This window comes from Actinospineispora acaciae DSM 45401, from assembly GCF_000620785.1.
Taxonomy (GTDB): domain Bacteria; phylum Actinomycetota; class Actinomycetes; order Mycobacteriales; family Pseudonocardiaceae; genus Pseudonocardia; species Pseudonocardia acaciae.
Map to the genome: position 1 here is coordinate 287,349 of NZ_JIAI01000007.1, position 54,156 is coordinate 341,504.

Below are 54,156 nucleotides of genomic sequence, written 5' to 3' on the forward strand. Positions count from 1 at the left end.
TGGGGCTTACCGCACCCCTGCACCGGCGCCGACGTGCGACGTTTCCTCGACATCGCGCTCGCGGCGGCCCACACGATCGGCAAGTCACTGGACGATCGTTCGGGTTGAGGTTCAAGATCCCGGGCGTGCAGCGTTGTTGTCCGCGCTCCTGGCACGAGGCCCCGCCGGATGTCATGGTGCCGACCTATCGCGACGGAACCGTCCTGCTCTCCGCCTTCACCCCGGACGACGTGGCGAGCCACCTCGCCGGCGAGGACGACGAGACCGCCCGCCGCTTCGGCTGGTGGCCGGAGTCGTCCACCGAGGAGACGGTGCTGCGCAGCTTCGACGACTGGGCCAAGAGCTGGGCGAACGGCGGCCCGATCCACACCTTCGCGGTGCGCCGGCAGGACACCGGCGAGCTGCTCGGCGGGTGCCAGCTGCGCAAGCAGGACGACCTGGGCGGCGAGGTGTCGTACTGGACGGGGGCCGGGCAGCGCGGCCGAGGCTACGCCCGCCGGGCGCTGACGCTGCTCACCCGGCACGCGTGCGGGGAGGGGCTGACCCGGCTGGAGGCCCACATCGAGGCCGACAACCCGGCGTCCCAGGCGGTCGCGCTGGCCGCCGGCTACACCGAGGAGTCCCGGTTCACCGACGACGGCACGCTCATGATCCGCTATATCTGGACCGTGCCCTAGGTGAGTACGACCTCGCCGTGCCGGCCGTCCAGCACGACGGTCAGGCCCGCTCGGTTGCCGGCCCGCACGCGCAGCCGTACGCCCAGCGCCTTGAGGGCCGGGCGCACCCGGTCGGGGGTGGGGTGGGTGGCCTCGAAGCCGAGCAGCGGCACCGTGGGAAGGCCGCGGCTGGGCGGCGGCGGGGTGTCGCCCCAGTCGATCAGGAAGGGCACCAGGCCGGTGCCGGCGTCCAGGTCGGGCACGGTGAGCCGCCAGCGCAGGGTCTCGCCGTCGGGGGTGGCGCGGGCCATCGGGTGAGCGTCGCCGGGGTCGAAGCCCTCGGCCCTGGCCGCCGCGATCTGGCCGTCCAGGTCGCTGGTGCCGATGGCCCAGGTCACCACCCGTGGCTCGGTGAGCCGGTCGACGCCGAACGGGCGGGCGCGCCCGGGGTCCGGCTGCTCCGGGTCCGGGCCGATGATCTCCAGGAAGGCGTCGTCGCCCACGCCGACCAGGTAGTTCGCCGTTCCCATCCCGACGTGCTGCCCGCCCGGCACCGGCGCCACCCCGGTCAGCTCTTCGAACACCCGGACACCCTCGCCCAACTCAGGCGCCGCAAACACAATGTGATCGAGCACGTGCCCCAGTATCGGCCACACACCCACTTCGTGCCCCGCACACGCACCGCGGTGGATGTGCGGGGTACGAGGTGGGTGTGCGGGCGCTAGTCGGTGAGCAGGGCTTTGCGGACCTTGCCCATGGCGTTGCGCGGCAGGCTGTCCACCAGGCGGACCTCGCGCGGGCGCTTGTGCACCGAGAGCTGGCCGGCCACGTGCTGGATGAGGTCCTCGGCCCTGGCCCCGTCCGCGACCACGAACGCCACCAGCCGCTGGCCCAGGTCCGGGTCCGGCAGGCCGACCACGGCGGCCTCGGACACCGACGGATGGTCCAGCAACGCCGCCTCCACCTCGCCGGCGCCGACCCGGTAGCCGCCGGTCTTGATCAGGTCGGAGGAGCGGCGGCCGACGATGCGGTGGTAGCCGGCCGCGTCCAGCACCGCCGCGTCGCCGGTGCGGAACCAGCCGTCCTCGGTCGTGCTGGCGGCGGTGGCCTCCGGGCGCCCGAGGTAGCCCTCGAACACGGTGTCGCCGCGTATCTGCAGGTCACCGATGGTCTCGCCGTCCGGGGTGACGGGCTGGCCGGAATCATCGACGATCCGGCTCTCGACTCCGGCGATGGGCACGCCCACCCAGCCGGGCCGGCGCTCGCCGTCCGCCCGCACCGCGATCGTGATCACCGTCTCGGTCATGCCGTAGCGCTCCACCGGCGGCTGGCCGGCCAGCGCCGCCACGTCCCGGAACACCGAGGGCGGCAGCGCCGCGCTGCCGGAGACCAGCAGCCGCGCCGAGCCCAGCGCCCGCGCGCTGGCCGGGTCGGCGGCGACCCGGGACCACACGGTGGGCACCCCGAAGTACAGCGAGCCGCCGCGCTCGGTGGCCGCGGCCGCGTAGGCCTCGGGCCTGGGCCTGCGGGTGTGCACCAGCGGGCTGCCCACCCGCAGCGCGCCGAGCACGCCCAGGATCAGCCCGTGCACGTGGAACAGCGGCAGCCCGTGCACCAGCACGTCGTCCGGGGTCCACGCCCAGGCGTCGGCGAGCCCGTCCAGGCTGGCCGCCAGCGCCCGGTACGGCAGCACCGCGCCCTTCGGGCTGCCCGTGGTGCCGGACGTGTACATGATCATCGCGGTGTCGGCGTCGGACGCCGGCGCGGCGTGGAACGTGGACCGGGCGGTCGGGTCCACCGGCACCACGTCCAGCCCGATGTCCTCCGCCGAGGGCGTGCCCAGCCACAGAGCCGCGCCCGAGTCACGCAGCACGTGCTCGCGCTCCCTCGGCCCGGAGTCCGGCGGGACCGGCACCACCGGCGCCCCGGCCAGCAGGCAGCCCACCACCGCGACCACCGTCGACAGGCTGGCATCGGCGTGCACCGCGACCGCGCCGGCGCCCCGGACCCGCTCGGCCACCGCTCCCGCCGCCGCGAACAGCTCGTCGCGGCGCAGGCTCGCGCCGTCCACCGTCACCGCCGGCCGGTCATCGGACCTCTCGATCGCCCCGAACAGGGCATTCGCCGCACTCACCAGGCCACCCTACGTCGGCGGCCCGGCTTCGGCGCGGCCTGCGCAACCGGTGGACCAGCGCCGCAGGTGAGGAACCAGGACGGCGGCCAGCTCGCGCGGCGCCTCCTCGGGGATCCAGTGGCTGACCCCGCGCAGCGTCTCGAACCGATAGGGCGCCCTGACGTACCTCTCGGTCCGCTCGACGCCCGCGCGGTCGACAAAGACGTCGCCGTCGCTCCAGACGAACAGCGTGGGGCGGCGCACCGGCTCGCCGGCCCGCCGAGGGTTGAGCAGCGGCATGGCCCGGTGCCAGTTCAACGCGGCGGTCAGCGCGCCGCGCGCGGTGAGCCCGGCGGCGTCGCGTTCGGCGCGTTCGCCGGACTGCCCGGAGCGGACCAGCGCCGCGACCAGCCCCCGGCGCAGCAACGCCTCGGGCAGCCACGGCAGCTGGAACAGGACGAAGTACCAGGACCGCAGGCCCTGGCGGCTGGTGACGAGCGACCGGAGGAAGGCGCCGGGGTGCGGCACCGACAGCGCTGTCAGGCTGCGCACCCTGTCCGGCTGGGCGGCGGCCAGCGTCCAGGCGACCGCCGCGCCCCAGTCGTGCCCGACCACGTGCGCCCGCCCGCCGTAGTGGTCGATGACCGCGGCCGCGTCGGCTGCCAGCTCGCTGATCCGGTAGGCGCCCCGCCCGGCGGGTCGTGCCCCGGGCGAGTAGCCGCGCTGGTCCATCGCGATCGTCCGACAGCCGGCGTCGGTGAGCAGCGGGACCAGGGCGTCCCAGCTGTCCGAGCGCTGCGGGAAGCCGTGCAGCAGCAGGACCGGCTCGCCGTCGGCCGGCCCGGCCTCGGTGACGTTGAAGGCCAACTCGCCCCTGGCGACCTGAGTAGTCGGCGACACGCCCGGAGTATGGCCGGCACCCCCGACAGGCCTCACGCACCCATCGAGCTACCGGGAAACCGCGCCCTGAACACCTAGAATGCCCGGGTGCCGAGACAGCGCCCCGGACACGCCCATCGGCGCGTGGGGGCGGAGGCATCCAAGTCGGCGCGCACCCGGGAACGGATCTTGGACGCGGCCGCCTCGGTGCTGAGCCAGAACGGCTACGCCGGCACCCGGCTGTCCGACATCGCCGAGCGCGCCCAGGTGCAGCCGCCCGCGCTGTACTACTACTTCGCCTCCCGCGAGGAGCTCATCGAGGAGGTCATCGCGCTGGGCATGGCGCGCGCGATGGCCCACGTCTCGGACGCGGTGGCCTCGGTGGCGCCGGAGGCGAGCGGCATGGACCGGATCTGCGCCGCGGTGGCCGCGCACCTGGAGGTGGTGCTGCGGCTGTCCGACTACGCCTCGGCGGCCATCCGCAACGGCGCCCAGCTGCCGGCCGACATGCGCGAGCGGCAGCTGGCCGAGCAGCGCAGGTACGGCGACATCTGGCGCGGGCTGATCGAACAGGCCCGCGCCGACGGCGAGGTCCACCCGGACCTGGACCCGAGCGTGGCCAGGATGCTCATCCTGGGCGGGCTGAACTGGGCCACCGAGTGGTGGGACCCGGACCGGGGCTCGCTGCGCTCGGTGATCCACACTGCCCAGCTGCTCACCCGCAACGGCCTGGCCGCCCGCTAGGCGCTGCGCAGCCGGCCGGCGTCCGGTTCGGCGTCCGGTTCGGCGTCCGCGAAGCCCGCGTCGACCGCGCTGGTCAGCTCCAGGATGGTGCGCGCGACCAGCCTCGGGTCGTCGTACATCGGCACGTGGCCCACCCCGCGCAGCAGGCCGAACTCCGCGCCCCGCACCACCTCGCGCATCGGCCGACCGTAGCGCCGGAAGGGGATGACCCGGTCCCGCTGCGCCCAGGCGATCCGCACCGGGCACAGCGCCACGTCGAACTCGGCCATCGGCTCGGCCGGCTCGCGCCCGGCCAGCATCGCGGGCAGCAGGTCGCAGCCGGCCATGTCGGCCAGCATGTCCCGCAACCGCTCGGCGGAGACCCGCCCCGGCCGGGCCACCACCCGCCCCAGCACCGCCCGGCGCAGCACCGCGTTGCGCGTGAGGTTCTCGGCCACCGTGGTCAGCACCGGGTTGCCCACCGCCAGGTACCCCAGGCGGAACATCCACAGCAGCCGCAGCACGTCGCGCCGCGCCCGCCAGGTGCCGGCCGGAGACAACCCCAGCACCGACCGGGCCCGGCCCCGGCGCGCCAGTTCGAACGCCAGCCAGCCGCCCAGGGAGTTCCCGACCAGATGGGCGGTCTCGATGCCGGCCTCGTCGAGCTGGTCGCACAGCACGTCCACCACCGAGTCCAGCCCGGCCGGGGCGCCGTCGCGCAACGGCGGCCCGCCGCGATGCCCGGCCAGCGTGGGCGCGAACACGTCGTGCCGCCGGACCAGGAACGGGAGCACCGGCTCCCAGGCCCGCCAGGACATGGTGGCCCCGTGCAGCAACACCAACGGGGAGCCGACGCCGGCGCGATGGTACGGCGTGACCCGCTCCGCCGGGTCGGCGTACGACCACATCGACCAAGACCTCATCGCGCCGCTGCCCTCCGCGCCCGCCGCCCGGCGAAGGGGCCCGACCCCGGTCGTCGAGCGATATACCAAAGACGGTAGGTGAACCGTCAGTAGTTCGGCAAGCACTCTCGGTCTATACCCCGAATCGACGTCACATAAGCCCCATCGTTACCTCATGCCTGGTAACGCCCGATCTGACGGCACGGGTCACCAGTTATTGTGATCAGCGGGTGCCGGCACTTACTGTCGGATCCGTGTGAAGAACGCGTCAATCCGACCTGGAACCGTTGGAACGACACCTGAACAGCGAGGCACCATGACCTCCGTGGCAGATCGTCCGCAACCGTCAGGGGCGCTCACCGCATCGCCTTCCCACTCAGCGGAGCCGTCCGAACCACCGGAACCCCGGCTCTCCCAGGACCACATCGACCAGATCGCCGAGACCGTCGCCAGGCTGCGCGCCGCCCACGACCGAGGCCGGGGCCGCGAGATGCAGTGGCGCCGCGACCAGCTCGCGGCGGTGGAGCGGCTGCTCACCGAGCGCGAGTCGGAGATCGCCGCCGCGCTGGCCGCCGACCTCGGCAGGTCCGCGCACGAGGCCTGGCTCGGCGACATCCTCGGCACCAAGGCCGAGGCCCGCTACGCCCGCAAGCACGTGAAGCGCTGGATGCGCAGGCGCTCCACCGGAATGCCGCTCTGGCTGCGGCCCGGGCGGGCGTTCTACCAGTACGAGCCGCTGGGCGTGGTGCTGGTCGTGGGCGCCTGGAACTACCCGGTCTTCCTCAGCCTCGGCCCGGTGATCGGGGCGCTCGCGGCCGGCAACTGCGTCGTGCTCAAGCCGTCCGAGCAGGCCCCGGAGACGTCCGCGCTGCTGGCCAGGCTGATCCCGCGGTACCTCGACCCGGAGGCGATCGCCGTCGTGGAGGGGGCCGGCGCGGTCACCCAGGTGCTGCTCGACCAGAACCTCGACCACGCGTTCTTCACCGGCGGCGGCGCGATCGGCAGGAAGGTGATGGCGGCCGCCGCCCGCCACCTCACCCCGGTCACCCTGGAGCTGGGCGGCAAGAGCCCGGTGATCGTCACCAAGGACGCCGACCTGGAGGTCGCGGCCCGCCGGATCGCCTGGACCAAGCTGCTCAACGCCGGCCAGACCTGCATCGCGCCGGACTACGTGCTGGCCGAGAAACCGGTACGCGACGAGCTGGTGGACCTGATCGCCGCGAACGTGCGCCGGTTCCGCGACGGCGAGGTGGCCGGCCTGCGGGTGGTCAACCGGCGCCAGTTCGACCGGCTGACCGGCCTGCTCCAGGACCCGAGCGGCCGGGTCGCGATGGGCGGCGGCAGCGACGGCGCCGCGCTGACCGTCGAGCCGACGCTGCTCATCGACCCGGACCCGGAAGGGCCGGTGATGACCGAGGAGATCTTCGGGCCGATCCTGCCGGTGCTCACCTTCGACTCGGTCACCGAGGCGCTCGCGTTCGTCAACGAGCGACCGAAACCGCTGGCCACCTACCTGTTCAGCACCTCACGCGACACCATCGAACGGCTGGTCAACGAGGTGAGCACGGGCGGGATAGTGATCAACCACCTGGCCATGCACTGCCTGGTGCCGCAGCTGCCGTTCGGCGGGGTCGGCAGCAGCGGCATGGGCGCCTACCACGGCGAGTGGGGGTTCCAGACGTTCAGCCACCGCAAGTCGGTGCTGTCGCTGCGCACCAAGCCGGACCCGAAGCTGATGTACCCGCCCTACTCCGAGGCGGCCAAGAAGCTACTGCGCCGGCTCCTCTGAACCCTCTGAACCGGGATCGGTGGCGCGGTCGCCCCAGCGCCGGTAGACCTCGGCGGCCGCGCGGGAGAAGCCCTCGGGCATGCCCAGCTCGGCCATGGTGTCGGCGGCCTCGTCCATCTCGCCGGCCCAGCGCCACGCCTTGGTGCTGGCCCGCGCGGTGAGCGCGGTGAGCTGGGCGGTCAGGTCGATGCCCCGGTGCGCCAGCTCGTCGCACAGCGCCTCGGTCACGCCCGCCTCCTCGGCGGCCTCCGCGATCTGCAGCCAGATCGCCGGCATCGCCTTGCTCTGCAGCGCGAAGCAGGCCTTGAGCGCGCTGGCCTTGCCCAGCTCGCCGTCGAGCGCCTTGGCTTCGAACGGCGAGCCCTCGAACAGCCCGGCCACCTCGCTCGCGGCCGCGCCGGCCAGCCACAGCACGCTCTGCCCGTGGTCCCAGGCCGGCGGGCCGATCACCGCGCCGTCCACCACGTTGCGCTCCCCGAACAGCTCGGCGATCCGGCGCACGGTGCCCGGCGCGACCGCGTTGGCGTCCAGGTACAGCGGCCAGCTCGCCGGGTCCTGCCCGTGCAGCGCGTTGGCCACCTGCTCGGCCAGCTTGAGCGCGGCGTGCGGCGGGCAGATCGACACGATCAGGTCGCAGCGCGGCGCGAGCGTGGCGATGTCCGGCACCGCCACCAGGTCGGCCAGCTCGGCCCGCTTGGACGTGGCCTGGGAGCGGCCGCCCGCGGCCCAGATCACCACCCCGGCCCGCGCCTTGAGCGCCGACCCCAACGCCGCGCCCATCGCCCCCGGATGCAGCACCCCGACCACCGGACGCTCGCCCAACCGGCGGTTGCCACCCTGCTCGTTCGCGCTCATCGCCGCCCATCATCGCGCACCGAGCCCGCCGTGGAAACAGTCCGTCACGTCGAGTTGACACCCGGTCGTGAACCCTGGCCCGCCTCACCGGCGCCTGGCGCTCCCTTGCGGGACTACGCGAACGACGCGGCGCGACGTATGCCTATTTGGCCATACGGCTGGCAGGAAAATGCATTCGACGGATATGTGAGGTCGACCTCACCCTGGTCGGGGGTCGCCAGGGAGGTCGATCGTGGCATCGAAGAAGCGGGCCGAGGTGGTCGGTGCGGGCATCGCGGGTCTGACGGCCGCGATCGCGCTGGCTCGCCGGGGCTGGGCGGTGCGGCTGCACGAGCGCGACCGCGAGATCAGGGCGATCGGCGCCGGCATCTACCTGTGGGGAAACGGGCTGTCGGTGCTGGAGACGCTCGGCCTGTACCAGGAGGCGGTGGTGGGCGCCCACGTCGGGCCGGTGCTGGAGAGCCGTGATCACCGCAACCGGACGGTGGAGGCCGTCCGGATCAACGGGCCGGGCCAGCCGAGGGTCTACACCATCACCAGGGAACGGCTGATCGACACGCTGTTGCGGGGCGCCGACGCGGCCGGGGTCGAGATCCACACCGGCTCGGAGGTGACCGAGGTCGACCCCGACGGGACGGTCCACTCCCCTGGAGGCCGGGCCGAGCGGGCCGACCTGGTGGTCGCGGCGGACGGGGTGAACTCCAAGATCCGGGACAGGTTCGCCCTGGTCCGCCGCCGGGTGCGGCTCAAGCAGGGCGCCAGCCGGCTGACCGTGGCGATGTCCGACGGCTTCGTGCCCGCCGAGGACCGGGGCAAGTACATCGAGTACTTCAGCGGACGCCGGCGGGTGCTGTACACCCCGAGCAGCGCGACCAGCCTGTACGTGGCGTTGGTCGCGGATGAGGACGACGCCCCGGCCGGCCGCATCCCGGTCGACCCGGACGCCTGGGCCGCGGATTTCCCCGAGCTGGCGACGCTGCTGCGGGCGCTGGCCGATGTGCCGGCTCGGTGGGACACCTTCGAGTTCCTCACCCTGCGGCGCTGGTCGGTGGGCCGGATCGCGTTCGTCGGCGACGCCGCACACGCCCAGCCGCCGTACCTGGGTCAGGGCGGCGGCTGCGCGATGATGAACGCCCTCGGGCTGGTCAACTCGCTCGGCGACGTGCCCCGGTCGGTCGAGCCGCTGCTGCCGGCCTGGGAGGCCGCCCAACGCCCGACCATCGAGCACACCCAACGCTGGGCCTACCGGCTGCGCCTGGTCAACCCAATGCCGAACCCGGTGCGCGCCCCGCTCCTGCGGCTGGCCGGGCGGATCCCGGCGCTGGGCCGGTCCCGGCTGCGCGCCGCGATGACGGTCCCCACCTCGTCGCCGGCCGGCCCCGTCCGAGGGAGTGATCCGCGATGACCGAACCAGGGCTGGGCTCGCTCGACGTCGGCGGCCACGTGATCAGCTATCTCGACCACGGTCCTCGGCACGCGCCGGTCGTGCTGCTGATGAGCGGCTGGTGCCACGACCACCGGCTGTTCGACCAACTGGTGCCGCTGCTGCGAGCCCACTACCGCACGCTGTGCGTGGACTGGCGGGGCCACGGCGCCGACCGCGGCCCGGTGCCCGACTTCGGCTGTCCCGAACAGGCCGCCGATACCCTCGCCGTGCTCGACGCGCTCGGGATCGAGCGATTCCTGCCGGTGTCGCACTCGCACGGCGGCTGGGCGAACCTGCTCATCGCCGACCGGGCCGGAACGGCACGGGTGCCTCGGCTGATCCTGCTGGACTGGCTGATGACCCCGCCGGCGCCGGGTTTCGCGGACAGCCTGGCCGCGATCCAGAACCCGGACACCTGGGTCGAGGGCCGGCGGCGGCTGTTCGACGTGTGGCTGAACGGGCAGGACCAGCCCAGGGTGCGCCGCCACCTGGACGAGGAGATGTCCGGATTCGGCTACCCCATGTGGGCGTTGTCGTGCCGCGTCATCGCGGATGCCTACGCGGAGTTCGGCTCACCGCTGAACCGGATGGCCGCCATGGCCGAGCCCCGGACCGTCAAGCACCTGTTCTCCCAGCCCACCGACCCGGCCTACGAACGCGCCCAGCACGAGTTCGGCCGCCACCACCCCTGGTTCGACTACCGGATGCTCGGCGGACCGACCCACTTTCCCTCGCTCGACTCGCCGGCGCGGGTCGCCGCCGAGATCGCCGAGTACGCCGAGCCGCTGCCCGGCTGATCGGTCACGTCAGGCTCCGGCCGGCGCGTGGCACGCGAACAACGACGTCCGCACCCACACCCTCCGAAGGACACCCGATGACCGGCAGCCCCAACCAGGACGCCCCCACCACGAAGTGGTTCATGCTCGCGATCGTCTCGCTCGGCTTCGTCACGATGTCGGCGAACTGGTTCAACGTGTCCACCGGCTTCGGCCCGATCGCCCGCGAGTTCGGGCTGGACATCCCCGACGTCGCCTTCCTCATCTCGATCTTCGTGTTCGCCTACGGGCTGCTGCACATCCCCGGCGGGTTCCTGGCCACCCGCTGGGGCCTGCGTCCGATACTCGCGCTCGGCCTCGGGATCGAGGGGATCGGCTCGATGCTCTCGGCGGCCGCGGGGTCCTTCGCCCAACTGGCGTCGTTCCGCGCATTGTGCGGGGTGGGCGCTTCGGTGTTCGCCGCGGTCGGCATCGCCGCGGTCAGCGTCTGGTTCCGGCACCGCCACCACGCGCTGGCGCTGGGCGTCTCCTCGGCCGGGTTCAGCGTGGGCACCGCCGTCGGGCTCTACCTCTGGGCCGACCTGACCGCCGCCACCTCGTGGCGGACCTCGCTGCTGCTCGGCGGCGCGCTCCAGCTGGCGGTCGCGGTGATCACCGCGATCGGCTACCGGGTGCCCGGGGGCCTGGACGCGCTGCGCGGCGCACGGCTGACCAGGCAGGGCCTGCGCCACACCCTGGGCAACAGGGACATCTGGCTCTTCGGCTGCGGTTTCCTCGGCGCCTACGGGGCCTACCTCGGGGCGTCGCAGCTGATCGCCGGGTACGGCGAGCACCGGGGCTTCGGAGCCACCGAGGTGGCGGTGGCGGCGTTCCTGGTCGGCATCGCGGGCGTACCCGGCAGCGTGCTGTCCGGCTGGGTCGCCGACCGCTACCTGTCGCCGCGCGTGCTGTTCCTGGTCGGCGCGGTGCTGGAGGGCGTGTTCCTGCTGGTCCTGCCGGTGTCCGGCCCGGGGACGTTCTGGATCCCGGCGCTCGGCATCGGTTTCATGTTCAACGGCACGTTCGCGATCTGGCAGACGATCCCCGGTGGGTTGGCACGGATCGCGCCGGAGCACATCGGCACCGCGGTCGGGCTGATGCTGACCATCTCCGCGGTCGGCGGCTTCGCCGTACCCTGGGCGTTCGGGCTGATCGTGCCCGCCGGCGGCTACCCGGCCGGCTGGTTGTTCATGGGCGTGACCAGCATCCTCGCCGCCCTGGCCAGCCTGCTCGCGGGCCGGCCACCGGCGGGCACCCCCACTCCGGCACGCCTGGGACGCGCTCGGCGATGATGTTGCGCCGGACCGGGTCGTGCCCCGCAACGCGACCAAGTCCGACCTGGTTGCTCATCCGGCCGGATCGGTCCGAGCCTGCATGCCGAAGAGGACGGTTCCGGCGGGCCGGCTGTTCACCCGGGGCGAGGAGTCCGGACCCCAGCCGCCGGGGAGCAGTTCGGACAGCGGCCGGACCCCGGTCGTAGTCTCCACCCGCAGATGCGGGCCGCCGAACTCGTGGAGCAGTTCCCGGCAGCGCCCGCACGGGAGCAGCGGCTCGCCCTCGGGGTCCACGCAGGAAAAGGCCACCAATCGGCCACCACCGGTGAGCGCGAGCTGACCGACCAATGTGTTCTCGGCGCACATGGTGAGGCCACGTAGCTGAATCTCCACGTTGCAGCCGGTAACCACACGCCCGTCGTCGACGAGCGCGGCCGCGCCGACGGGAAATCCGGAGTAGTGCGCGTAGGCGTGGCGCATCGCGGCGGTCGCCTCGGCACGAAGGGCCTCGAAGTCGATCATTACTGGTCCCTTTCGTCGGGATGGGTCGCAACGGCGAGCGTCTCCGAGGCAGGTGGCCGGGACGAGGTGTGGTCAGGCGTGGCCGAGGCCGGCCAACGCCGCGCGTGGAAACGAGGTGTGCCTGTCCCCCAGGACCAGCGCCTGGTAGGTCAGCACGGCGGCCTGCTCGAGGCTCATCGCCCGGCGCAGTGCCATTGCGATGTCACCACCGATGCAGGAGCAGCCGTGGTGCGCCTGGATGACGCAGTTGTGGGTGCGGGACTGCTCGGCGCTGGTGTCGGCGAGTTCGTCGGAGCCGTTCGGGTGGTACGGCACCCGCCCGATCGAGCGCACCCAGTGCGCGTGGTCGAGGGTCATGAGGCGGATCTGCTCACCCATCGCGTCCAGCAGCACTGCGGTCCGCGGGTGCAGGTGGATCACCGATCCCACGTCAGGGCGGACCCGGTAGGTGCGCTGGTGCAGCTTCCACTCGCTGGACGGGGTCGGGTTGCCGTCCACCACGTTCCCGTCCGGATCCAGGATGCTGAACGAGTCCATCTCCAGACGGTCCAGCCACGTCCCTCGAGCTGTCACCGCGATGGTGTCATCGGGCAGCCGGACCGACAGGTTGCCGCCGCTGGCAATCACCAGCCCGGTGCGCACCGCGGTTCTGCCGGCATCGATCAGCCGCGTGAGCAACTCGTCCACGGTGGATCTCACGATTCCTCCTCTTCTCGCGTGGCGTCCGCGTGGCTGCGCGCACTGTCCATGTCATCGAGGTCCTCGTCGGACTCGTCGAGTGCCCAGTCCTCGAACTCCTTGCGGTCGATCCCGACCAGCACATGGCCGAGCAGAAAGATCAGCAGGAACGGGCCGGTGATCGACAGCAGCGGCGGACCGACCTGCACGCCGACCACCAGGCTCATGTAGAGGCCGCCGATGATCGAGGCGGCGGAGCCGGCCACGATCAGCAGGACGCCGAGCATGTTGGTCCGCCGCCGTCGCGGCACGTCGTCCGGCGACATGATCTGGGTGAAGAGCAGCCCCCATTTCTCCAGCCGAGGGCCGAAGAGCTGGATCAGTGCGCCGCCCAGCACCAGCGGGACCAGCCCGTTGGTGATGGCCAGGACCGGCGGCAAGACCGTGTAGGGCAGGGACTGGGTGACGCCCGCGACGCCGGTGCACAGGATCGAGATCTCGGCAAGCATGGCGGCGAGGCTGGCGGCGACGTACTTCAGGAGCTTGCGCGGGCTGTCGGTCCTCGGGCTGTTGTCGCCGCGGGTCGCGTACCAGACCTTGTACGGGACGTAGGCGAAGAAGAAGTTGCTGATCATTCCGAAGGTGGATGCGAGGGTGATCCCACCGAAGAAGTCACCGATCAGATTGCCAATGGCGGCGCCGAAGGCGCCGGCCGGGCCGAACATGATGCCCATCGCCGGCACCATTGCCGTCGCGATGCGCATGTCGATGTGAGGCAGGATCATGATCCCTTTGAAGGGGATCAGGACGGCGGCGTAGAGCGCGGCGGACAGCGCGGTGATCGCCACCATCTTGGGATAGCGCCACATCGTCAGGATGTCGTTCATGACATCTCCCTATCCGGGTGCGGGACGAGGAATCGTGCTCAGGAGGGATTGGTGAACACCCCGAACCATTCGTGGACGCCGATCACGATCGAACCGGCGATGAGGAGAAGGGCAGCGGCGCACCAGGCAAGGTCGGCCGCGCGCATGCGCAGCATCAGGTAGCTGCCGCGCGAGCGAGGATTGTGGCCGTATCCCTTGGCTTCGATCGCCATGGAGAACGTGCTGGTCGAACGCATGGTGAGCAGGAACGCGGGCACGAGCAGCGGCAACGACCGGCGCAGCCGGCTCACCGCGTTGCCGCTGTCGAGATCAAGACCACGCGAACGCTGCGCCTCCATGACGCTGCGCGAGGAACCGATGAGCACCGGCGCCATCCGCAGCGCGCTGGTGAAGGCGAAGACAGCGCCGTAGGGAACTCCCAGCCGCCGCAGGCCAGCCCCCAGTTCCTCGTTGCGGGTGGTGCTCAGCAGCAGGATCGAGATCACGACCGCGATCACCGAACGGATGCCGGCGGACGCACCCATGCCGAGGTTCTCCTCGTAGAAGATCCACCACAGATGATTCACCCGGGCGCCGAGGAAGATCCACGACAGCACGCCGAGGACGAAGATCGCGATGACCAGCGGACGCAGCCGCCACAGGTTGCGGCCGGCCCGGGCCAGCAGGGTGATCACCACCGATTCGACCAGCAGGAGCGCGACCAGCCACACCTGCTCGATGAGCACCACGCAGGCGACGAAATGCGCCAGCGTGAACAGCATCTTCGCTCGCGGGTCGATCCGGTGGTAGAACGAGTCACCGTCCAGATACAGATACTTGATCATGGTTGTCCCTCGCGGGCGGCCGGGAAGCGGCCGCCCAGGTCGGCGGGGACGACGACGCCGTCGTTGGTGATCAGGCCCGTGACCAGTTCGGGCGGCGTGACGTCGAAGGCCGGGTAGTAGCCCCGCACGTCGGCGGCCGCTGTCCGCACACCCAGGCAGGTCAGGACCTCCTCGCCGGGGCGCTCCTCGATCTCGACATCGGCGCCGGTGCGTGAGGTCGGATCCGGGCCGCGGGTGAAGGAGTAGAACGGGACCTCGAAGTGCCGCGCGGACAGCGCCGCCTGCAACGTCCCGATCTTGTTGACGACGTGGCCTTCCATCGTCACGCGGTCTGCGCCGGTGAGGACCAGCGAGATCCGCCCCCGGCTCATGGCGTGCGCCTGCATGCCGTCGGTGAGCACGGTCGTGGGCAGGCCGACACCGACCATCGCGTCGGCGGTCAGGCGTGCGCCCTGCAGGTAGGGGCGGGTCTCGCTGCAGAACGCGGAGATGTCCTTGCCCTGTCGGCGGGCGAGCAGCGCCGCGTAGACCAGCGCGGTCTCGGGCCAGCAGTGGCACAGGAACGTACCGCCGTCGGGGATGAGCTCGGCTGCGTAGCCGCCGCGGGCCCGCGCGAGCTCGTAGTCGCGGGCGATCCGCCGCCGGGCGGCCTCGAGCATCGCCCGCTCGAGGTCGGCGCCCTCAGCGATCGCGGCCACGCCCACCTCGAGCAGCGCGGTGGCGGTGTAGAGGATGCCCCGGTTGGTGGGGCGCGCGTAGCCCAGCACGGCGGCCGCCTTCTCCAGGGTGTCCCGCGCGACCGCCGAGGACGCGCCGCGGACCGAATGCGCCGCGAGCACCATGCCGTACGCGGCGGTGTGCGCGGGCCCGCCGCTCTGGGTGACCATGTCGGTGATCGCGGTGGCGACCTCCTCGTAGGTCTCGCAGGTCACGAAGCGCGTGTGGAAGGGGTAGACGCGCCGGTCGAGGACGTGTACTCGGCCCTGCTCGTACCGGACCACGTTCTCCGGCCGGACGAGGAACGGCAGGCCGTCGAACAGCGGGCCGTGCAGGTCGGTGCTGTCGTCGGGAACAGGAGCGGCGTTCGCCACGTAGACCTCGCTTCTTCGCTCGGGAGGGAAGTTGACCGGCAGCGCAGGCTCAGCGGACGGCGGAGCCGGCCGGGGCAAGGCAGGCGCAGGCCTCCTCGACGGTCAGCAGCGGCGCCCCGAGCCGGTTCCCGATGCGGGTGATCTGCGGGGGGATGAGGGAGAGCTCGGTGAGCTCGGACTCGTGGGCGAAGACCTCGCGGACCGGGCCGTCACGCACGACCCGGCCGCCGCTCATCACCACGGCGCGGTGGGCGTAGGCGCCGACAACCCACATCGTGTGGGTGACGATGACGATCGTCGCGCCGGCCTCGTTCAGCTCGCGGAGCAGCCGCATCATGCCGAGCTGCTCGGTGTGGTCCAGTCCCGTGGTCGGCTCGTCCAGGATCAGCACGTCGGGGCGGGTGGCCAGGACCGAGGCGACCGCCACCCGCTGCCGCTCGCCCTTGGTGAGGCTGAACGGGTCGTCCTTCTCCCGGCCGGTCATGCCAACGGCGTGCAGCGCCTCGGTCACCGAGGCGCGGACCTGGTCCTCGGAGAAGCCGTGGTTGCGCGGTCCGAAGGCGACCTCGCTGAACACGTCGTCAGCGAAGATCTGGCTGTCCGGGTTCTGGAAGACGTAGCCGATCGTGCGGCTCAGTCGGTGGATCCCGGCCGCGAGGGCCTCCTCGCCGCGGACCCGGATGCTGCCCTCGGTGTAGCGCAGCAGTCCGTTGAGCTGCTTTGCCAGAGTGGTCTTGCCGCTGCCGTTCCGGCCGAGGATCGCGACGAACTCACCGGCGCGGATGCGCAGGCTGACATCGTCGACGACCTTCGCGCGCTCGTCGTAGGAGAAGCCGACGTGGTCGGCCTCGATCAGGACCTCGCCATACCGGTTGCGGCGGTCCTCGTCCCCACGGGCCTGCTCCCGCAACACCGCACCATCGAGTCGGTAGCCGTGCTCGGTCAGCTCGGCCACCGCCTCATCCACACCGAGGGCGGTCGGGGGCAGGCCGAGCGCGACGAACAACTCGCACGCCCCAACCGGCATCACACCGTGCCGGCGCATGACGTCGACCTGGCCGAACACCTCGGCGGGCGTCCCGTCGAGAACCACGCCACCGTCGGCGAGCAGCACCACGCGGTCGGCCGAGACGAGCTCCTCGATCTCATGCTCGACACAGATGATGGTGTGCTCGCCGGAGGCGCGCAGGTGCTCGATGACCTCCAGCACCGACCGCTTGCCGACCGGGTCGAGATCGGTGGTCGGCTCGTCCAAGATCAGCACAGGCGACTCGAGCGCCAGCGCCGAGGCCAGCGCGAGTCGCTGTTTCTGCCCGCCCGACAGCGAGCTCGGCTCGCGCCGCTCGAAGCCCTCGAGTCCGACGGCCCCGAGGTAGCGGGTGACACGCTCGACGATCCGGTCATGCGGCAGGCCGAGGTTCTCCGGCCCGAAGGCAACGTCCAGGGCCGCGCTGGTGGCGAACAGCTGGCTCTCGAAGTCCTGGAACACGATGGCGGCCTCGGTGAACATCTCCTTCATCGAGGTCTTGCGCGTCGAGCGGCCACCGACACGGACCTCCCCGGACAGCTTGCCGGGCACCGACCGCGGGATCAGGCCGTTGAGCGCCAGGCAGAGCGTGGACTTGCCCGCCTGGGACGGGCCGACGACGGCGACGAACTGACCGGCCGAGACGTGCAGGTCGATGCCCCGCAACGCCGGCGTCTTCGCGCGCCGGTACCGGAACGTCACGCCGTCGACTGCGATCTCGGACGTCATCGGGGGTCCGCGGCGAGCGCGCCCGGGGAGAAGTGGCGGCGGCCCGCCTTCTGCCGAGCCTCGTCCCAGGCAGTGAGCAGCCGGACCGCCTCGGCGGCAACGAGGCACGCGTTCGCCTCGCCCTTGGCCGTCGTGTCCCACTCACCGGTGATGCGGTGCGCCACGACGGCGGCGCACATGCCCGCGCGTAAACCAAAGATCCGGGAGAGGGTCATGATCGTGGCCCCCTCCATCTCGAAGTTGGTCACGCCGGCCTGGCGCATGTCCTCGAACTCGCTGTCGAGCCGCGTGGGTCGGTAGCCGCCGAGGGTGGTACGGAACTGCCCGGTGAAGAACGATGCGGAGGTGTAGCCCGTCCCGACGTGGTAGCGGACGCCGAGATCCTCGGCCGCCTCGACCAACGCGGTGGTGACCTCGAACGACGCGACGGCCGGGAACTCGGGACGCACATAGAGGTTCGACGTCCCGTCCATCCGCACGCTGGCGTCGTTGATGATCAGGTCACCGACCTCGATGTGCTCCTGGACAGCGCCGGTCGTGCCCACCCGGATGACCGTGTCCACCCCAGCCCCGGCAAGCCTGGTGAGCACCCCCTCGGCACTCGCGCCGCCGATGCCTGTGGAGAAGGCCGAAATCCGGGCACCGTTGTAGTCGCCGATCGCACCCCGGTAGCCGCGGCGCAACGTGTGCTCCTCGACCGAGCCCTTCCTCCACTGCGAGGCCATCAGGGACACGCGGCCGGGGTCGCCGGGCAGCAGCGCATAGCGCGGAAGCCCGGGCAGGTCATACTCGCCGGCGTTTCCGCCACGTTCGGCGGGGGCGATGTTCTCGGGCCGCAAGGTCCTCTTCACCGAGGTCATAGCTGTTCTCCGATCCGGATGAGCTGTTGCGTGGGGACCGACGAGCGGCGGGCCGCCAGGCCCACGGAGCCTCAGGCCGGGGCACCGCTGTCGGGGTCGCAGGGCACACGCAGCGGTTCGATCGCCTGCCACGCGGAGCGCTGCCGCGCCACCGTGCCGTTCACGTCCTCCAACTCCAGGCAGGTGTAGACGATCTCGACGATCGTCGAGAACGCGACCAGCGAACTCGCGACGTCGGACCGCACCTCGCGGGCGGCCGCGACCAGCACGACACCGGACAGGGTCGCGATCGGCGAGTGCGGGTCCGCCGTGATCGCGATGCGCTGCACCGCCGGGCGATCGGCACCGACCGCCCGCAGGGCCTCGACGAGGTGTTTGGGCGAGCCGGAACGCGAGATGGTGACGATGACGTCGTCGTCCTCGCAGATCGAGGCCTGCACGAGCTGCCGGTACGGGTCGGTGATCACCATCGCGGGCAGGCCGAGCCGGAACAGCCGGTCGTACATCCACTCCGCGACCGGGGTCGAGGTACCCGCGGCGAAGACATAGATCCGGCGGGCACCGCGAATGGCGAGGACGGCCCGACGCAGTTCCGAGGCGTCCAGGGTCTCCTCGGTGTCCTGCAGGATCTCGACGTTCGTCGCCACGATCTTGCCGACGAGTTGTGCGTAGGAGTCCCGCCGGTCGACGACCGCGAACGTCTCCTCCCCGGGGATCAGCAACTCCGCGGCCAGCGCGATCTTGAACTCGTTGAACCCGTCATAGCCAAGCGCGCGGGCGAACCGCAACACAGTGGCATCGCTGACACCGGCCCCCTTGGCCACCTGCAGCATCGACATCCTGGCCGCATCCGCCTGGTGCGAGGTCACGTAGCCCGCGACCCGGCGCTCGGAGCTGGAGAGCGTGTTCATGCGTGCCCGGATCACCGCCAGCGCGCCTTTGGATGCTGCTCTTGCCATGGGATGACCACCTCGTCGTCCACGATGTCGCGGTAGTAGCGCCGACACCAGGTACTGTCGCAACACAACATTGAACCGAATACTCAATGTAGTGCGGCGACGCTAAGGCGTCGTCCCGCCCGCTGTCAACCCCGACTTGGCTGGTCCACCGCCTCGGCTCAACCCACCGCGACCGACCCGCTCGCCACGGCCAGCCACCCGGCGCCGTCCTCGGCCGAGGCCACGTCCAACCCGAGGATCTCGCGGTGCCCGTCAGCGTTGACGACTCGGCCGTCCTCACACACCTTCACGGTCATCGCGTCGACCCACGCCGGCGCTGGGCCAGCGGTCATCGATCCATCGTCCCCAGTCCGCGTACGGGCCGGGCGGGGACATCGTGGCGGCGCCGGCCTGCTCCGGCTCGTCCGGCTCCTCGAACGTCGCCCGCCAGTCCGTGAGGTCCTTCGCGGTGATCTCCCAGGTCTCCTCCGGGGTGGCCTGCCACCGAGCCGATACCCGTTCGAGCTGGTCCTGAGGGTCGACCGGCAGGTAGACGGTGCGGGCGGTGGCGCCGACCGAGCGAGCCAGCCAGTGCAGCGCCGCCCGCTCCGCCCGGTTCCAGAAGCCGAAGTCGAGCACCGCGTTGACGTCCAGCTTCAGCGCCTCGACGGCCGTCCAGATCAGCCGCCCTTCCACGACGTCCCGCCTGCCGTCGGACCCGGGCCACGCTCGACACCGCCCGGGAGAAGCTCGGCGAGAACGCGGTCGCCGTCCGCGGCGACATGTCGTCGCTGCGTGACATCGACGCGCTGGCTGCCCAGGTCAAAACCGAGTTCGGCACCATCAACGCGCTGTTCGTGAGCGCCGCGATCCCCGGCTTCGCGCCGTTCGAGTCGATGCCCGAACAGACCTACGACGAGCTGTTCGCGATCAACGCCAAGGGCCCGTACTTCACCGTCCAGAAGCTCGTCCCGCTGCTCGCCGAGGGAAGCGGCGTGGTGCTCGCCACCTCGGCCGCGAGCGCGCTGAGCGTCCCCATGCTCAGCGCCTACGCCGCCACCAAGGCGGCCCTGCGCTCCATGACCCGCACCCTCGCCAGCGAGCTGCTCCCGCGCAAGGTGCGCGTCAACGCGGTCAGCCCGGGCCCCATCGACACCGGCGTCCTGGAGCGGACGCTGCCCGGGAGGCGGCCGAGCAGACCAAGGCGCAGTGGATCGAGATGAACCCGATGCGGCGGTTCGGAGACCCCCTCGAGGTCGCCAAGCTCGTCGCGTTCCTCGCCTTCGAGGCCACCTTCACCACAGGGGCCGAGGTTCCGGTGGACGGAGGAAGCTCTCAGCTCTGAGGAGGTGCACCCGTTCGGAGTACTGCCCGATCGGGTGACCGGTGAGGCAAGATGCGGCCAGCGATCCGCACCGGGGCGGGCAGCCGGCCCTACCCCCGCGCGCGGCGGTGACCGGAGGTGGGCCGTGGCCGCACTGTCGACGACCGACGAACGAGGAGCGCGCCGCAGGGCGGTGGTGGCCAGCACCGTGGGCACGACCATCGAGTGGTACGACTTCTTCCTCTACGGAACCGCCGCCGCGCTGGTGTTCCCGAAGCTCTACTTCCCCGGCCAGAACCAGTTCGTCGGGGTGCTGGCCGCGTTCGCCACCTACTTCGTGGGGTTCGCCGCGCGGCCGATCGGCGCCGCGATCTTCGGCCACTACGGCGACCGGGTCGGGCGCAAGACCACGCTGATCGCCACCCTGCTGCTGATGGGGATCAGCACGTTCGTCATCGGGCTCATCCCCGGCTACGAGGCGATCGGCGCGCTGGCGCCGGTGCTGCTGGTGCTGATGCGCATCGGGCAGGGCCTCGGCGTCGGCGGCGAGTGGGGCGGGTCGGTGCTGCTGGCCATGGAGTGGGGGCACGGCGAGCGGCGCGGGCTGTTCGCGAGCTGGCCGCAGTTCGGGGTGCCGATGGGGCTGCTGCTGTCCACCGGGATCGTCAGCCTGATGAGCGCGCTGACCGGCCCCGCGTTCCTGACCTGGGGTTGGCGGGTGCCGTTCCTGCTGTCCGCGGTGCTGATCGGGATCGGGCTCTACGTCCGGCTGCGGGTGCTGGAGAGCCCGGCGTTCGAGCGGGTCAAGGCCGAGCGCAAGGTGGCCCGCCAGCCGGTCTGGGAGGTGTTCAGGACCCAGCCGAAGGAGATCTTCGTCTCCGCGTTCGTGCGGCTGTCCGAGCAGGCGCCGTTCTACCTGTTCATCACGTTCGTGCTGGACTACACCACCCGCCAGCTCAAGCTCCCGCGCGGCGAGATGCTCAACTACACGATGGTCGCCGCCGCGATCGGGCTGGTCACCATCCCGGTGTTCGGGCACCTCTCGGACCGGTTCGGGCGGCGGCTGATCTACGGCATCGGCATCGTCGGCGTCGGGGTGTTCGCGTTCCCGTACTACGCGCTGCTGGACACCAAGGTGGGCGGGCTGGTGCTGCTCGCGATCGTGCTCTCGCTGGTGTTCCACGACATGCAGTACGGCCCGCAGGCCGCGCTCATCGCCGAGACGTTCGGCACTAACGTCCGCTACAGCGGCGCCGGGATCGGCTACCAGCTCGCGTCCGTGATCGCCGGCGGCCCGGCCCCGCTGATCGCGGCGTGGCTGCTCAACGCGACCGGGTCCAGCTTCTGGATCAGCTGGTACATCGTGGGCTGCGCGGTGGTCTCGATGACCGCGCTGCTGATGATGCCCAACCGCTCCCAACTGGCGGGACGGACCGGCGAGCAGGACGATCGGGCGGTCACCGGGTAGTCGAGTGCGAGGAGGACGCCGTGACGGGGCTGGCGAGTGGACGGGTGGCGCTGGTCACCGGCGGCAGCAGGGGCATCGGCCGGGGCATCGCGCTGCGGCTGGCCGCCGAGGGCGCGGACGTGGCCGTCAACTACCGGCGCGACGCCGAGGCCGCCGAGGCGGTGGTCGCCGAGATCAGGGCGGCCGGGCGCAAGGCGTCGGCGTTCCAGGCCTCGGTGGACGACCCGGAGGCGGACCGGGCGATGGTCGAGGCGGTGCTCGCGGAGTTCGGCGCGGTGGACATCCTGGTGCACAGCGCCGGGATCGCCAGCCGGGGCCGCCCGGTCGCCGAGACCGACCCCGGCGAACCGCTCAAGCTGATGTCCACCCACGCCTTCGCCGCGCACCACCTGTGCCGGCTGCTGGTCCCCCAGATGCGCGCGCTGCCCAGGGGCGACGTGGTGCTGATCTCCAGCACGGCCGGGGCGAACCCGATGCCGAACGGCGCGCCGTACTCGATGGCCAAGGCGGCGCTGGAGGCCCTCGCCGGCTCGCTCGCCGGGGAGGAGCTGGCGCACGGCATCCGGGTGAACGTGGTCGCGCCCGGCCTGGTCGTGACGGACATGGGCGACCGGCTCGCGCACGCCCTCGCCGGCGTGCCCGACGCCACCGCCCTGGACCAGACCCACCCGCTGGGCCGCATCTGCCGCCCCGAGGACGTCGCCGACGCGGTGGCCTTCCTGGTCTCCACCCCGTACGTCACCCGCCAGCGGATCACCGTGGACGGCGGCACCTCCCCGCTCGCCGGCCTCCGCTAGACCCGTGAGTGGTTAGCGTTGTCATAGCAACGCTAACCACTCACGGGTTGTCGGGCGGTGCTGCCAGGCTGTGCGCCATGACGAACGGAGTTCCGGAGCGCTACGCGCGGGTCAACGCCTGGGTGATCAGCCCTGACACCGACGCGGAGGTGCGGTTCCTGACCGAGGCGTTCGGGGCCGGGGAGACGCCGGGTTCACGCGTGCTCGACGCCGACGGGCGGATCGGGCACGTCGAGGTCGAGATCGGCGACAGCGTCATCATGCTCTTCGACAGCAAGCCTGACTGGCCGCCCACGCCTTCCCACCTGCGAATATACGTCGACGACATCGCCGCGACGGTCGAGCGGGCGGTCGCGGCCGGCGCGCGCGTGGTGACCCGCCCGACCGGGCTGGCGTTCGGCGAGATCGTCTCCCGGGTGCGCGACCCGCAGGGGCACCTGTGGTGGCTGCACGAGCGGGTCGAGGACGTCGCGCCCGACGAGCTGGGCCGCCGGTTCGCCGACCCCGCCGCACAGGAGGCGATGGCCTACGTCCAGAGCAGCCTGGCCGAGGAGATGCGCGCCGGCCGGCGCTAGACGTGCGTGGCCAGCTCGCAGAGGAAGTCGACCTGGTCGGACGGGGTGAACGCGGCGCCGTGCGGCGGGACCATGGCCAGCGTGGCGATCTCGACGCCGGCGTCCAGGTAGGCCCGCACCCGGCGCGCGCAGGTGCTCGGCGAGCCGATCAGGAACAGGTCGGAGACCACCTCGTCGGGGATCACCTCGACGGCCTTGGCCCGGTCGCCGCGCTCCCAGGCTGCCTGCATCTCGGCGAGCAGCTCGCCGCGTCCGAGCCAGGACTGGAAGTTCGCGTACACCGGCACGGTGAGATAGGCGGCGATCATCCGGCGGGCGGACAGCGCGGCGCCGTCCCCCTCCCCCGGCACCACGAACACCCTGGCCTGCACGGACAGCGGCTCCGGCAGCGCGCGCTCCACCCCGTCGGCGGCGGCGCGGACCCGAGGCATGTCGGTCGCGGCCAGGAAGTTCAGCGCGACGCCGTCCGCCTCGGCGGCGGCCAGCCGCTGCATGCGCGGCCCGAGCGCGGCCACCACCAGCGCGGGCGGGCGCCGCGGCGGCATGGCCAGCTTGAAGTCCTCGACGCCCAGCGCGGCGGCGGAGTCGCCGGCCGCCGAGGCCCGCTGGCCGGACAGCGTGGCGCGCAGCACCCGCAGCGTGTGCGCCACCCGGGAGTACGGCCGCTCGAACGGGATGCCGTTCCAGCCCTGGACGATCCGGTCCGAGCCGGCCCCGATGCCGAACCGCGCGCGCCCCGGCGCCACCTCCGCCAGCGCGGCCGCCGTGCTCGCCATGATCGACGGCCCCCGGGTGAACGCGGAGAGCACCGAGACGGACAGGGTCAGGTCCGGCCGCCAGGACGAGGCGAGGACCAGCGGGGTTAGCCCGTCGTACCCGTTGGACTCCCCGGTGGACACCTCCCCGATCCCCGCCTCGGCCAGCCGCTCCACCGCGTCCCGATGCTGGCGCAGCGGCAGACCGGGGATCGGCAGCGTGACTCCGACCAGGCTCATCCGGCATCCCTTCGTTCGAGGTGATCGCACTCTAAGTCGACCGCCGCCGGCCGGCGAGCCGAGCCCGCGGTGGTTACGATCGCCGGCAGCCGAGCGACCCGGGGGCCGCCGTGACCGAGCCCGAACAGCTGCGCCTCGCACTGGTCACAGCGCTGGCCGCCGTGCTCGACACCGCCCCGGCCGAGATCACCGACCTGCGCCGGCTACCCGGCGGCGCCAGCCGGGAAACCTGGGCGTTCACCGCGCGCACCGGCGACGGCGAGCGCCGGCTGGTGCTGCGCCGCGACCCGCCGAACGCGCCGCGACCCCGGGACATGGCCCAGGAGGCCGCCGTGCTCGACGCCGCCGCCCGCGCCGGCGTCCCGGTGCCCGCGCTGCACGCGCGCGGCGACGGCTCGGACGGGGTGGGCAGCCCGTACCTGCTGATGGACTACCTGGACGGCGAGACGATCCCGCGCCGGCTGCTGCGCGAGCCGAGGTGGGAACGGGCTCGCACCGGGCTGGCCGCCGAGCTGGGCCGGGTGCTGGCGCGCATCCACGCCATCCCGCCCGACCGGGTGCCCGGCCTGACCGCCGCCGCCGACACGGCCGACGACGCCGACCCGCTGGCCCGGCTGCGCGCCACCCACGACGCGTTCGGCGAGCCCCGGCCGGCGCTGGAGGTGGCGTTTCGGTGGCTGGACGAACACCGCCCGCCGGCCGGGCGATCGTGCGTGGTGCACGGCGACTTCCGCAACGGCAACCTGATGCTCGGCCCGGACGGGCTGCGCGCGGTGCTGGACTGGGAGCTGGTGCACCGGGGCGACCCCGTGCACGACCTCGGCTGGCTGTGCGTCAAGGCGTGGCGGTTCGGGGCGCCGGCGCCGGTGGGTGGGTTCGGCGCGCGCGAGGAGCTGCTGGACGGCTACGCCGAGGTGGCCGGCTGGCGGCCCGGCGAGGCGGCGCTGCGCTGGTGGGAGGTGTACGGCACGGCGCGATGGGCGGTGATCTGCCGCCAGCAGGCGCAGCGCCACCTCGGCGGCGCCGAGCGGTCGGTGGAGCTGGCCGTGCTCGGCCGCCGGCTGTGCGAGTCCGAACACGACGTGCTGCTCGCGCTCGACCTGACCGCCCCGTCCTCACCGACCGACCCGCTCGACGCCGAGCTCGCCGGCCGGCCGACCCTGCACGACCGCCCCACCGTCGACGAACTGCTCGCCGCCGCCCACGGATTCCTGGTCGACGAGACGATAACCGCCCCCGACCTGGACCCTCGCGTCCGCTTCCACGCCAGGGTCGCGGCCAACGCCCTGGCCATCGCCCGCCGCGAGCTGCTCGTCGGCGACCAGCAACGAGCCGCCCACACCGAACGCCTGGCCGCACTCGGATGCGCCGATGACCACGACCTGGTCGCCGCCATCCGCACCGGCACCCTCGACGCCCGCTGGGCCGAAGTCCTCGACGCCGTGCGCGCGCTCACCGTGTCCAAACTGACCGTCGCCAACCCCCGCTACCTCACCCACCCCGGCGCCTAAACCCCCAGCTCAGAACCCGTGAGTGGCTAGGGGCGCCATAGCACCCCTAGCCACTCACGGGCGGTGACCAGCGCAAACGTCAAGCTTCAGGGCGGAGTCCGGGGTCGGCGGCGGCGCGGGGCGGCGTTGGCCAGGATCACGGCGATCCACTGCAGCGGGCCGGTGACGATGATGATGATCAGGCCCGCCCACCAGGCCGTGTAGTACAGCGCGCCACCGACCGCGAACCCGACCAGGTGGATCCCCATGATCACCGAGTAGATCCGGCGACGGCGGCGCAGCTCGGCGTCCGCCGACGGCCGCGCGTCGGTGATCGACGGCGGCGGCCGGCTGGACCACCGAGTCCACCGAGCCATTCGCCCGACGCTACCCCCCGGGTCGCGCGCACTGTCCCAGGTCCGGCGCGTGTGGCAGCATCTGTTGAATTCAAAGTGTTCCGGTTCGGAGGGCTCGGAGGACCTGTGCCGAAGCGCTACGGGGTGAAGGACAAGGACGTCGCTGTCGCGCACATCGTGTCCGGACTGCTCGACGGCAGCCTGCGCCCCGGCGACCGGATCGACCGCACCGAGATCGCGATGACGCTGGGCATGAGCCGGGTCCCCGTGCAGGAGGCCGTCAACCAGCTCGAACGCGACGGCATCGTGGCCATCCCCTACCACCGAGGGGTGTTCCTGGAGCGTTTCGACGCCGACGTCGTGCGCGAGCACTACGAGATCTACGGGATGCTCTGCGCCATCGCGGCGGGCCGGGCGGCGGCCCGACCGTCCCCGGAGCTGCTGGCCCGGCTGGGCGAGATCGTCGCGGACATGTCGAGCGCCGACGCCGAGGAGTTCGAGAACCTGGCGTGGGAGTTCCGCCGGGCGATCAACCAGGAGGTGGCGGGTCCCCGGCTGCGGGCCGCGATCGGTACCTTCCAGGGGTTCATGCCCACCGCTTTCTGGTTGGCCTGCGCGGATAGCCAGGGCTACATGCACCCGACGTACCTCGACGAGGTGGACGCGATCGGGCGGGGCGACGCCCAGGCAGCCAGCGACGTGGTGGTGCGCCGGGCGGCTCGGATGGCCGAGACGGTCATCGAGGAGCTGTACCGGCGCGGCGTGTTCGACCCAGTCAGATCCGATTCGGGCACGGCCGAGGCAGCGAGCGGGCCGCGCCTAAGGAAGGGCCGATGAGCGAGACCATCACGGGCGCGGGCGGCATGGTCCGCGCCGAGATCAGCCACGGGGTGGCGGATGTCCGGCTGAATCGGCCGGAGAAACTCAACGCGCTCAACAGCGCGATGTTCGGTGACCTGCTCGAGGTCGGGCTCACCGTGCGGCGCTGGCGCGGGGTGCGGGCGGTGGTGCTCTCCGGCGAGGGCAGGGCGTTCTGCGCCGGGCTGGACTACACCGCGCTCAGCGCGATGGCCGAGAACACCGAATGGCGCGACCCGGACGTCGAGCGGCTGGACCTGCTGGACCCGGACGACCAGCTGATGGAGCTGAGCCGGGGGCAGCGGGCGGCGTGCGTCTGGGGCACCGTGGCCGCGCCGGTGATCGCCGCGATCCACGGGCCCGCGTTCGGCGGCGGGCTGCAGCTCGCGCTCACCGCCGACATGCGGATCGTCGCCCCGGAGGCCACCCTCAGCGTCGCCGAGGTGCGCTGGGGCCTGATCCCGGACATGGCCGGCACCCAGATGCTGCCCCGGCTGGTGGGCATGGACAGGGCCATGGAGCTGACCCTGACCGGCCAGGTGATCACCGGCGAGGACGCCGCCCAGATCGGGCTGGCCACCAGGGTCGAGGACGACCCCAGGGGGGCCGCGCTGGACCTGGCGCGCGACATCGCCGCGCGCAACCCGGACGCGGTGCGCACCGCCAAGGCGCTGCTGGACAGCGCCTGGCACGTGCCCATCGGCGACGGCCTGGCCGCCGAGCGCAACGCGATCTCCGAGATCGCCGGCAGCCGCAACCAGCGCGAGGCGGTGCGCGCCCGGATGGAGCGGCGGGCGCCGGTGTTCAGCGATTGGCACGACGCGGAGGACCACAAGCCGGACGAGTAGTCCCGTCAACGAAAGGACCCGCACATGCCCGAGGCAGTGATCGTCGAGGCCGTCCGCACCCCGATCGGCAAGCGCAACGGCGCGCTGGCCGGGGTGCACGCGGTGGACCTGTCCGCGCTGGTGCTGACCGCGCTGGTGGAGCGGACCGGGGTGGACCCGGCCACCGTCGACGACGTGATCTGGGGCTGCGTGAGCCAGGTCGGCGACCAGTCCAGCAACATCGGCAGGTATGCGGTGCTGGCCGCCGGCTGGCCGGAGACGGTGCCGGGCATCACCGTCAACCGGGCCTGCGGGTCCAGCCAGGCCGCGCTGGAGCAGGCCGCGCACGGGGTGATCGCGGGTCAGTACGACCTGGTGGTGGCCGGCGGCGTGGAGACGATGAGCCGGGTTCCCCTCGGTGTCACCCGCACCACCGGCCAGCCGTACGGCCCGCGTGTGCTCGCCCGCTACGACAACTTCGAGTTCAACCAGGGCACCGGTGCGGAGCTGATCTCCCGCAAGTGGGGCCTGTCCCGGCACACGCTGGACGCCTACGCGTCGGCCTCGCACGCGCGGGCGGCGGCGGCCATCGACTCCGGCGCGTTCGACGACCAGCTGGTTCCGGTGCCGCTGGATAACGGTGAAACGTTTCACACGGACGAGGGGCTGCGCCGGGGCACCTCGCCGGAGACGCTGGCCAAGCTCAAGCCGTCGTTCGCCGAGGACGGCGTGATCCACGCCGGCAACTCCTCGCAGATCTCGGACGGGGCGGCGGCGCTGCTGGTCACCACGCCGGAGAAGGCCCGCGAGCTGGGGCTCACCCCACTGGTGCGCTACCGCGCCGGGGCCGTGAGCGGCGCGGACCCGATCATGATGCTGACCGGCCCGATCCCGGCCACCGAGAAGCTGCTCGAGCGCACCGGGGTGTCCCTCGACGAGATCGGCGCCTACGAGGTCAACGAGGCGTTCGCGCCCGTGCCACTGGCCTGGGCCACCGAGCTCGGCGCCGACCCCGCCCGGCTCAACCCGCTGGGCGGCGCGATCGCCGTCGGCCATCCGCTCGGCGCCTCCGGCGCGATCCTGATGACCCGCCTGGTGCACCACATGCGCGCGCACGGCCTCCGCTACGGCCTGCAGACCATGTGCGAAGGCGGCGGCACCGCGAACGCCACCCTCCTCGAACTCGCCGCCTGACGTTTCCGCTGCTCAGACCCCGTGAGTGGCTAGGGCCGCTCTAGCGGCCCTAGCCACTCACGGGTGGTGACGTGCGGAGACGTCGGTTTTCCGGGCGCCGCGTGCGCCGGCCGCCCTGACGGCGTACGCGGTGCCGGATTACGGACGAATACGCCGATCAGTCGTTGCTGTTGCTCTGTTTGCAGTCGACGTTGTTCTTCGTCTCGTTCTTCGCGCTGCCCAGGATTCCGAATGCCCCGGAAAGGATGTTCACCGAGTTTCCGCACGCCTGGGCCGGGACCTGCACGCCTGTGTTGTTCAGGTTGACCAGCCCGCTCTGGACCGTCCTGTCGCCGTCCCGGTGGTACTCCTTGTACTTCTTGTGCTCGTGGCTGTGACCACCACAGGAGCCGCAGTCCTTGTCCTTGTAGTCGTCGTCGGAGTTGTAGTCACCGGCGAACGCCAGCGGGCTGACGGAGAGCAGGCCCGCCGCCGTCGCCGCGAGGACGATTCCGGCCTTCTTGAGCATGGGGAGACTCCTCGTTCTTTCGTTCCGGGGGGTCAGCGATCTTGCCGGGGAGCCCTCGCTGACACCCGCAAACTATCCGAAGGAATCGCTCTCACAAACGCTTTGCCCACGCTCTTGATAACAGGCGCGGTGTTACAGGTGCGTGTTCGTCAATCTCGGTGGTTGTGGCTATACCGCACATGGCCGAACTGGTCCATCCGTGTCCGCCACGACCACCCTCCGTGACCGCCACCCGAGGACACTCGACGGGTGGTCGACCACCCACCCGGACCACCCCATACCGCTCACAGCGCGCCAACCGCCGCTCGGCTACGGTGCCGCGCTCGTAGGCGCCCGCACACCCAGTCCGTCTCCGGCACACCTGCTTCAGCGCGTGTGCGGGGTACGAAGTGGGTGTGCGGGCGGCCTACCGGGGGGCCATGCGGATGGAGCCGTCGAGGCGGATGGTCTGGCCGTTGAGGTAGGGGTTGGCCAGGATGTCGGTGGCCAGGTGGGCGAACTCGGCGGGGTCGCCCAGGCGCTTGGGGTGTGGGACGGAGGCGGCCAGGCCCTCGCGGATGTCCTCGCGCAGGCGGCCGAGCATGGGCGTGTCGAAGATGCCGGGCGCGATGGTGTTCACCCGGATCTGCCAGCTCGCCAGGTCGCGGGCGGCGACCAGCGTGATGCCGTGCACGCCGGCCTTGGAGGCGGTGTACGAGGTCTGCCCGATCTGGCCGTCGAACGCGGCCACCGACGCGGTGAGCACGCAGGCGCCCCGGTCGCCGTCCACCAGCTCGTCGTTGGCGGCCATCCGGGCGGCGGCCAGCCGCAGCGCGTTGTAGGTGCCGACCAGGTTGATCCGCAGGACCTCGGCGAAGGAGTCCAGCTCGCCCGGAGTCCGGTCGCGGTTCAGGATGCGCATCCGGTCACCGCCCCGGCCGGCGCAGTGCACCAGGGCGCGCAGCGGGCCGTTCCGCTCGGCGGCATCCAGCGCGGCGTTGAGGGACTCGGTGTCCGTGACGTCGGCGGGCACGAAACTGGCCGAGGATCCCAGCTCGGCGGCGGCCTCCGCCCCCGGCGAGCCCTTCAGGTCGGCCAGCACCACCTTCGCGCCCAGCGACACCAGCCGCCGAGCCGTGGCCAGGCCCAGCCCGGACGCCCCGCCCGTGACCACCGCCGAGATCCCGTCGATACGCACGCGCGCCTCCCGTTGAGTTCCCGTGTGTTTACAGTCCCAGCGACTTGCTGATGATCGTCTTCATGACCTCGCTGGTCCCGCCGTAGATCCGGGTGACCCGGGCGTCGGCGTAGAGCCGGGCGATCGGGTACTCCAGGATGTAGCCGTAGCCGCCGAACAGCTGCAGGCAGCGGTCCACCACCCGCCCCTGCAGCTCGGTCAGGAACAGCTTGACCTTGGCCGCGTCGACGGCGCTCAGCTCGCCGGCCACGTGCTCGGCCAGCGCCCGGTCCGCCATCGCCTGGCCGGCCTCGATCTCGGCGGCCACGGCGGCCAGCTCGAACTTGGTGTTCTGGAAATGGCTGACCGGCTTGCCGAACACGTGCCGGTCCTTGACGTAGGCCACGGTGGTGTCCAGCGCGGCGCGGGCGGCGGCCAGCGCGCCGATCGCGATGGTGAGGCGCTCCTGCGGCAGGTTGTGCCCGAGGTAGCCGAACGCCCGGCCCTCCTCGCCGAGCAGGTTGGACGCCGGCACCCGGACGTCGTCGAAGGACAGCTCGACGGTGTCCTGCACCTTCAGCCCGATCTTGGCCAGGTTGCGGCCCTTGGTGAAGCCGGGCATGCCGTCCTCGACGACCAGCAGGCTCAGCCCACCTCGGCGGTCGGACTCGTCACGGGAGGTGCGCGCCACCACGATGACCAGGTCGGCCTGGGCGCCGCCGGTGATGAACGTCTTGGCGCCGTTGAGCACGTAGTCCTCGCCGTCGCGCACGGCGGTGGTGCTCATCCCGGCCAGGTCGGAGCCGGTGCCGGGCTCGGTCATCGCGATGGACGTGACCAGCTCGCCAGCGGCCAGGCCGGGCAGCCAGCGACGGCGCTGCTCGGCGTCGGCGTAGGCCAGGAAGTACGGGATGACGACGTCCATGTGCACCCGCAGCGAGCCGAGCTGGACCAGTGCGCGGGCCGCCTCCTCGCTCATGATCGCGTTGTAGCGGAAGTCCGCCAGCCCGCCGCCGCCGTACTCCTCCGGGATCGCCATCCCGATCACGCCGAGCTTGCCCAGCTCGCGGAACAGCTCCCGGGGCACCAGCCCGGTCTCCAGCCAGCCGTCGAACTCCGGCGCCACCTCGCGGGCCAGGTAGTCCCGGATCATCCGGCGGAAGTCGTCGTGCTCAGAGCTGAAGCCGGACCGCCGCATACCCGACAGTATGGTCAGTTGAATTCAAACTTGTAAACCGACCGGTCCGGATCAGCCGCCCGGGATCCCCTGGCACAGCCAGGACGGGATCTGCCCGCCGCGGCAGCGCTCCGCGAACGGCGACTTGATCTTCGGCTGGACGCCCTGCTGGCCCGAGGTGTTGCCCGCGCCGGACTCGCTCGACCTGGACGAGGACTTGCCGGACTGACCGGACTGGCCGGCCGGCGGCGGCGCGGCCTGCGAGGGCGTCGGGGCCGCGGCGCTGCTCGGCGCGATCGAGCTCGGCGCCGGGGCGAGCGCGGGCGCGTGCACGGGCATCGCGGTCCCCGGGACGGCGCTGGTGAATCCGACCAGCACGATCCCGTCCGCCACCACCACGGCGGCCGCGACCGCCGCGAGCACGAACCGGGTCATCGGGCTGCCGAACGCGGACTGCATGTCTCGATTGTGCGGATCGCACCACCGGCCGTTGTGCCACGATCGAGTGGTGGACGCCGAGTCCACCGGACTCGGCGCCCACCGGTAACTCTCGGTCGTGGAGGTCGTCACTCGCTGCTGTTGTTCTGGGAGCAGTCGGTGTCGCTCTCCTTGCTGTTCTGTGCGCTGCCGAGCAGCAGGCCGAACGCGCCCGAGAGCACCCCGATGTCGTTGCCGCAGGCCTGGATGGGGATCTGGAGGGTCGTGTCGCTGACGTTGACCAGGCCGGACTGGTGGACCACCTTGGGTTTGCCGCCGCCCTGGTCGCGGGAATCGGTCGCGAACGCCAACGGGCTGACGGAGAGCACGCCCGCCAGTACAACGGCGACGACGATTCCAGCCTTCTTCTTCACGAAGGGTCTCCTTGTCTTTGTGCGGCCGAGCCCCGCGTCGAGGTATAGGGAGCGGCGGGGAGCTCGCTCTGACCCGGCGAAAGCTAGTGGGGGCCGTTACGCAGGCAAAACCGATACGCCCGAATGTGCGTAGCCCGTCATTCAGCAATCCGGGTCAGGGGTATCTTTCGGTGAGTATTTGCCGGCCCGGTCTAACGGTTGACTCACTCTTTCGAGGATCCACCGAGCCGTTCACAGCGTTTCTTCAACCGCTGGTCGCCGACACCGTCGAATCACCCAACGGTGATCAGGAGGCGGCCGCCCAGAGCCCGGTGACGATCGTCGCGACCCGCCCGTCGGCACGGACCAGCTCGGTGCGCAGGGTGCGGAACCGCCGCCCGCGCCGCACGTACTCGGTCCGGCAGCGCAGCTCGGTGCCGTCGATGGGAGCGGGGCGCAGGTACTCGGCGTGCACGGTGAGCGGGCGCAGTTCGGCCCCGTCGCTGAGGTCGGGCGCCTGCGCCCGGCGCTGGGCGAGCTGGCCGATGGCCATCGCCACCCCACCCTGCACCTGCCCGCGCGGGTTGGACAGCTCCGGGCCGCAGGTCAGCGACCAGTCGGCCGGGTCGTCCCCGGGACCCGAGGGCGTCACGACGGCGGCCAGCGTGGCCAGCAGCGCGTCGGGCCGGTGCGGCGCGATCCCGTCGGTTCCGTCGGTTGTGCGGTCCATCGGCGGCGGCTCGCCGAGGGCGGTCTCCGGGGTGGTCACCGCGAAGTGGCCGTGCGCGTGGGCCACCGCCCGGTCGCGGTCGTCGTGCACCACGACGGCGGCGTAGCCGGCGCCGGCCGCGTGGTGCGGCACCGTCGAGTCGGCGATCAGCCAGCCGGCGTCCGGGGCCGGCGGCGCGAGGTGGTCGATCCGCAGCTCGATGGTCGGGCTGCCCAGCCCCCGCCCGGCGCACATCGACACCGCCACCCCGCCCGCGACGTCGGCGAGCACGTTCAGCGCGACGGTCAGGGCTACGCCGTCAGGGTCGCCGTCGGGGCCGGGCGGGATCGGCAGCCGCAGCTGGCCCCCGTCCGCGTCCAGCCGCGACACCCGCGTCCCGAGGCCGCCCTCCACCGGGATGGCCCGCAGCCGGTCGGTGACCCGCTCGGCGGCCGTCCGCCTCGTCGTGTCAAGCCCCGTCGTGTCCAGGCCACCGGCCATCCGCTCACGCTCCTCGCTCGCCCGCGCCCCGCCCGCGCCCGACCAAGCTTGCTCGACGCGGCCCGGTTACGCCGCCCGGCCGCACGATGTCACACGGCGCGCCGCCCGCCCGCCGGACGCCCGACTGCGCCACCCGGGCGCGCGAACGCCCAGCTCGCGACCGGTCCGTCCAGATTTCTCTACGCTGGTGTGGTGTCGTTAGCTCATCAGGCCCGTGCCGTCCGCTCACTGACCAGCACCCTGCTGCGCGCCACCCTGGTCGGCGCGACCACCGCGGGGATGGGGCTGCTGGCCCGCGCGGCGTGGGGCATCCCGACCGCGAGGGGCGCCTCCCCCGCCATGCTGCAGCGGGCCGCGAACGGCTCGCCCCGCTACGTGGACGGTGCCTTCCGCAACACCCTGCCGCCCACCGAGGTCACGCCGGTGAGCATGGCCGCGATACTGACCGCCGTGCTCACCCGGGGCGAGCTCGGCACCCCGTCCGGCGTGGTGCCGCTGCGGATCCCCCGGTTCCCGACGGTCGCCGACGAGCTCGCGGTCACCTGGTACGGGCACTCCAGCGCGCTGATCGAGATCGACGGCCGGCGGGTGCTGGTGGACCCGGTCTGGAGCGATCGGGTGTCGCCGTCCTCGGTGCTCGGCCCGAAACGATTACACCCGGTGCCGACCAGCCTGGACGCGCTGCCCCCTGTCGACGCCGTGCTCATCTCGCACGACCACTACGACCACCTGGACCTGCCCACGATCCGCGCGCTGGTGGCGCGCGGCTCGGCGCCGTTCCTGGTCCCGCTGGGGGTCGGCGCGCACCTGCGGTCCTGGGGCGTGCCCGAGGACCGGATCGTCGAGCTGGACTGGGGCGGCCAGGCCAAGGTCCGCGAGCTGACCCTGACCTGCACCGAGGCCAGGCACTTCTCCGGGCGCTGGCTGACCCGCAACACCACGCTGTGGGCGTCCTGGGTGATCGCCGGGCCGCAGCACGGCGTGTTCTTCGGCGGCGACACCGGCTATACCCCGGCGTTCGCCGAGATCGGCGCCCGGTACGGCCCTTTCAACCTGACGCTGCTGCCGGTCGGCGCCTACCACGACCAGTGGCCGGACGTGCACATGACGCCGGAGGAGGCCGTCCGCGCCCACGGCGACCTGGGCGGCGGGGTGCTGATGCCGGTGCACTGGGCCACGTTCAACCTGGCCTTCCACGGCTGGGCGGACCCGATCCGCCGGCTGGTCGCGGCGGCCGAGCGGTCCGACGCCCGGTTCGCGGTGCCGATGCCCGGCGAGCGGTTCAGTGCCGGTTCGCCACCGGACCGGGACTGGTGGTCAGCGATCGCGTGACGGCGCGACCCGCACCGATGCGAAAGTAACCAGCGACGAGCGCCCCTCAGCCCCGCCGGCGAGTGAGGCGAGTAATGGCCGGCTCTGACCACGGCTCCGGGACGCCGAGCACGGCGTGCGCGGCGGCGACGAGCAGCTCGGTCAGCTCGGCGCGGGGCAGGCCGCTGCGGAAGTGGGCGACGGACTGGATGGCCCCGATCGCGGCGTGCACCGCCACCCGGGCGGCCACGTCGGACAGCCCCGGCCGCAGCCCGACCAGCACGTGCACCCACTCCTCGATGTAGTGCCGCTGCATCCGGCGCAGCCGCCGCCGGTCCGGCTCCGGCAAGGTGAGCAGCTCGCGCTGGTAGAGCAGCACCAACGGGCCGTCCTCCAGGATCACGTCGATCTGGCCGAGGACCAGCGCGCCCAGCGCCTGCCGGTCGTCGCGGGCTGCCGCGACCGCCGCGTACGCCTCGGCCAGCAGCCGTTCCATCACCCGGTCCAGCAGCGCCACCAGCACCGCGAGCTTGCCGTCGAAGTGCCGGTAGATCCCGGAGCCCACGATGCCCGCGGCGGAGCCGATGTCGGCCATGGTGACCGCGTGGTAGCCCCGGTCGGCGATCAGCTCGGTGGCCGAGAGCAGGATCCGCTCCCGCCGTTCCGGATCCCGTGACCTGCCGGCCGGAGCGGGTGCGGACGGACCCGGGGTCGGCATGCCGGCCTCCTGGTACGGCGTAGGGCTGGCCCACGGACGTCGAGACCGCACGGGTGAGATCGTCCACAGTGGACCGATGTGATCAGAGCGTGTCCTGGCACGTTAGCTCGGCTCCCCACGGGTTGGGAAGGCATCACGGCGACCCGGTCGGGTATCACCTCAGCAACTTCTCCAACGGCTCACAGGAGCGTCACAGGTGCCCGGCTCAGAGTTGAGGCATGAGCAACACGCCGGTGGAACCGTACGGAAGGAACCCGTACCAGACCACGCCGTACGGCACCACGACGCCGTACGGTCAGCTCCCCCCGCCCGAGGCGACCGCGCCGGGGCTGGGTTCGGGCTCGCCGCCGCCGGGGATGCCCCCGCCCGGGATGCCGCCGCCGGGAATGCCGCCGGCGCCGCCCGAGGGGCCTCGGCCGAGGCGTGGCCGGCGGATCGCCGGGATGGTCGCGGTCGCGGTGGTCGCCGCCGCGGTCGGTGGCGGCGTCGGGGGCGCCATCGGCCACCAGGGATCGTCGCCCAGCAGCTCGGCGGTCGGGACGCTGAACCAGCCGTTGCCGCCCGCCGGTGACCTGCCGGCCGGCGCGGTCAGCTCGGTGGCCCAGCACGTGCTGCCCAGCGTCGTCCAGCTGCAGGGCGCCGCCGGTGAGGGCTCCGGGGTGGTGCTGTCCTCCGACGGGCTCATCCTGACCAACGCGCACGTGCTCTCCGTGGCGCGCGGCGGGCAGCTCATCGCGACGTTCCAGAACGGCGACAGCAAGCCGGTCCGCGAGGTGGGCCGGGACACCAGGGCCGACCTCGCGGTGGTCCGCGCGCAGGACGTCTCCGGGCTGACCCCGATCGAGCTGGGCAACTCCGACGGGCTGAAGGTCGGCCAGCAGGTGATCGCTGTCGGCTCCCCGCTCGGCCTGGCCGGCACGGTGACCAGCGGCATCGTCAGCGCGCTGAACCGCCCGGTGGAGACCAGCGACGCGCCGAGCCCGGGCGGCGGCGCGGGCGGCGGTGGTGGCGGCGATCTCGGCGGGCTGCTCTCGCAGGCGCCCCCGACCTCGGTGATGGACGCGGTCCAGACCGACGCCGCGATCAACCCCGGCAACTCCGGCGGCCCGCTGGTGGACATGCAGGGCCGGATCGTCGGGATCAACTCCGCGATCGCCCGCAACGGCTCCACCGGGCTCGGCTTCGCCATCCCGATCAACCAGGCCAAGCGGATCGCCGACGAGCTGGTCGCGCACGGCAAGGCCAACCAGGCCCAGCTCGGGGTCTCGGTCCGCGACTCCACCCCCAGCGGCGCCCAGCTGATGGGCGTGCAGCCCGACTCGGCGGCCGCCAAGGCCGGGCTCAAGCCGGGCGACGTGGTGACCAAGATCGGCGACCGGCGCGTCGGGGACGCCGACGCCCTGGTGGCCGCCATCAACTCCGCGACCCCCGGCAGCAACGTCACGCTCACCGTCACCAGCGGCGCCGGCGAACCCCGGACCGTGCCGGTGACCCTGGGCAGCGTGCCCGCCGACTAGGCCCTCCCCTGAAGGCCAGCCACCCGGTGGGGAGCCCGGGTCCTGGCCGGGGCCGGGTGGGGACCACTGACCAAGCGGTCCCCACCCCGGCTCTGTTCTACGTAAAGTCATGGCCATGGGGATACAGCGCGACCCGCACCGCCCGGAAAGCAACCACACGCAGAGCGCTCGTCCAGCCCCGCCGGCGAGTGAGGCGACAATGAAGGTGCGAATCGGTGTCGGGTCCGTTCCGGTCGGTGTGCAGGGTCCGGGGGTCGGCCCCGACCTCGCCGACCTGGTCGACGAGCTGGAGGCGCACCGGATCGACTCGGTGTGGCTGTCCGACCTCGTCTCCGCCCGGCACACCACCGACCCGCTGATCGGGCTGGCCTACGCGGCCGGTCGCACCGAGCGGCTCAAGCTCGGCACCGGCGTGCTGGTGCTGCCGGGGCGCAACCCCGCGCTGGTCGCCGCGCAGCTCGCCGGCCTGGCCGCGCTGGCCCCCGGCCGGGTGCTGCCCGCGTTCGGGGTGCGCCCGGCGCTGGCCCCGGACCGCACCATGTTCCCGGTGCCGGACGGGCGGCGGGCCGAGGCGTTCGAGGAGGCGCTGGTGGTGGTGCGGGCGCTGCTGACCCGCCCGAGCGTCACGCACCACGGCGAGTTCTTCCAGTTCGACGAGGCGTCGGTGGCCCCGCTGCCGGCCAAGCCGCTGGACCTGTGGCTGGGCGGGCGGCTGCCGGTCGGGATGCGCCGCATCGGCCGGCTGGCCGACGGCTGGCTGGGCAGCTTCGTCACGCCCGAGGAGGCCGCCGTCTGCCGCTCGCAGATCGAGGCGGCCGCCGCCGAGGCCGGCCGGGAGGTCGAGGAGGACCACTACGGGACGAACGTGCTGGTCGCCCCGGACGGCTACCAGGAGTCCGACCTCGACGCCGCGCTGGCCACCGCGCTGCGCCGGCGCAAGGACGTGGACCCGGACCGGCTGATCTGCCGGGGCTGGGCGGCCGCCCGCGACGAGCTGCGCCGGTTCGTGGACGCCGGCCTGACCAAGTTCGTGGTCCGCCCGGCCACCCCCGTCACCTCCCGCCGCGACTTCCTGGACCAGCTCACGACCGAGCTCCTCCCCCTCCAAACCTGACACCGCGCCCGCACCCGTACCCCATCGGCGCCCGTACCCCCCATCGGCGAGTCGGGCGCCTGAGCACACTGAGTCGCGCTCTCGGCATACGGCAATGTCACACGGCAATGTGCTGGAACGCCCGACTCAGTGTGCCGAGACGCCCGACTCGCGGGTGGGGTACGGGTGGGATACGGGCGGGGTGCGGGTGCGCGGCTACGGCTGTTCGGTGAGGGGGAGGCGGACCTGGAAGCGGGTGTCGCCGGGCTCGGACTGGACGCGCAGGTCGCCGTGGTGGCGGTTCACCACGACGCGCCAGCTGACGTCCAGGCCGAGGCCGGTGCCCTCGCCGACGCCCTTGGTGGTGAAGAACGGCTCGAAGACGCGCTTGCGGTTCTCCGGCGGGATGCCGGGGCCGGTGTCGCCGATCTCGACCAGCACGTTCTCCCCGTCCAGCGCGGTGCGCAGCGTCAGCGTCCCGGACTCGCCCATCGCGGACAGCGCGTTGTCGATGATGTTGGTCCAGACCTGGTTCAGCTCGGCGGGGTAGGCCGGGATCTTCGGCAGCGAGCGATCGAAGTCCTTGACCACGCTCACCCCGTGCCCGAGCTTGCCGGCGAACATCACCAGGGTGGCCTTGAGGCCGTCGTGCACGTCGATCCACTGGAACGGGGCGCGGTCGAGCTGGGAGTACTGCTTGGCGGCGCCGACCAGCGCGGTGATCCGGTTCGTGGAGTCGGTGATCTCGCGCAGCAGGCTCTCGGTCTCGACGGTGTAGGCCAGCCAGCGCATGGCGCCGGACAGCGACTCCGGGCCGGCCGCGACCGCGACCTTCTCCAGGTCCTCGACCCGCAGGCCGGCGGCCACGAACACCGGCGCCATGTCCCAGCCGCCGTCCACGTCGTGGTCGTCGAGCCAGTCGGCCAGCTCGTCCTCCAGGTCGCTGGCCTGCACGGCGGACAGTTCAGGCGCCTCGTGCACCCGGTCGGCGAAGTCCTCCTGGATGCCGGTCAGCGCCAGCAGCGCGTCCTTGTCCAGCTTGCCCTCGGCGAGCATGGCCAGCTTGTGCCGCATGCCGGCCACCCGGTCGCGCAGGGTGGAGGTGGCGCGCGCGGCGGCGGCGGCCGGGTTGTTCAGCTCGTGGGTCAGGCCGGCGGAGAGCTTGCCGAGGGCGAGCAGGCGCTCGCGCTGGCTGGTGATGGCCTGGCCCCGGCGGGTGCCCAGCACCATGCCCTGCAGCAGGTGCACGGCCATCGGGAACCACTCCCGGAACGCCTCGGCGAACGGGCGCGCCGGCAGCGCCAGCAGCCGCAGGTCGGAGATGGCCCGCGCGGACAGCGCGTAGCCCTGCTCCAGCGACTCCTCCAGGTAGAACGTGACGGCGCCGAAGTACACCCCGACCTGGTCGGTGCGGGAGGTCTCCACCCGCTCGCCGCCGATCATCCGGCTGGTCGCGACCGTTCCGGACAGCAGCACCCAGAAGCACTCCGCCGGGTCGCCCTCGGCGAACACCTCGGTGTCGGCGGCCACGTCCACCTCGTCGGCGTTGTGCTTGACCCAGTCCAGCTGCTCGTCGGTCAGGTCGGTGAACAGGAACAGCTCGCGCAGCCGCTCGTTCGTCAACTGGATGCTCATCGCTCCCCCAGGTACCTGTGCACCAGGGTGACGGCCATCGCGCCCTCGCCGACGGCCGAGGCCACCCGCTTCACCGACTCCGCCCGCACGTCGCCGGCCACGAACACGCCGGGCACGCTGGACTCCATGAAGTACGGGTCCCGCTCCAGCGTCCAGCCGGGCGGGCGTTTGTTCTCGCGCAGCAGGTCGGGGCCGGTGCGGACGAAGCCGCGCTCGTCGCGGACCAGCACCCCGTCCAGCCACTCGGTGCGCGGCGCGGCGCCGATGAACACGAACAGGTAGCTGGCGTCGACGGTCTCGAGGCTCGACGCAGTGCCGTCCCGGTTGTCCCGCAGGGTGAGCCGCTCCAGGTGGCCGTCGCCGTGCGCCTCGGCCACCTCGGTGTGGTTGCGCACCGAGACGTTCTCGATCCCTTCGAGCTGCTGGATCAGGTAGTGCGACATGGAGCTGTGCAGCGACTCGCCCCTGATCAGCAGGACCACGCGCTTGGCGTGGCGGGCGAAGAACACGGCGGCCTGGCCCGCGGAGTTGGCGCCGCCGACGATGTAGACGTCCTGGCCCGCGCAGGCCGGCGCCTCGGTCACCGCGGAGCCGTAGAACACGCCGCTGCCGGTCAGCTCGTCCACGCCGGGGGCGTCGAGCTTGCGGTACGACACCCCGGTGGCCAGCACCACCGAGTGCGCCGCGATCTCCGAGCCGTCGCCGAAGTGCACCACCCGCGCCGAGCCGCGCGCCTCCAGTTGGGTGACCTCGCGCGCGGACAGCGTCTCGGCGCCGAACTTGCGGGCCTGGCGGCGGGCGCGGTCGGTGAGCTGAGCGCCGGAGACACCGTCCGGGAAGCCGAGGTAGTTCTCGATGCGCGAGCTCTGCCCGGCCTGGCCGCCGGTGGCGCGGCGCTCCACCAGCACGGTGCGCAGGCCTTCGGAGGCGCCGTAGACCGCCGCGCCCAGCCCGGCCGGCCCGGCGCCGACCACCACCAGGTCGTAGAACTCGGCGGCCGGCTGGGTGGAAAGGCCCACGGCGGCGGCGATCTCGGTGTCCGAGGGGTGGCACAGGCAGACACCGTCCGGGGTGATCACCACCGGGACGTCCTCGGCGACCCGGCCGGACGCCTCCAGCAGCCGCTGGCCCTCCGGCTCGTCCACGCTGAAGTACCGGTACGGCACGGCGTTGCGGGCCAGGAAGTCGCGGGCCTTGAACGAGGGCGCCGACCAGCGGTGGCCGACGACCTTGGTCTCCTCGACGGCGGTGTCGCCGGTCGCGCGCCAGGTCTCCACCAGCGCGTCGACCACCGGGTAGAGCTTCTCCTCGGGCGGGTCCCACGGCTTGAGCAGGTAGTGGTCGACGTCCACCAGGTTGATGGCCTGGATCGCGGCGTCGGTGTCGGCGTACGCGGTGAGCAGCGCGCGGCGGGCGCGGGGGAACAGGTCCATCGCCTGCTCCAGGAACTCGATGCCGTTGAGCTGCGGCATCCGGTAGTCCGCGAGCATGGCGGCCACCACGTCGCCGCGCAGCTTCAGCTCGCGCAGCGCGTCCAGCGCGTCCAGCGCCGAGTCCGCGCGCACGATCCGGAACTCCTCGCCGTAGCGCCGCCGCAGGTCGCGAGCCACCGAGCGGGAGACCCCGGGGTCGTCGTCCACGGTCAGCAGTACGGGCTTGCCCATGGGTTCCATCCTCTCTCCAAACCGGGCACTGTGGCGAACTCCGTTTTCCGCCGTTCGCCTAACCTCGTGCTCGTGACCGCCGATGCACTGGCCGAAACCGCGCTGACCGGCGCGCCGGCCGCCGTGAGCCCGCCCGGGCCGACGCCGTGCCTGGTGATGGACCTCGCGGTGGTCCGGGCGCGGTATGCCGAGCTGCGGGCGGCGCTGCCGGGGGCGCGGGTGTACTACGCGGTGAAGGCGAACCCCCGGGCCGAGGTGCTGGGCGCGCTGGCGGACGCGGGCTGCGGGTTCGACGTGGCGTCCCCCGGGGAGATCGAGGGGGCGCTCGCGGCCGGGGGGCGGGCGGAGCGGCTGTGTTACGCCAACCCGGTGCGGACGCCGGCGGATGTCGCGGCGGCGGCGGGGCACGGGGTGTCGCTGTTCGTCACCGACAGCGGCGAGGACCTGGAGGTGCTCGCGGACGGGGCGCCGGGGGCGTCGGTGCTGGTCCGGCTGGCGGTGGACGACACGGGGTCGGCGACGCCGTTCGGCGGCAAGTTCGGGTGTTCTCCGGCGAGGGCGGTGTCGCTGCTGCTGCAGGCGGCGTCCTCGGGGCTGGATCCGGCCGGGCTGAGCTTCCACGTCGGCTCGCAGCAGTCCCGGCCGGCGGCGTGGGCGGATGCGATCGCCGTTGCCGCTTCGGTGGCGGCCGATGCGGGGCTGGCCGTGAGGATTCTGGACGTGGGTGGCGGGTTCCCGGTGCCGTATCGGACGCCGGTGCCCCCGGTGGCGGAGTTCGGCGCGGCGATCGAGGCGGCGGTGCGCCGGCACTTCCCGGGGCGGCGGGCGCCGGAGCTGGCGGTGGAGCCGGGGCGGCTGCTGGTCGCCGAGGCGGGGGTGCTGCACGCGTCGGCGGTCCGGGTGAGCGTGCGGGACGACGGGCGCAGGTGGGTGTACCTGGACGTGGGGAGGTACGGCGGTCTGGCCGAGACGGAGGGTGAGGCGATCGGCTACCGGCTGGCCACCGACCACGACGGCCCGGGGGTCGAGCTGGCGCCGGCGGTGCTGGCCGGGCCGACCTGCGACGGCGACGACGTGCTGTACCGGGAGGTCGCGCTGCCGGCCGCGCTGCGCTCCGGTGACGCCGTGCGGCTGCTCGCCGCCGGGGCGTACACCGCCAGCTACGCCTCGGTCGGGTTCAACGGGCTGCCGCCGCTGGCCGTCCGCTGTGTGGACTCCGTTGGACCTGGATCATGACCGCCCCCGACTTCGCCGGCCGGCACGTGCTCGCGGAGCTGTCCGGGGCGAGCCCGGAGCTGCTGGACGACGAGCAGGCGGTGCGTGCCGCGCTGGCGGGCGCGCTGGGTGAGGCCGGCGCCAGGGTGCTCGACGTGGTGTCGCACCGGTTCGACCCGCGCGGGCTGACGGTGCTGGCCATGCTCGCCGAGTCGCACGCCTCGGTGCACACCTGGCCGGAGCGCGGCGGCGCCTTCGTCGACGTGTTCACCTGCGGAAACTCCGCGGACCCGGAGCGCGCGGTGGAGCTGCTGGCCAAGCGGCTCGGCGCCCGGCTGGCCCGCCGCGAGACGGTCCGCCGGGGCGGGGGCGCGCCTGCGGGGGTGCGCGAGCCGCTGTCCGCCGGGCTGCACCGGGTGTGGGACGTCACCGAGGTGCTCTGGTCCGGCCGGACCGCCTACCAGGACGTGCTGATCGGGCGGACCGCGCACGGCGTCACGCTGTTCTGCGACGACGAGCGGCAGAGCGCGCACGCCAGCCAGCTCGTGTACCACGAGGCGCTGCTGGTGCCCGCGCTGCTGCTCGCCGAGCGCGTCGAGAACGTGCTGGTGATCGGCTCCAGCGAGGGGGTGGTCAGCGAGATCGCGGTGGCCGCCGGCGCCCGCCGGGTGGACCACGTGGACATCGACGCCGAGTGCGTGCGGGCCTGCGCCCGGTACCTGCCCTACGGCTACACGCTTGACACGTTGGAAGCCGCCGAACGCGGCTCCGGGCACATCGCGGTGCACTACGCCGACGGCTGGGAGTTCCTGTCCGGCGCGGCGCACGACTACGACGTCGTGGTCGTCGACCTGCCCGACGAGCGGCCCGACGACCCCGCCGCCCAGCACAACCGGCTCTACGGCACGGACTTCCTGCGCCGCGCCGCCTCGGTGCTGCGGCCCGGCGGCGTGCTGACCGGCCAGGCCGGGTGCGCCACGCTCTGGCGCAACGACACGCTCCGCTCGTCCGTGAAACGTTTCAACGAGGTCTTCCCCACCGTCCTGCACTACGGCTCCGACGAGCACGAATGGTCCTTCCTGACCGGCTCACCCCGCCCCGTCCAGGACCCCGTACGAACGGTGACCACCCGCCTTCCCACCCTCCCCTACCGCCCGGCCACCCTGGACGCCGCCGCGCTGCGCCGGGGCGCCGTCGCGCCGCATGCGCTCAGGCGGCCTGAATGACGAACACCAGCACCGCCGTGCACCCCGCGAGCATCCCCGTCGCGTTGAGGAACAGGTTGCGCCCGAAGTCGCGCACCCTGACGTGCGCCGACACCGCGATCACGAAGTAGGCCACCAGCGCCGCGCAGGTCAGCACGGCCAGCGGCGGGAACCAGATGCCGGCCACCAGGCCCGCCGCCGCGGCCACCTTCAGCGGCGGCAGCAGCTTCCAGAGCCGCTGGGGGTAGTGCACGTCCAGCAGGCACTGCCGGATGAACGCGACGGGCTTCGCGCACATCACGGCATCGCCGACCTGGACCACGGCGAGTGCGACCAACGGCCACCACGGGGTAATCATCGAAACTGCTCCTTGCGTCCCGTTAGAACGTCCTGACTCGTCGTAGGACGACGTGGGCCGCCCGAACGTCAGGTGGCCGCACCTGACATCGCGGGCCTGCGTACCGTCATTCACTACATGGGAGACGACGAGGATCGGCGGCGGCTGCGCAACATCGCCTACCGCCTGCTGGGTTCGGTGGACGACGCCGAGGACGTGGTGCAGGAGACCTACCTGCGCTGGCACCGGCTCGACGACCAGTCACGCCGGGAGATCCGGTCGCCGAGGGCGTGGATGACGCAGGTGGCCACCCGCATCTGCTACGACCACCTCGGCTCCGCCCGGGTGCGCCGGGAGAGCTACGTCGGCTCGTGGCTGCCGGACCCGGTCCCGTCCGAGCCGCCCGCCCAGGTCGTCGACCCCGCCGACCGGGTGACGCTGGACGAGTCGGTGCGGATGGCGCTGCTGGTGCTGCTGGAGACCATGACTCCGGCCGAGCGGGTGGCGCTGGTGCTGCACGACGTGTTCGGCATGCCGTACGCGGAGATCGCGCGCACCGTCGGCCGCACGCCGCAGGCCTGCCGCCAGCTCGCCTCGTCCGCGCGCAAGCGGATCAAGGCCGCGCGCACCGCCGCCACCTCGCGCGACGAGCACGAGCGGATCGTCGCGGCGTTCGTGCGCGCCTGCGCGGACGGCAACCTGGACGCGCTGGCCGCCGTGCTCGCCCCCGACGTGGTCGCCACCACCGACAGCGGCGGCAAGGTCCCGTCCGCGCGCCGCCCGGTCGCCGGCGCCGCGCGGGTGGCCCAGCTCATGCTCGGCATCGCCACCCTGCACCGCTCGGCGACGTTCGAGGTCACCACGGTGAACGGCCTGCCGGGGATCGTGGCGTACGAGGACGGTCGGGTGGTCGCCGTCTCGGGCGTCGACGTCGCCGGCGGCCTGGTCACCCAGCTCTGGATCGTCACGAACCCGGACAAGCTCACGCACTGGCAGGCCGGCTAGCGCTCCTCGATCTCGGCGAACCGCAGGACGCTGTCGCCGATCCCCCACCCGCCGTCGGGGACCTCCTCGACGAGGACCATCGTGTTCGGTCGGGCCCGCTCGCCGTAGATCTCGGCGTACAGGTCGGTGGTGCGGTGCACGATCAGCTCCATCTGCTCGGCGGTCAGGGAACCGGCGGGCACCTTGAAGTTGGCGTAGGGCATGTCGTTCTCCTTGGCTGTCGTCAGATGATTCCGCCGTTGGCCCTGATGACCTGGCCGTTGACCCAGTGCCCGCTCGGCCCGGCCAGGAACGCGACGACGTCGGCGATGTCGGCCGGCGTGCCGAGGCGCTCCAGCGGCGGCTGGGCGGCCAGGCGGGCGATCGTCTCCTCGTCCTTGCCGTCGAGGAACAGGTCGGTGGCGGTCGGCCCCGGGGCGACGGCGTTGACGGTGACGTCCCTGCCGCGCAGCTCGCGCGCCAGGATCATCGTCAGCGCCTCCACCGCGCCCTTGCTCGCGGTGTAGGCCCCGTACCCGGGGAACGCCAGCCCGACCACCGAGGTCGAGAAGGTGACCAGCGCCCCACCCGGCCGCAGCCGGCGCGCGGCCTGCTGGGCGACCACGAACGCGCCGCGAATGTTCGTCCGGTGCACGTCGTCCAGGACCGCGAGGTCCAGGTCCGCGACCGTCGACCAGGACGCCTTGCCCGCCGCGTGCGCCACCACGTCGACGCCGCCGAACGCCGCCTCGGCCGCGTCGAACAGCGCGGCCACGGCATGCTCGTCGGCGACGTCGGCCTGTACGGCGATCGCCCGCCCACCTGTTTTCTCGACCGCGCGCACCGCATCCTCGGCCAGGTCCTTGCGCCCGGCATAGCCCACGACGACGGCGTAACCGTCCGCCGCCAGCCTGGTCACGATCGCACTGCCGATACCGCGTGAGCCGCCGGTCACGATGGCGACCCTCTCGTCGTTGCTCATGCTCACACCCTGTGCCCGCCAGCCACCCGCAACCAGGGGACGTCACCCCCTGGCTGGGACCGACCGGCGCACGGACACTGGTCGATGTGAACCTGGCAGAGCTCGGCGCGTTCCTGAAGTCACGACGCGACCGGATCCGGCCCTCCGACGTCGGCCTGCCGGCCGGCCCCCGCCGCCGGGTCCCCGGACTGCGGCGGGACGAGGTCGCCCAGCTCGCCGGCGCGTCCGTCGACTACTACATCGAGCTGGAACGCGGGCGCGGCGCGCAGCCGTCCGAACAGATGGTGGCCGCCCTGGCCCGCGCGCTGCGCCTGACCCTGGACGAGCGCAACCACCTCTACCACCTGGCCGGCCGCCCGCTGCCGCCCTCCGGCGGGCCGGCCGCGCACATCCACCCCGGCATGCTCGACCTGCTCGACCGCCTGACCACCACGCCCGCGCAGGTCATCACCGACCTGCACGTCACGCTGGTGCAGAACCGCCTGGCCGTCGCCCTGCTGGGCCCCGCCCCCGCCGCGAGCGCCCCCGACGCCAGCTTCGTCCACCGCTGGTTCACCGCCCCGTCCGCGCGCGCCATCTACCCGCCCGAGGACCACCCGCACCACTCCCGCACCTTCGTGGCCGACCTGCGCGCCGCCGTCGCCCGCCGAGGCCCCCGCGACGCCGAGACCGCCACGCTCGTGACCGAGCTGCACCGCCGCAGCGCCGAGTTCGCCGCCCTGTGGGACCGCCACGACGTCGCCGTCCGCCGCTCCGACCGCAAGCGCATAGTCCACCCGACCCTCGGCACCATCGACGTCAACTGCCTCAACCTGTTCAGCGAGGACGGCCGCCAACGCCTGCTCTGGTTCACCCCCGCTGTCGGCACCGACTCCGTCGAACAGCTCGACCTGCTCTCCGTCCTCGGCACCCAGGACCTCACGCCCGAACGCCGCTGAACCGTCGGTGGCCGGCTGTACGTTCGTGGGTTGATGGACGAGCTGGACGAGAGGCTGGACCGGATCGGGCGGCAGCCCTTCCGCGCGAAGTTCCGGCTGCGCGGGCGGGATCGCGCGGTGGTCGACCTGCGCGGGATCATGACCGTCCGAAAGCACACCGAGGATCTGATCGGACGCAGGCTGGCCCCGGCCGAACCGCGCAACGACGGCCGCCAGACCCCGTATCGAGGGCATCCCACCTTCGTCGCCCAGCACGCCACCGCGACGTGCTGTCGCACCTGCCTCGCGCGCTGGCACGGCATCCCCGCCGGGCACGCGCTCGACGACGCCGAGCGGGCCTACGTGGTGGAGGTGATCTGCCGGTGGATCGTCAAGCAGTACGCGCCGCACCGCCCGCCAGCGTGATCAAGTGGGGCTTGACCTGCGAAGGTGGCTCCTCCGACTGGACTCGAACCAGTAACCCTGCGGTTAACAGCCGCATGCTCTGCCAATTGAGCTACGGAGGATCGCTTAGGTGCCAGGCGGGCTCGCCGCCGACGTGTCAAAGGATAGCCCACCGCGTCGGCGGGGCTACAGCCCCTCCCCGGCTTGTGGGCAGGGCGTCGCCGCCGCGGCAGGATGGAGGGCGAGTCGACGCTGGGAGGATGCACATGATCCCGTTCTTGCTCGGTGCGGCGGTCGGGTATGTGCTCGGTGCCCGGGCCGGCCGTGAGCGGTATGAGCAGTTGGCGCGGACGTATCGGCGGCTGGCCGACCACCCGGCGGTGCAGGGCGCGGCGGGCATCGCGAAGGCCAAGATGGTGGACGCGGTGAGCGCGGCGGCCGGGGCTCGGCGGGAGCCGTTGGCCAGTACGAACGGTCGGGGTGGCGCGGCGTCCTGAGCGGTCAGTCGAGCAGGTACACCTCGTCGCCGGGCATCGCGGCGCCCGGCTCCAGCACGGCGGCGTACACGCCGAGGGCCAGCTCGTACGGCGCGAGCACCTTCAGCAGCGCGGGCGAGCGGCCCAGGCCGAGCTGGTCCTGGGTGACCATCACGCAGCGGATGGTCGGGCCGGTCACGCCGAGCAGCGCGGTGCCGACCCGGAGCTGGCGGCCGATCCAGCCGTCCTCGGCCCGGTCCTCGCCGTCGACGTCGATCACCAGGTTGGGCCGGGCGCGCTGCCAGCCGACGTGCTCGTCCGGGGCCTGGGCGGACCACCAGCGCAGGGTGGCCGAGGTGATCAGGTGCACGGGGGCGGCGTCGTGGTGCGGCCCCTCCTCGGTCGGGGTGACGGTGACCGGGCGGCCGACCACCTCGGTCAGCGCGGCCGGCAGCTCCGGGGAGGCCACGTCGAACTCCCGGCCGTCGGGCAGCCGCAGCAGCGCCTCCGCGTCAACACTGTCACCGCCGTGGCCGCCGTCGAGGAGCCGGGCGGACATCTCCAGCATGTGGTCCAGCCGCGCCCAGCGCCAGGTGTTCTTGCCGGACCCGCGCTTGCCGTCCTCGGTGCGCAGCGCCCACGCCCGGTCGCCGGGCACCCCGCCGGGCTCGAGCACCAGCCGCTCCGGCCGCTCGCCCTGTACCGACTTGACCGGGTAGCGGGCGCACACCTCGACCGTCCCGACCCGTGTCCCGCGACCGCTCATCCCCCGGCCCGAGCCACGAGGAAGATGCGCCGGAACGGGAACCAGGTGCTGCCGTCCGCCCGGAGCGGGTAGGCGCGGGCCAGCCGGGGCGCCAGCTCGGCGCGGAACCGTTCCCACTCGGTGTCGTCCAGCGCCTTGCGGACCGGGCGCAGCGCGGTGCCGGTGATCCAGGTCAGCACCGGGTCCGGGCCGGTCAGCCGGTGCAGGTAGGTGGTCTCCCAGGCGTCCACCAGGGCACCGGTGCCGGCCACCGCGTCGGCGTACTCCATGGTGCCCGCCACCGCGTGCTCGTCGCGGACCTGGACCCGCCCGCGCCACGGCGGCTCGTCCAGCAGCTCGCGGATCAGCACGTGCGACGGCGAGGCGAAGTTGCCGGGCACCTGCATGGCGAACCAGCCGCCCTCGGGCATCGCGGCGACCCAGCGCACCACCAGCTCCGGGTGTTCGGGGATCCACTGCAGGACGGCGTTGCAGACCACCACGTCGTCGGACGGCCCCGGCGACCAGTCCCGCACGTCCGCCTGCCTGGCCGGCACGCCCCGGGCGCGCGCGTCGGCCACCATCTCGGCCGAGGAGTCCAGCGCGTCCACCTCGGCGTCCGGCCAGCGCGCGGCCAGCAGCCCGGTCAGGTGGCCGGGGCCGCAGCCCAGGTCGACCACCCGGCGCGGCTCGGTGGCGCCGACCCTGGCCAGCAGGTCGTGGAACGGCCGGGACCTGTCGTCGTCGAACGTCAGGTACGCGGCCGGGTCCCAGCCCAGCGACGAACGGGTCACCCTCGCGCCTCCTTCAGCTTGCGCGCCACCTCGACGGCCACCCGCCGGACCGCGTCGACGTCCGCGCCGGGGTCCGGCCGCACCTGCAGCACCATGCCGTCGCGGCCGGGCACGGCGCGCTGCACGAACCAGGCCCCGCCGCCGGGCAGCTCGCGGCGGTGCCGGGACCGGATCGAGCCGGTGACCCGCTTGTGCACCACCTCGGGCACGGCACCGGGCTCGGCCAGCGGCAGCCGGCGCGGCGGCAGGTCGCGCAGCAGCACCGCGTCACCGGCCTCGCCGGACTCCTCGGCCTCGATCACGCTGAGCGCGCCGCCGCCCCAGGTGGCCTTGCTGACCAGGTGCCAGCCGACGCGGCGCCCCTCCGGCAGCCACAGCCCGTACGTGCTGACCACCAGCGGGCCGCCGCCGGACACCGTCGCCGTGGCCAGCACCCGCTCCTGCGCGTCCAACCGCCCGGCGAACCCCTCCGGCAGCCGCTCGCCGCCGAGCAAACCGACCAGCCGCGCCCGCCAACCACTCACGCGGTGCCCAACGAACGTTCCCGCAGCGCCTTGCGGTACTGCTCCAGGGCGACCAGGTCGCCGAACAGCGTGTGGTACTCCTCGGCCTGCTCGACCGGCGAGGTCCGCTGCAGCCGCGACTTCAGCTCGGCCACCTGCCGCTCCACCATCGCGCCCTGCAGCCCGGCCAGCAGGCTGCCCACGTACCTGGGCATGCCGTCGTTCTTGGTGGCCATCCGCAGCGGCTCCACGGCCAGCTCGGTGAGCAGCGAACGCAGCGCGCTCGGGCACTGGGCGGCGACCAGCTCCAGCCACTCGGTGCCCTCGTGCCCACCGGCCGCGCCGCCGGCCTCCCGGATGCCCCGGTGCACGGCCACGTAGGACGGGTGGGTGAACGCGCCGTCCGGCAGCTCGTCGTAGGACGGACCGGCCACCGCCGGCACCTGCAGCGCCGACTTGATCGCTTCGCGCTGCAGCCGCAGCCGGGGGTCGTCCGGCGCGGGCCGCGACAGGCCGCCGTTCCCGGCCGGGTCGACGGCGCCGTTCCCGTTCGCCGGCCCGCGCACCACCCGGGGCCGGTCGGACGGCGCGTCGGCCTCCTCGCGCACCCGCTGCACCACGGTGGCCTCGTCCGCCCAGCCCACCCAGCCGGCCAGCCGCCGGGCGTAGCCGTCCCGCAGCGAGCGGTCCTTGATCCGGGCAACCAGCGGGACGGTCCGGCGCAGCGCGCCCACCTGGCCCTCGGTGGTGTCCAGGTCGTAGTCGCGCAGCAGGTTGCGGATGGCGAACTCGAACAGCGGCTCGCGGCGGGCGACCAGGTCGCGCACGGCGGTGTCGCCGGAGCGCTGCCGCAGCTCGCACGGGTCCAGCCCGTCCGGCGCGATCGCCACGAAGGTCTGCCCGACGAACTGCTGCTCGCCCTCGAACGCCTTGAGCGCGGCGGCCTGGCCGGCGGCGTCCCCGTCGAACAGGTAGATCATCTCGCCCAGGTCGAACGAGTCATCGCCGATCAGCCGGCGCAGCACGCCGATGTGTTCGGTGCCGAACGCGGTGCCGCAACTGGCCACCGCCGTGGTCACCCCGGCCAGGTACAGGGCCATCACGTCGGTGTAGCCCTCCACCACGACGGCCTGGCGGCGCCGGGCGATCTCCCGCTTGGCCAGGTCCAGCCCGAACAGCACGTGCGTCTTGCGGTAGACCGGGGTCTCGGTGGTGTTGAGGTACTTCGCCTCGATCGGGTCGTCGTCGAACAGCCGCCGCGCGCCGAACCCGACCACGTCGCCGCCCAGGTCCCTGATCGGCCACAGCAGCCGGCGGCGGAACCTGTCGATCGGCCCGCGCCGGCCCTCCTTGGACAGCCCGGCCTTGAACAGCTCGTCCAGGCTGAACCCGGCGGCCAGCAGGTGCTTGGTCAGCCCGTCCCACTCCGAGGGGGCGTAGCCGCAGCCGAACGTCGTGGCGGCCGCCGCGTCGAACCCCCTGCCGGTGAGGAACTGGACGGCAGGCGCCGCCTCCGGGGTGCGCAGCCGCTCGGCGTAGAACTCGGCGGCGCGCCGGTTGGCCTCCAGCAGCCGGGTGCGGGTGCCCTTCTCCCGCTGCACCGACGAGCCGCCGCCGGTGTAGGTCAGCCGGATGCCGACCTTGTCCGCGAGCCGCTCGACGGCCTCCACGAAGCCGAGGTGCTCGATCTTCATCACGAAGTCGATCACGCTGCCGCCCTCGGCGCAGCCGAAGCAGTGGAACGTGCCGTGCGTCGGGCGGACGTTGAACGAGGGCGTCTTCTCGTCGTGGAACGGGCACAGGCCCTTCAGCGACCCGGCCCCGGCGCGGCGCAGCGCGACGTACTCGCCCACCACCTCGTCGATCCGGGCCCGTTCACGGACCTTCGCGATGTCCGCGTCCCTGATCCGGCCAGCCACCCTGGTGAGTCTATGCCGGGGCGCCACCAGGGCCGGCCAGGGCCGGTCAGTCCTCCAGAACGAGGCAGAACGGGTGGCCGGCCGGGTCGAAGTAGACCCGGAACCGCTCCGGCTTGGGCTGCACCTCGGCCTTGCGCGCGCCGAGGGCGAGCACCTCGCGCTCGCCGTCGTCCAGGTCGGGCACGTCGAGGTCGATGTGCAGCTGCTGCGGGCTCCGCTCGTCGGGCCACGCCGGCGGGCGGTGCCCCGGCGCCTGCTGGAAGGCGATCGTGACCGGGCCGTCCGCGCGCAGCTCCACCCAGTCGTCACGCGAGTCCGGGTGGACCGGCCAGCCGGTGATCGCGGAGTAGAAGCCGGCGAGGGCGCGCGGGTCGGGGCAGTCGAGGGCGACGAGGCTGAACCGGGCGATCGAGGTGGCGGGGGAGGTCGTCATGGCCCGCACCGTAGCGCCGCTCACCGACAGTTCGCCGGGTCCGGCACGCTCGTCGCCCTCGACGGCCCGCCTGGCGCCGCGATCGGGGCGATTGTCGCGCTGAGAGCCGCGCTCAGCCGGTATCGGCCGTACTTCGCCACTACCGTCACATTTGTGTCGATCGCGCCCGACATCGAGGAGCACCGCGCCCACCTGGTCGGCGTGGGCTACCGGATGACCGGCAGCCTCGCCGACGCCGAGGACGCGGTGCAGGAGGCGTGGCTGCGGTTGAACCGGCTCGCCGACTACGAGCGGGCCGAGATCGAGGACCAGCGCGCCTGGCTGACCACCGTGGTCGCCCGGCTGTGCCTGGACCGGCTGCGCTCGGCCACCGCGCGCCGGGAGAGCTACGTCGGCCCGTGGCTGCCCGAGCCGCTGGTCTCGGCCCCGCACGACGACGACCCGCTGGCCTCGCTGGTGCGCGACGAGGGCATCCGGATGGCCGCCATGGTGGTGCTGGAACGGCTGACCCCGCCGCAGCGGGTGGCGTTCGTGCTGCACGACGCGCTGGCGCTGCCGTTCGGCGAGATCGCCGCGGTGCTGGGCTGCTCCCCGGACGCCGCCCGCCAGCACGCCTCGCGGGCCAGGCGGGTGCTCGCCGACGCGCAGCCGCCGCCCCGGGCCGACGCCGCCGAGCAGCGGCGCCTGCTCGGCGCGTTCACCGACGCGCTCGGCCGGGGCGACGCCGACGCGCTGGTCTCGCTGCTGCACCCGGACGCGGTGCTGATCAACGACAGCGGCGGGCTGACCCCGGCCGCCCGGCGCGAGGTGCACGGCGCGACCAAGGTGGCCCGGCTGCTGGTGGGCCTGCTGCACAGGTACGGGCCGGAGAACATGTTCAAGGGCTGGGCACCGGTGCTGGTCAACGGCGAGCAGGGGCACGTGTCCGGCGGGCACGGCGGCGTGCCGGAGTCGGTCAACGTGTTCAGCGTGCGGGACGGGCTGATCGTCGCCCTCTACGGCGTGCTCAACCCCGCGAAGCTGGCCGGCGCGCTGCCCCGCACCCGGCTGCGTTCCGAGCGGCTCAGGCCGTCGGCTCCCCGGCCGGCGCGGCCGGGGGCGACTCCGCCGCTGTGACCCCGTCGGCCAGCTCGCGCGAGAAGCGCGCCACCGACATCTCGACGCCCACGTACTCCTGCTCCTCGACCAGGCCGTCCGCGCGCCAGCCTCGGCCTCGGTAGAAGGCGTGCGCCCTCGGGTTCTCGGCGAGCACCCAGAGCACCGCGTGCCGGTGGCCGGTCGCCGCCAGGTGGTCCATCCCGGCGGCGTGCGCGGCGTGCGCCGCGCCCCGGCCGAACGCGTCCGGGTCCGCGTACAGGGCGTACAGCTCACCGGTCGGCACCCCCGGCCGCCCGTCGCGTTCCGGCTCGCGGGCCGGCCCCACCGCGCAGAATGCCCCCAGCTCCGGGCCGAAGAACCCGACCCGCAGCGCCAGGAACACCCGCCGAGGGCCGGGCGACTCCAACTTCTCCCGCCACCGCTCGGTGCGCTCGGCGAGGTCCAGCCCGGCC

The 54,156-nt window shown here is 72.7% G+C and carries 58 protein-coding genes, 1 tRNA gene and 4 pseudogenes (2 of these 63 running past the window's edge); 27 read left to right on the plus strand and 36 right to left on the minus strand.

Features of this window, described 5'->3' with window-relative positions; genetic code table 11:
* Nucleotides 1–108 carry the 3' portion of a flavin reductase gene (locus tag N912_RS0129330; protein WP_028925193.1) on the plus strand. Its footprint begins 1,086 nt before the window's first position, so only the last 108 of its 1,194 coding nucleotides appear in the window; the start codon falls outside the window, past its left edge; the stop codon is at nucleotides 106–108.
* Nucleotides 109–173: 65 nt separating this feature from the next.
* Complete coding sequence (locus tag N912_RS0129335; protein WP_028925194.1) at nucleotides 174–677, plus strand: GNAT family N-acetyltransferase; 504 nt, start codon at nucleotides 174–176, stop codon at nucleotides 675–677.
* Here N912_RS0129335 and N912_RS0129340 read toward each other — a convergent pair.
* Genes N912_RS0129340 through N912_RS55455 form a run of 3 tightly spaced genes read right to left on the minus strand, consistent with a single transcriptional unit; the run spans nucleotide 674 to nucleotide 3,669 of the window.
* The gene (locus tag N912_RS0129340) at nucleotides 674–1,318 is read right to left on the minus strand and encodes a VOC family protein (RefSeq protein WP_342670881.1); all 645 of its coding nucleotides are present in this window, start codon (nucleotides 1,316–1,318) and stop codon (nucleotides 674–676) included. The two genes, N912_RS0129335 and N912_RS0129340, sit on opposite strands and share 4 nt — an antisense overlap.
* A gap of 59 nt (nucleotides 1,319–1,377) precedes the next feature.
* The gene (locus N912_RS0129345) at nucleotides 1,378–2,790 is read right to left on the minus strand and encodes an acyl-CoA synthetase (RefSeq protein WP_211261430.1); all 1,413 of its coding nucleotides are present in this window, start codon (nucleotides 2,788–2,790) and stop codon (nucleotides 1,378–1,380) included.
* A 9-nt stretch (nucleotides 2,791–2,799) separates the two neighbouring features.
* Complete coding sequence (locus N912_RS55455) at nucleotides 2,800–3,669, minus strand: alpha/beta fold hydrolase (protein WP_051580960.1); 870 nt, start codon at nucleotides 3,667–3,669, stop codon at nucleotides 2,800–2,802.
* Nucleotides 3,670–3,756: 87 nt separating this feature from the next.
* Here N912_RS55455 and N912_RS55460 point away from each other — a divergent pair, with 87 nt between their 5' ends.
* Nucleotides 3,757–4,392, plus strand: a complete 636-nt coding sequence (locus tag N912_RS55460; protein WP_051580961.1) for a TetR/AcrR family transcriptional regulator — start codon at nucleotides 3,757–3,759, stop codon at nucleotides 4,390–4,392.
* Here the strand turns inward: N912_RS55460 and N912_RS55465 are convergent.
* Complete coding sequence (locus N912_RS55465; RefSeq protein WP_064745414.1) at nucleotides 4,389–5,279, minus strand: alpha/beta fold hydrolase; 891 nt, start codon at nucleotides 5,277–5,279, stop codon at nucleotides 4,389–4,391. The two genes, N912_RS55460 and N912_RS55465, sit on opposite strands and share 4 nt — an antisense overlap.
* A 310-nt stretch (nucleotides 5,280–5,589) precedes the next feature.
* On the opposite strand from N912_RS55465, the gene N912_RS0129365 reads away from it, so the two are divergent.
* Entirely contained in the window at nucleotides 5,590–7,062 is a 1,473-nt protein-coding gene (locus N912_RS0129365) for an aldehyde dehydrogenase family protein (RefSeq protein ID WP_084211317.1), read from the plus strand.
* Here N912_RS0129365 and N912_RS0129370 read toward each other — a convergent pair.
* Nucleotides 7,042–7,917 (minus strand): NAD(P)-dependent oxidoreductase, encoded by an 876-nt coding sequence (locus N912_RS0129370; protein WP_051580962.1) that lies wholly within the window; start codon nucleotides 7,915–7,917, stop codon nucleotides 7,042–7,044. The genes N912_RS0129365 and N912_RS0129370 overlap by 21 nt on opposite strands.
* A 232-nt stretch (nucleotides 7,918–8,149) precedes the next feature.
* Here N912_RS0129370 and N912_RS55470 point away from each other — a divergent pair, with 232 nt between their 5' ends.
* The 3 genes from N912_RS55470 to N912_RS55475 all read left to right on the plus strand — a co-directional run bounded on the left by N912_RS55470 (nucleotide 8,150) and on the right by N912_RS55475 (nucleotide 11,450).
* Nucleotides 8,150–9,322, plus strand: a complete 1,173-nt coding sequence (locus tag N912_RS55470; protein WP_037067162.1) for an FAD-dependent oxidoreductase — start codon at nucleotides 8,150–8,152, stop codon at nucleotides 9,320–9,322.
* The gene (locus N912_RS0129380) at nucleotides 9,319–10,140 is read left to right on the plus strand and encodes an alpha/beta fold hydrolase (RefSeq protein WP_051580963.1); all 822 of its coding nucleotides are present in this window, start codon (nucleotides 9,319–9,321) and stop codon (nucleotides 10,138–10,140) included. Before N912_RS55470 ends, N912_RS0129380 begins: the two co-directional genes overlap by 4 nt.
* Before the next feature lie 77 nt (nucleotides 10,141–10,217).
* Nucleotides 10,218–11,450, plus strand: a complete 1,233-nt coding sequence (locus N912_RS55475) for an MFS transporter (protein WP_051580964.1) — start codon at nucleotides 10,218–10,220, stop codon at nucleotides 11,448–11,450.
* A gap of 54 nt (nucleotides 11,451–11,504) precedes the next feature.
* Here the strand turns inward: N912_RS55475 and N912_RS55480 are convergent, their stop codons facing one another.
* The 10 genes and pseudogenes from N912_RS55480 to N912_RS55495 form a co-directional block, all read right to left on the minus strand.
* Nucleotides 11,505–11,954 (minus strand): cytidine deaminase, encoded by a 450-nt coding sequence (locus tag N912_RS55480; protein ID WP_064745415.1) that lies wholly within the window; start codon nucleotides 11,952–11,954, stop codon nucleotides 11,505–11,507.
* 72 nt (nucleotides 11,955–12,026) lie between these two features.
* On the minus strand, nucleotides 12,027–12,653 hold the full coding sequence (locus N912_RS0129395; RefSeq protein ID WP_028925200.1) for a class II aldolase/adducin family protein: 627 nt from the start codon (nucleotides 12,651–12,653) through the stop codon (nucleotides 12,027–12,029).
* A complete protein-coding gene (locus N912_RS55485) occupies nucleotides 12,650–13,519 on the minus strand; it encodes a QueT transporter family protein (RefSeq protein ID WP_051580965.1) in 870 nt (289 codons plus the stop codon). The genes N912_RS0129395 and N912_RS55485 overlap by 4 nt, the downstream gene beginning before the upstream one ends.
* A 38-nt stretch (nucleotides 13,520–13,557) precedes the next feature.
* Nucleotides 13,558–14,343, minus strand: a complete 786-nt coding sequence (locus N912_RS0129405) for an energy-coupling factor transporter transmembrane component T family protein (RefSeq protein WP_028925201.1) — start codon at nucleotides 14,341–14,343, stop codon at nucleotides 13,558–13,560.
* Entirely contained in the window at nucleotides 14,340–15,434 is a 1,095-nt protein-coding gene (locus N912_RS55490) for a s-methyl-5-thioribose-1-phosphate isomerase (protein WP_051580966.1), read from the minus strand. The genes N912_RS0129405 and N912_RS55490 overlap by 4 nt, the downstream gene beginning before the upstream one ends.
* A gap of 49 nt (nucleotides 15,435–15,483) precedes the next feature.
* Entirely contained in the window at nucleotides 15,484–17,190 is a 1,707-nt protein-coding gene (locus tag N912_RS0129415; protein ID WP_028925202.1) for an ABC transporter ATP-binding protein, read from the minus strand.
* Entirely contained in the window at nucleotides 17,187–18,050 is an 864-nt protein-coding gene (locus N912_RS0129420; RefSeq protein WP_084211318.1) for a nucleoside phosphorylase, read from the minus strand. Before N912_RS0129420 ends, N912_RS0129415 begins: the two co-directional genes overlap by 4 nt.
* 71 nt (nucleotides 18,051–18,121) lie before the next feature.
* Nucleotides 18,122–19,009: a MurR/RpiR family transcriptional regulator gene (locus N912_RS0129425; RefSeq protein ID WP_084211319.1), complete on the minus strand. Its 888-nt coding sequence runs from the start codon at nucleotides 19,007–19,009 to the stop codon at nucleotides 18,122–18,124.
* 161 nt (nucleotides 19,010–19,170) lie between these two features.
* Nucleotides 19,171–19,368, minus strand: a pseudogene (locus tag N912_RS67105) (transposase); the annotation flags it as partial.
* Complete coding sequence (locus tag N912_RS55495) at nucleotides 19,286–19,684, minus strand: P-loop nucleotide/nucleoside kinase family protein (RefSeq protein ID WP_051580967.1); 399 nt, start codon at nucleotides 19,682–19,684, stop codon at nucleotides 19,286–19,288. The pseudogene N912_RS67105 and the gene N912_RS55495, both read right to left, overlap by 83 nt.
* Before the next feature lie 53 nt (nucleotides 19,685–19,737).
* Here N912_RS55495 and N912_RS55500 point away from each other — a divergent pair.
* The 5 genes and pseudogenes from N912_RS55500 to N912_RS0129455 all read left to right on the plus strand — a co-directional run.
* Nucleotides 19,738–20,211, plus strand: a pseudogene (locus tag N912_RS55500) (SDR family oxidoreductase); the annotation flags it as partial.
* Nucleotides 20,212–20,216: 5 nt separating this feature from the next.
* Nucleotides 20,217–20,333: an SDR family oxidoreductase gene (locus tag N912_RS66535; protein WP_281176316.1), complete on the plus strand. Its 117-nt coding sequence runs from the start codon at nucleotides 20,217–20,219 to the stop codon at nucleotides 20,331–20,333.
* 124 nt (nucleotides 20,334–20,457) lie between these two features.
* Nucleotides 20,458–21,780, plus strand: a complete 1,323-nt coding sequence (locus N912_RS55505) for an MFS transporter (RefSeq protein ID WP_051580969.1) — start codon at nucleotides 20,458–20,460, stop codon at nucleotides 21,778–21,780.
* 20 nt (nucleotides 21,781–21,800) lie between these two features.
* A complete protein-coding gene (locus tag N912_RS0129450) occupies nucleotides 21,801–22,577 on the plus strand; it encodes an SDR family NAD(P)-dependent oxidoreductase (RefSeq protein ID WP_028925205.1) in 777 nt (258 codons plus the stop codon).
* Between the two features lie 77 nt (nucleotides 22,578–22,654).
* The gene (locus tag N912_RS0129455) at nucleotides 22,655–23,152 is read left to right on the plus strand and encodes a VOC family protein (RefSeq protein ID WP_037067165.1); all 498 of its coding nucleotides are present in this window, start codon (nucleotides 22,655–22,657) and stop codon (nucleotides 23,150–23,152) included.
* Here the strand turns inward: N912_RS0129455 and N912_RS0129460 are convergent.
* Nucleotides 23,149–24,147, minus strand: coding sequence for an LLM class F420-dependent oxidoreductase (locus N912_RS0129460; RefSeq protein ID WP_028925207.1), 999 nt, complete (start codon nucleotides 24,145–24,147; stop codon nucleotides 23,149–23,151). The genes N912_RS0129455 and N912_RS0129460 overlap by 4 nt on opposite strands.
* A 110-nt stretch (nucleotides 24,148–24,257) precedes the next feature.
* On the opposite strand from N912_RS0129460, the gene N912_RS0129465 reads away from it, so the two are divergent.
* Complete coding sequence (locus N912_RS0129465; RefSeq protein ID WP_245645476.1) at nucleotides 24,258–25,658, plus strand: phosphotransferase family protein; 1,401 nt, start codon at nucleotides 24,258–24,260, stop codon at nucleotides 25,656–25,658.
* A gap of 86 nt (nucleotides 25,659–25,744) precedes the next feature.
* On the opposite strand, the gene N912_RS0129470 is transcribed toward N912_RS0129465, so the two are convergent.
* On the minus strand, nucleotides 25,745–26,014 hold the full coding sequence (locus N912_RS0129470) for a DUF3099 domain-containing protein (protein WP_051580970.1): 270 nt from the start codon (nucleotides 26,012–26,014) through the stop codon (nucleotides 25,745–25,747).
* A 105-nt stretch (nucleotides 26,015–26,119) separates the two neighbouring features.
* Here N912_RS0129470 and N912_RS0129475 point away from each other — a divergent pair, with 105 nt between their 5' ends.
* The 3 genes from N912_RS0129475 to N912_RS0129485 are packed head-to-tail and all read left to right on the plus strand — an operon-like array spanning nucleotide 26,120 to nucleotide 28,872.
* Complete coding sequence (locus tag N912_RS0129475; RefSeq protein WP_028925210.1) at nucleotides 26,120–26,830, plus strand: GntR family transcriptional regulator; 711 nt, start codon at nucleotides 26,120–26,122, stop codon at nucleotides 26,828–26,830.
* Nucleotides 26,827–27,699, plus strand: a complete 873-nt coding sequence (locus N912_RS55510; protein WP_245645478.1) for a crotonase/enoyl-CoA hydratase family protein — start codon at nucleotides 26,827–26,829, stop codon at nucleotides 27,697–27,699. The genes N912_RS0129475 and N912_RS55510 overlap by 4 nt, the downstream gene beginning before the upstream one ends.
* A 24-nt stretch (nucleotides 27,700–27,723) precedes the next feature.
* Nucleotides 27,724–28,872: a thiolase family protein gene (locus N912_RS0129485; protein WP_028925211.1), complete on the plus strand. Its 1,149-nt coding sequence runs from the start codon at nucleotides 27,724–27,726 to the stop codon at nucleotides 28,870–28,872.
* Nucleotides 28,873–29,029: 157 nt separating this feature from the next.
* On the opposite strand, the gene N912_RS0129490 is transcribed toward N912_RS0129485, so the two are convergent.
* The 6 genes from N912_RS0129490 to N912_RS0129515 all read right to left on the minus strand — a co-directional run bounded on the left by N912_RS0129490 (nucleotide 29,030) and on the right by N912_RS0129515 (nucleotide 33,753).
* A complete protein-coding gene (locus N912_RS0129490; protein ID WP_028925212.1) occupies nucleotides 29,030–29,380 on the minus strand; it encodes a hypothetical protein in 351 nt (116 codons plus the stop codon).
* 406 nt (nucleotides 29,381–29,786) lie between these two features.
* Nucleotides 29,787–30,557, minus strand: a complete 771-nt coding sequence (locus N912_RS0129495) for an SDR family NAD(P)-dependent oxidoreductase (protein WP_028925213.1) — start codon at nucleotides 30,555–30,557, stop codon at nucleotides 29,787–29,789.
* 28 nt (nucleotides 30,558–30,585) lie between these two features.
* Nucleotides 30,586–31,734, minus strand: a complete 1,149-nt coding sequence (locus N912_RS0129500) for an acyl-CoA dehydrogenase family protein (protein ID WP_028925214.1) — start codon at nucleotides 31,732–31,734, stop codon at nucleotides 30,586–30,588.
* A gap of 51 nt (nucleotides 31,735–31,785) precedes the next feature.
* Entirely contained in the window at nucleotides 31,786–32,172 is a 387-nt protein-coding gene (locus tag N912_RS0129505) for a hypothetical protein (RefSeq protein ID WP_028925215.1), read from the minus strand.
* A 107-nt stretch (nucleotides 32,173–32,279) separates the two neighbouring features.
* On the minus strand, nucleotides 32,280–32,564 hold the full coding sequence (locus tag N912_RS0129510; RefSeq protein ID WP_084211321.1) for a hypothetical protein: 285 nt from the start codon (nucleotides 32,562–32,564) through the stop codon (nucleotides 32,280–32,282).
* Between the two features lie 286 nt (nucleotides 32,565–32,850).
* Nucleotides 32,851–33,753, minus strand: a complete 903-nt coding sequence (locus tag N912_RS0129515) for a PaaI family thioesterase (protein ID WP_028925217.1) — start codon at nucleotides 33,751–33,753, stop codon at nucleotides 32,851–32,853.
* 192 nt (nucleotides 33,754–33,945) lie between these two features.
* Here N912_RS0129515 and N912_RS0129520 point away from each other — a divergent pair, with 192 nt between their 5' ends.
* The gene (locus N912_RS0129520) at nucleotides 33,946–35,085 is read left to right on the plus strand and encodes an MBL fold metallo-hydrolase (RefSeq protein WP_245645480.1); all 1,140 of its coding nucleotides are present in this window, start codon (nucleotides 33,946–33,948) and stop codon (nucleotides 35,083–35,085) included.
* A 46-nt stretch (nucleotides 35,086–35,131) separates the two neighbouring features.
* On the opposite strand, the gene N912_RS55515 is transcribed toward N912_RS0129520, so the two are convergent.
* Nucleotides 35,132–35,782 carry a TetR/AcrR family transcriptional regulator gene (locus N912_RS55515; RefSeq protein ID WP_037067169.1) on the minus strand — a complete coding sequence of 217 codons (651 nt, stop codon included), beginning with the start codon at nucleotides 35,780–35,782 and terminating at the stop codon, nucleotides 35,132–35,134.
* A gap of 218 nt (nucleotides 35,783–36,000) precedes the next feature.
* Between N912_RS55515 and N912_RS55520 the strand changes: the two genes are divergently transcribed.
* A complete protein-coding gene (locus N912_RS55520) occupies nucleotides 36,001–37,299 on the plus strand; it encodes a S1C family serine protease (protein WP_051580971.1) in 1,299 nt (432 codons plus the stop codon).
* Nucleotides 37,300–37,498: 199 nt separating this feature from the next.
* Nucleotides 37,499–38,413 (plus strand): TIGR03854 family LLM class F420-dependent oxidoreductase, encoded by a 915-nt coding sequence (locus N912_RS0129535; RefSeq protein WP_028925219.1) that lies wholly within the window; start codon nucleotides 37,499–37,501, stop codon nucleotides 38,411–38,413.
* A 195-nt stretch (nucleotides 38,414–38,608) separates the two neighbouring features.
* Here N912_RS0129535 and N912_RS0129540 read toward each other — a convergent pair whose 3' ends face one another.
* On the minus strand, nucleotides 38,609–40,027 hold the full coding sequence (locus N912_RS0129540; protein WP_028925220.1) for an ATP-binding protein: 1,419 nt from the start codon (nucleotides 40,025–40,027) through the stop codon (nucleotides 38,609–38,611).
* Complete coding sequence (locus N912_RS0129545; protein WP_028925221.1) at nucleotides 40,024–41,691, minus strand: FAD-dependent oxidoreductase; 1,668 nt, start codon at nucleotides 41,689–41,691, stop codon at nucleotides 40,024–40,026. Before N912_RS0129545 ends, N912_RS0129540 begins: the two co-directional genes overlap by 4 nt.
* 72 nt (nucleotides 41,692–41,763) lie before the next feature.
* On the opposite strand from N912_RS0129545, the gene N912_RS55525 reads away from it, so the two are divergent.
* The 3 genes and pseudogenes from N912_RS55525 to N912_RS0129555 all read left to right on the plus strand — a co-directional run.
* A complete protein-coding gene (locus N912_RS55525; RefSeq protein ID WP_245645482.1) occupies nucleotides 41,764–42,927 on the plus strand; it encodes a type III PLP-dependent enzyme in 1,164 nt (387 codons plus the stop codon).
* A pseudogene (gene speD / locus N912_RS65925) lies at nucleotides 42,924–43,271 on the plus strand (adenosylmethionine decarboxylase); the annotation flags it as partial. The gene N912_RS55525 and the pseudogene speD, both read left to right, overlap by 4 nt.
* A gap of 192 nt (nucleotides 43,272–43,463) precedes the next feature.
* A pseudogene (locus tag N912_RS0129555) lies at nucleotides 43,464–44,132 on the plus strand (spermidine synthase); the annotation flags it as partial.
* Here N912_RS0129555 and N912_RS0129560 read toward each other — a convergent pair.
* Nucleotides 44,116–44,469, minus strand: a complete 354-nt coding sequence (locus N912_RS0129560; protein ID WP_028925223.1) for a DoxX family protein — start codon at nucleotides 44,467–44,469, stop codon at nucleotides 44,116–44,118. The pseudogene N912_RS0129555 and the gene N912_RS0129560 sit on opposite strands and share 17 nt — an antisense overlap.
* A 117-nt stretch (nucleotides 44,470–44,586) precedes the next feature.
* Here N912_RS0129560 and sigJ (N912_RS0129565) point away from each other — a divergent pair, with 117 nt between their 5' ends.
* The gene (gene sigJ, locus N912_RS0129565) at nucleotides 44,587–45,453 is read left to right on the plus strand and encodes an RNA polymerase sigma factor SigJ (protein ID WP_037067386.1); all 867 of its coding nucleotides are present in this window, start codon (nucleotides 44,587–44,589) and stop codon (nucleotides 45,451–45,453) included.
* Here the strand turns inward: sigJ (N912_RS0129565) and N912_RS0129570 are convergent.
* Together N912_RS0129570 and N912_RS0129575 are read right to left on the minus strand one after the other, a co-directional pair.
* The gene (locus N912_RS0129570) at nucleotides 45,450–45,656 is read right to left on the minus strand and encodes a tautomerase family protein (protein WP_028925225.1); all 207 of its coding nucleotides are present in this window, start codon (nucleotides 45,654–45,656) and stop codon (nucleotides 45,450–45,452) included. The genes sigJ (N912_RS0129565) and N912_RS0129570 overlap by 4 nt on opposite strands.
* A gap of 20 nt (nucleotides 45,657–45,676) precedes the next feature.
* On the minus strand, nucleotides 45,677–46,414 hold the full coding sequence (locus tag N912_RS0129575; RefSeq protein WP_037067389.1) for an SDR family oxidoreductase: 738 nt from the start codon (nucleotides 46,412–46,414) through the stop codon (nucleotides 45,677–45,679).
* An 86-nt stretch (nucleotides 46,415–46,500) separates the two neighbouring features.
* On the opposite strand from N912_RS0129575, the gene N912_RS0129580 reads away from it, so the two are divergent.
* Both N912_RS0129580 and N912_RS0129585 read left to right on the plus strand, forming a co-directional pair.
* Complete coding sequence (locus N912_RS0129580) at nucleotides 46,501–47,352, plus strand: helix-turn-helix transcriptional regulator (RefSeq protein ID WP_028925227.1); 852 nt, start codon at nucleotides 46,501–46,503, stop codon at nucleotides 47,350–47,352.
* Nucleotides 47,353–47,385: 33 nt separating this feature from the next.
* Nucleotides 47,386–47,757 carry a DUF4186 domain-containing protein gene (locus tag N912_RS0129585; protein ID WP_028925228.1) on the plus strand — a complete coding sequence of 124 codons (372 nt, stop codon included), beginning with the start codon at nucleotides 47,386–47,388 and terminating at the stop codon, nucleotides 47,755–47,757.
* Nucleotides 47,758–47,782: 25 nt separating this feature from the next.
* Here N912_RS0129585 and N912_RS0129590 read toward each other — a convergent pair.
* Nucleotides 47,783–47,858 (minus strand) — tRNA-Asn (locus N912_RS0129590).
* 144 nt (nucleotides 47,859–48,002) lie between these two features.
* Here N912_RS0129590 and N912_RS55530 point away from each other — a divergent pair.
* Nucleotides 48,003–48,233, plus strand: coding sequence for a hypothetical protein (locus N912_RS55530; protein ID WP_037067392.1), 231 nt, complete (start codon nucleotides 48,003–48,005; stop codon nucleotides 48,231–48,233).
* Between the two features lie 4 nt (nucleotides 48,234–48,237).
* Here N912_RS55530 and N912_RS55535 read toward each other — a convergent pair whose 3' ends face one another.
* From N912_RS55535 to N912_RS0129620, 5 genes are read right to left on the minus strand one after another with little or no spacing between them, the layout of a single operon-like run.
* The gene (locus N912_RS55535; protein WP_064745417.1) at nucleotides 48,238–48,978 is read right to left on the minus strand and encodes an MOSC domain-containing protein; all 741 of its coding nucleotides are present in this window, start codon (nucleotides 48,976–48,978) and stop codon (nucleotides 48,238–48,240) included.
* Nucleotides 48,975–49,751, minus strand: coding sequence for a trans-aconitate 2-methyltransferase (locus tag N912_RS0129605; protein ID WP_028925229.1), 777 nt, complete (start codon nucleotides 49,749–49,751; stop codon nucleotides 48,975–48,977). The genes N912_RS55535 and N912_RS0129605 overlap by 4 nt, the downstream gene beginning before the upstream one ends.
* Nucleotides 49,748–50,275, minus strand: coding sequence for a hypothetical protein (locus N912_RS0129610; protein ID WP_028925230.1), 528 nt, complete (start codon nucleotides 50,273–50,275; stop codon nucleotides 49,748–49,750). Before N912_RS0129610 ends, N912_RS0129605 begins: the two co-directional genes overlap by 4 nt.
* Nucleotides 50,272–52,173 (minus strand): DNA primase, encoded by a 1,902-nt coding sequence (gene dnaG / locus N912_RS0129615; RefSeq protein WP_028925231.1) that lies wholly within the window; start codon nucleotides 52,171–52,173, stop codon nucleotides 50,272–50,274. Before dnaG ends, N912_RS0129610 begins: the two co-directional genes overlap by 4 nt.
* A gap of 46 nt (nucleotides 52,174–52,219) precedes the next feature.
* Nucleotides 52,220–52,606 (minus strand): VOC family protein, encoded by a 387-nt coding sequence (locus tag N912_RS0129620; RefSeq protein WP_037067172.1) that lies wholly within the window; start codon nucleotides 52,604–52,606, stop codon nucleotides 52,220–52,222.
* Nucleotides 52,607–52,759: 153 nt separating this feature from the next.
* Between N912_RS0129620 and sigJ (N912_RS55540) the strand changes: the two genes are divergently transcribed.
* The gene (sigJ, locus tag N912_RS55540; protein WP_064745418.1) at nucleotides 52,760–53,722 is read left to right on the plus strand and encodes an RNA polymerase sigma factor SigJ; all 963 of its coding nucleotides are present in this window, start codon (nucleotides 52,760–52,762) and stop codon (nucleotides 53,720–53,722) included.
* Here sigJ (N912_RS55540) and N912_RS63870 read toward each other — a convergent pair.
* Nucleotides 53,670–54,156: the 3' portion of a GNAT family N-acetyltransferase gene (locus N912_RS63870; RefSeq protein ID WP_051580973.1), read on the minus strand. The gene runs 92 nt beyond the window's last position; 487 of the gene's 579 nt are visible here — the last part of the coding sequence; its start codon lies beyond the right edge, outside the window; it ends in the stop codon at nucleotides 53,670–53,672. The genes sigJ (N912_RS55540) and N912_RS63870 overlap by 53 nt on opposite strands.

What these genes read in the sequence shown, in the direction of transcription:
- N912_RS0129365 (WP_084211317.1), top strand. Translation starts at nt 5,590, where the DNA reads ATGACCTCCGTGGCAGATCGTCCGCAACCGTCAGGGGCGCTCACCGCA.
- N912_RS55520 (WP_051580971.1), top strand. Translation starts at nt 36,001, where the DNA reads ATGAGCAACACGCCGGTGGAACCGTACGGAAGGAACCCGTACCAGACC.
- N912_RS0129535 (WP_028925219.1), top strand. Translation starts at nt 37,499, where the DNA reads ATGAAGGTGCGAATCGGTGTCGGGTCCGTTCCGGTCGGTGTGCAGGGT.
- sigJ (WP_037067386.1), top strand. Translation starts at nt 44,587, where the DNA reads ATGGGAGACGACGAGGATCGGCGGCGGCTGCGCAACATCGCCTACCGC.
- N912_RS0129425 (WP_084211319.1), bottom strand. Translation starts at nt 19,009, where the DNA reads ATGGCAAGAGCAGCATCCAAAGGCGCGCTGGCGGTGATCCGGGCACGC.
- N912_RS55475 (WP_051580964.1), top strand. Translation starts at nt 10,218, where the DNA reads ATGACCGGCAGCCCCAACCAGGACGCCCCCACCACGAAGTGGTTCATG.
- N912_RS55530 (WP_037067392.1), top strand. Translation starts at nt 48,003, where the DNA reads ATGATCCCGTTCTTGCTCGGTGCGGCGGTCGGGTATGTGCTCGGTGCC.
- N912_RS0129370 (WP_051580962.1), bottom strand. Translation starts at nt 7,917, where the DNA reads ATGAGCGCGAACGAGCAGGGTGGCAACCGCCGGTTGGGCGAGCGTCCG.
- N912_RS55535 (WP_064745417.1), bottom strand. Translation starts at nt 48,978, where the DNA reads ATGAGCGGTCGCGGGACACGGGTCGGGACGGTCGAGGTGTGCGCCCGC.
- N912_RS0129470 (WP_051580970.1), bottom strand. Translation starts at nt 26,014, where the DNA reads ATGGCTCGGTGGACTCGGTGGTCCAGCCGGCCGCCGCCGTCGATCACC.
- N912_RS55485 (WP_051580965.1), bottom strand. Translation starts at nt 13,519, where the DNA reads ATGAACGACATCCTGACGATGTGGCGCTATCCCAAGATGGTGGCGATC.
- N912_RS55465 (WP_064745414.1), bottom strand. Translation starts at nt 5,279, where the DNA reads ATGTGGTCGTACGCCGACCCGGCGGAGCGGGTCACGCCGTACCATCGC.
- N912_RS55510 (WP_245645478.1), top strand. Translation starts at nt 26,827, where the DNA reads ATGAGCGAGACCATCACGGGCGCGGGCGGCATGGTCCGCGCCGAGATC.
- N912_RS0129575 (WP_037067389.1), bottom strand. Translation starts at nt 46,414, where the DNA reads ATGAGCAACGACGAGAGGGTCGCCATCGTGACCGGCGGCTCACGCGGT.
- N912_RS0129455 (WP_037067165.1), top strand. Translation starts at nt 22,655, where the DNA reads ATGACGAACGGAGTTCCGGAGCGCTACGCGCGGGTCAACGCCTGGGTG.
- N912_RS0129540 (WP_028925220.1), bottom strand. Translation starts at nt 40,027, where the DNA reads ATGAGCATCCAGTTGACGAACGAGCGGCTGCGCGAGCTGTTCCTGTTC.
- N912_RS0129490 (WP_028925212.1), bottom strand. Translation starts at nt 29,380, where the DNA reads ATGCTCAAGAAGGCCGGAATCGTCCTCGCGGCGACGGCGGCGGGCCTG.
- N912_RS0129415 (WP_028925202.1), bottom strand. Translation starts at nt 17,190, where the DNA reads ATGACGTCCGAGATCGCAGTCGACGGCGTGACGTTCCGGTACCGGCGC.
- N912_RS0129420 (WP_084211318.1), bottom strand. Translation starts at nt 18,050, where the DNA reads ATGACCTCGGTGAAGAGGACCTTGCGGCCCGAGAACATCGCCCCCGCC.
- N912_RS0129485 (WP_028925211.1), top strand. Translation starts at nt 27,724, where the DNA reads ATGCCCGAGGCAGTGATCGTCGAGGCCGTCCGCACCCCGATCGGCAAG.
- N912_RS66535 (WP_281176316.1), top strand. Translation starts at nt 20,217, where the DNA reads ATGCGGCGGTTCGGAGACCCCCTCGAGGTCGCCAAGCTCGTCGCGTTC.
- N912_RS0129335 (WP_028925194.1), top strand. Translation starts at nt 174, where the DNA reads ATGGTGCCGACCTATCGCGACGGAACCGTCCTGCTCTCCGCCTTCACC.
- N912_RS0129585 (WP_028925228.1), top strand. Translation starts at nt 47,386, where the DNA reads ATGGACGAGCTGGACGAGAGGCTGGACCGGATCGGGCGGCAGCCCTTC.
- N912_RS0129380 (WP_051580963.1), top strand. Translation starts at nt 9,319, where the DNA reads ATGACCGAACCAGGGCTGGGCTCGCTCGACGTCGGCGGCCACGTGATC.
- N912_RS0129500 (WP_028925214.1), bottom strand. Translation starts at nt 31,734, where the DNA reads ATGCGGCGGTCCGGCTTCAGCTCTGAGCACGACGACTTCCGCCGGATG.
- N912_RS0129545 (WP_028925221.1), bottom strand. Translation starts at nt 41,691, where the DNA reads ATGGGCAAGCCCGTACTGCTGACCGTGGACGACGACCCCGGGGTCTCC.
- N912_RS0129560 (WP_028925223.1), bottom strand. Translation starts at nt 44,469, where the DNA reads ATGATTACCCCGTGGTGGCCGTTGGTCGCACTCGCCGTGGTCCAGGTC.
- N912_RS0129505 (WP_028925215.1), bottom strand. Translation starts at nt 32,172, where the DNA reads ATGCAGTCCGCGTTCGGCAGCCCGATGACCCGGTTCGTGCTCGCGGCG.
- N912_RS0129460 (WP_028925207.1), bottom strand. Translation starts at nt 24,147, where the DNA reads ATGAGCCTGGTCGGAGTCACGCTGCCGATCCCCGGTCTGCCGCTGCGC.
- N912_RS55515 (WP_037067169.1), bottom strand. Translation starts at nt 35,782, where the DNA reads ATGCCGACCCCGGGTCCGTCCGCACCCGCTCCGGCCGGCAGGTCACGG.
- N912_RS0129405 (WP_028925201.1), bottom strand. Translation starts at nt 14,343, where the DNA reads ATGATCAAGTATCTGTATCTGGACGGTGACTCGTTCTACCACCGGATC.
- N912_RS0129620 (WP_037067172.1), bottom strand. Translation starts at nt 52,606, where the DNA reads ATGACGACCTCCCCCGCCACCTCGATCGCCCGGTTCAGCCTCGTCGCC.
- N912_RS0129570 (WP_028925225.1), bottom strand. Translation starts at nt 45,656, where the DNA reads ATGCCCTACGCCAACTTCAAGGTGCCCGCCGGTTCCCTGACCGCCGAG.
- N912_RS55480 (WP_064745415.1), bottom strand. Translation starts at nt 11,954, where the DNA reads ATGATCGACTTCGAGGCCCTTCGTGCCGAGGCGACCGCCGCGATGCGC.
- N912_RS0129515 (WP_028925217.1), bottom strand. Translation starts at nt 33,753, where the DNA reads ATGGCCGGTGGCCTGGACACGACGGGGCTTGACACGACGAGGCGGACG.